54 protein-coding genes, 5 tRNA genes and 1 pseudogene (1 of these 60 running past the window's edge) are annotated in these 57,671 nt (G+C 38.8%); 24 read left to right on the top strand and 36 right to left on the bottom strand.

Annotated elements, in window-relative coordinates; translation table 11 throughout:
• On the top strand, positions 1 to 205 hold the 3' end of the coding sequence (locus A3854_RS01615) for a ribonuclease HII (RefSeq protein ID WP_084041044.1). It extends 347 nt beyond the left edge of the window; 205 of the gene's 552 nt are visible here — the last part of the coding sequence; the start codon falls outside the window, past its left edge; the stop codon is at positions 203 to 205.
• A 45-nt stretch (positions 206 to 250) separates the two neighbouring features.
• Here the strand turns inward: A3854_RS01615 and tpx are convergent, their stop codons facing one another.
• From tpx to A3854_RS01600, 3 genes are all read right to left on the bottom strand, one after another.
• A complete protein-coding gene (gene tpx / locus A3854_RS01610) occupies positions 251 to 775 on the bottom strand; it encodes a thiol peroxidase (protein WP_084041043.1) in 525 nt (174 codons plus the stop codon).
• 14 nt (positions 776 to 789) lie between these two features.
• The gene (locus A3854_RS01605; protein WP_084041042.1) at positions 790 to 1,932 is read right to left on the bottom strand and encodes a trans-sulfuration enzyme family protein; all 1,143 of its coding nucleotides are present in this window, start codon (positions 1,930 to 1,932) and stop codon (positions 790 to 792) included.
• A gap of 218 nt (positions 1,933 to 2,150) precedes the next feature.
• On the bottom strand, positions 2,151 to 2,606 hold the full coding sequence (locus A3854_RS01600) for a DIP1984 family protein (RefSeq protein WP_084041041.1): 456 nt from the start codon (positions 2,604 to 2,606) through the stop codon (positions 2,151 to 2,153).
• Positions 2,607 to 2,705: 99 nt separating this feature from the next.
• On the opposite strand from A3854_RS01600, the gene A3854_RS01595 reads away from it, so the two are divergent.
• Positions 2,706 to 3,872, top strand: coding sequence for a MalY/PatB family protein (locus tag A3854_RS01595; protein ID WP_084041040.1), 1,167 nt, complete (start codon positions 2,706 to 2,708; stop codon positions 3,870 to 3,872).
• Positions 3,873 to 4,430: 558 nt separating this feature from the next.
• Here A3854_RS01595 and sodB read toward each other — a convergent pair.
• Positions 4,431 to 5,048 carry a superoxide dismutase [Fe] gene (gene sodB / locus A3854_RS01590; RefSeq protein WP_084041039.1) on the bottom strand — a complete coding sequence of 206 codons (618 nt, stop codon included), beginning with the start codon at positions 5,046 to 5,048 and terminating at the stop codon, positions 4,431 to 4,433.
• Between the two features lie 443 nt (positions 5,049 to 5,491).
• On the opposite strand from sodB, the gene A3854_RS01585 reads away from it, so the two are divergent.
• The 3 genes from A3854_RS01585 to A3854_RS01575 are packed head-to-tail and all read left to right on the top strand — an operon-like array spanning position 5,492 to position 8,321.
• Positions 5,492 to 6,484, top strand: a complete 993-nt coding sequence (locus A3854_RS01585) for a DctP family TRAP transporter solute-binding subunit (protein ID WP_084041038.1) — start codon at positions 5,492 to 5,494, stop codon at positions 6,482 to 6,484.
• Positions 6,484 to 7,026 (top strand): TRAP transporter small permease, encoded by a 543-nt coding sequence (locus A3854_RS01580; RefSeq protein ID WP_084041037.1) that lies wholly within the window; start codon positions 6,484 to 6,486, stop codon positions 7,024 to 7,026. Before A3854_RS01585 ends, A3854_RS01580 begins: the two co-directional genes overlap by 1 nt.
• Before the next feature lie 11 nt (positions 7,027 to 7,037).
• Positions 7,038 to 8,321, top strand: coding sequence for a TRAP transporter large permease (locus tag A3854_RS01575; protein WP_084041036.1), 1,284 nt, complete (start codon positions 7,038 to 7,040; stop codon positions 8,319 to 8,321).
• A gap of 25 nt (positions 8,322 to 8,346) precedes the next feature.
• On the opposite strand, the gene A3854_RS01570 is transcribed toward A3854_RS01575, so the two are convergent.
• Genes A3854_RS01570 through A3854_RS01555 form a run of 5 tightly spaced genes read right to left on the bottom strand, consistent with a single transcriptional unit; the run spans position 8,347 to position 13,168 of the window.
• Positions 8,347 to 9,399, bottom strand: a complete 1,053-nt coding sequence (locus A3854_RS01570) for a GGDEF domain-containing protein (protein ID WP_084041035.1) — start codon at positions 9,397 to 9,399, stop codon at positions 8,347 to 8,349.
• On the bottom strand, positions 9,392 to 10,471 hold the full coding sequence (locus tag A3854_RS01565; RefSeq protein WP_257639853.1) for a GGDEF domain-containing protein: 1,080 nt from the start codon (positions 10,469 to 10,471) through the stop codon (positions 9,392 to 9,394). Before A3854_RS01565 ends, A3854_RS01570 begins: the two co-directional genes overlap by 8 nt.
• 46 nt (positions 10,472 to 10,517) lie before the next feature.
• Positions 10,518 to 10,676, bottom strand: a complete 159-nt coding sequence (locus A3854_RS09525; RefSeq protein WP_021091126.1) for a hypothetical protein — start codon at positions 10,674 to 10,676, stop codon at positions 10,518 to 10,520.
• Positions 10,677 to 10,686: 10 nt separating this feature from the next.
• Positions 10,687 to 12,531, bottom strand: a complete 1,845-nt coding sequence (locus tag A3854_RS01560) for a mechanosensitive ion channel family protein (protein ID WP_084041034.1) — start codon at positions 12,529 to 12,531, stop codon at positions 10,687 to 10,689.
• Entirely contained in the window at positions 12,524 to 13,168 is a 645-nt protein-coding gene (locus A3854_RS01555; protein WP_084041033.1) for a carbonic anhydrase, read from the bottom strand. The genes A3854_RS01560 and A3854_RS01555 overlap by 8 nt, the downstream gene beginning before the upstream one ends.
• Positions 13,169 to 13,339: 171 nt before the next feature.
• Between A3854_RS01555 and A3854_RS01550 the strand changes: the two genes are divergently transcribed.
• From A3854_RS01550 to frr, 5 genes are all read left to right on the top strand, one after another.
• The gene (locus A3854_RS01550; protein ID WP_084041032.1) at positions 13,340 to 14,038 is read left to right on the top strand and encodes a Bax inhibitor-1/YccA family protein; all 699 of its coding nucleotides are present in this window, start codon (positions 13,340 to 13,342) and stop codon (positions 14,036 to 14,038) included.
• Positions 14,031 to 14,414 (top strand): hypothetical protein, encoded by a 384-nt coding sequence (locus tag A3854_RS01545; protein ID WP_002941503.1) that lies wholly within the window; start codon positions 14,031 to 14,033, stop codon positions 14,412 to 14,414. The genes A3854_RS01550 and A3854_RS01545 overlap by 8 nt, the downstream gene beginning before the upstream one ends.
• Positions 14,415 to 14,480: 66 nt before the next feature.
• Positions 14,481 to 14,810, top strand: coding sequence for a preprotein translocase subunit SecG (gene secG / locus A3854_RS01540; RefSeq protein ID WP_021091090.1), 330 nt, complete (start codon positions 14,481 to 14,483; stop codon positions 14,808 to 14,810).
• A gap of 2 nt (positions 14,811 to 14,812) precedes the next feature.
• Positions 14,813 to 15,772 carry a polysaccharide deacetylase family protein gene (locus tag A3854_RS01535; RefSeq protein WP_084041031.1) on the top strand — a complete coding sequence of 320 codons (960 nt, stop codon included), beginning with the start codon at positions 14,813 to 14,815 and terminating at the stop codon, positions 15,770 to 15,772.
• Positions 15,762 to 16,319 carry a ribosome recycling factor gene (gene frr / locus A3854_RS01530; RefSeq protein WP_084041030.1) on the top strand — a complete coding sequence of 186 codons (558 nt, stop codon included), beginning with the start codon at positions 15,762 to 15,764 and terminating at the stop codon, positions 16,317 to 16,319. The genes A3854_RS01535 and frr overlap by 11 nt, the downstream gene beginning before the upstream one ends.
• A gap of 523 nt (positions 16,320 to 16,842) precedes the next feature.
• On the opposite strand, the gene A3854_RS01525 is transcribed toward frr, so the two are convergent.
• The 5 genes from A3854_RS01525 to A3854_RS01510 all read right to left on the bottom strand — a co-directional run bounded on the left by A3854_RS01525 (position 16,843) and on the right by A3854_RS01510 (position 17,428).
• Positions 16,843 to 16,932, bottom strand: a tRNA-Ser gene (locus A3854_RS01525).
• Positions 16,933 to 16,990: 58 nt separating this feature from the next.
• Positions 16,991 to 17,146, bottom strand: coding sequence for a hypothetical protein (locus A3854_RS09520; protein WP_180378629.1), 156 nt, complete (start codon positions 17,144 to 17,146; stop codon positions 16,991 to 16,993).
• A 32-nt stretch (positions 17,147 to 17,178) separates the two neighbouring features.
• Positions 17,179 to 17,252 (bottom strand) — tRNA-Cys (locus A3854_RS01520).
• A 6-nt stretch (positions 17,253 to 17,258) separates the two neighbouring features.
• A tRNA-Leu gene (locus tag A3854_RS01515) sits at positions 17,259 to 17,345 on the bottom strand.
• A gap of 8 nt (positions 17,346 to 17,353) precedes the next feature.
• Positions 17,354 to 17,428, bottom strand: a tRNA-Gly gene (locus A3854_RS01510).
• 105 nt (positions 17,429 to 17,533) lie between these two features.
• Between A3854_RS01510 and A3854_RS01505 the strand changes: the two genes are divergently transcribed.
• The 7 genes from A3854_RS01505 to A3854_RS01475 all read left to right on the top strand — a co-directional run bounded on the left by A3854_RS01505 (position 17,534) and on the right by A3854_RS01475 (position 22,682).
• Positions 17,534 to 17,609: transfer RNA gene (locus tag A3854_RS01505), tRNA-Ala, on the top strand.
• A gap of 103 nt (positions 17,610 to 17,712) precedes the next feature.
• Positions 17,713 to 18,447 carry a spore coat protein gene (locus A3854_RS01500; protein WP_084041029.1) on the top strand — a complete coding sequence of 245 codons (735 nt, stop codon included), beginning with the start codon at positions 17,713 to 17,715 and terminating at the stop codon, positions 18,445 to 18,447.
• A gap of 77 nt (positions 18,448 to 18,524) precedes the next feature.
• The gene (locus A3854_RS01495; RefSeq protein ID WP_084041028.1) at positions 18,525 to 19,649 is read left to right on the top strand and encodes a PepSY-associated TM helix domain-containing protein; all 1,125 of its coding nucleotides are present in this window, start codon (positions 18,525 to 18,527) and stop codon (positions 19,647 to 19,649) included.
• 71 nt (positions 19,650 to 19,720) lie between these two features.
• Entirely contained in the window at positions 19,721 to 20,743 is a 1,023-nt protein-coding gene (locus A3854_RS01490; protein ID WP_021092521.1) for a ribonucleotide-diphosphate reductase subunit beta, read from the top strand.
• Complete coding sequence (locus A3854_RS01485) at positions 20,733 to 21,221, top strand: hypothetical protein (protein WP_084041027.1); 489 nt, start codon at positions 20,733 to 20,735, stop codon at positions 21,219 to 21,221. The genes A3854_RS01490 and A3854_RS01485 overlap by 11 nt, the downstream gene beginning before the upstream one ends.
• The gene (locus A3854_RS01480) at positions 21,222 to 21,989 is read left to right on the top strand and encodes a carbon-nitrogen hydrolase family protein (RefSeq protein ID WP_084041026.1); all 768 of its coding nucleotides are present in this window, start codon (positions 21,222 to 21,224) and stop codon (positions 21,987 to 21,989) included. It begins immediately after the preceding gene.
• 60 nt (positions 21,990 to 22,049) lie between these two features.
• On the top strand, positions 22,050 to 22,682 hold the full coding sequence (locus A3854_RS01475) for a protein-L-isoaspartate(D-aspartate) O-methyltransferase (protein ID WP_084041025.1): 633 nt from the start codon (positions 22,050 to 22,052) through the stop codon (positions 22,680 to 22,682).
• 36 nt (positions 22,683 to 22,718) lie between these two features.
• Here A3854_RS01475 and A3854_RS01470 read toward each other — a convergent pair whose 3' ends face one another.
• The 5 genes from A3854_RS01470 to A3854_RS01450 form a co-directional block, all read right to left on the bottom strand.
• A complete protein-coding gene (locus A3854_RS01470) occupies positions 22,719 to 23,303 on the bottom strand; it encodes a hypothetical protein (protein ID WP_084041024.1) in 585 nt (194 codons plus the stop codon).
• A gap of 222 nt (positions 23,304 to 23,525) precedes the next feature.
• Positions 23,526 to 25,523 (bottom strand): TonB-dependent receptor domain-containing protein, encoded by a 1,998-nt coding sequence (locus A3854_RS01465; RefSeq protein WP_084041023.1) that lies wholly within the window; start codon positions 25,521 to 25,523, stop codon positions 23,526 to 23,528.
• Between the two features lie 226 nt (positions 25,524 to 25,749).
• On the bottom strand, positions 25,750 to 27,324 hold the full coding sequence (gene recJ, locus A3854_RS01460) for a single-stranded-DNA-specific exonuclease RecJ (RefSeq protein WP_084041022.1): 1,575 nt from the start codon (positions 27,322 to 27,324) through the stop codon (positions 25,750 to 25,752).
• A gap of 351 nt (positions 27,325 to 27,675) precedes the next feature.
• Positions 27,676 to 28,227, bottom strand: a complete 552-nt coding sequence (locus tag A3854_RS01455; RefSeq protein WP_084041021.1) for an NAD(P)H-dependent oxidoreductase — start codon at positions 28,225 to 28,227, stop codon at positions 27,676 to 27,678.
• Positions 28,228 to 28,332: 105 nt separating this feature from the next.
• Positions 28,333 to 29,967, bottom strand: a complete 1,635-nt coding sequence (locus A3854_RS01450) for a CTP synthase (RefSeq protein WP_084041020.1) — start codon at positions 29,965 to 29,967, stop codon at positions 28,333 to 28,335.
• 125 nt (positions 29,968 to 30,092) lie between these two features.
• Between A3854_RS01450 and A3854_RS01445 the strand changes: the two genes are divergently transcribed.
• From A3854_RS01445 to A3854_RS01430, 4 genes are all read left to right on the top strand, one after another.
• Positions 30,093 to 30,308, top strand: coding sequence for a DUF4492 domain-containing protein (locus A3854_RS01445; protein ID WP_084041019.1), 216 nt, complete (start codon positions 30,093 to 30,095; stop codon positions 30,306 to 30,308).
• Position 30,309: 1 nt separating this feature from the next.
• Positions 30,310 to 31,845: a cytochrome ubiquinol oxidase subunit I gene (locus A3854_RS01440; RefSeq protein ID WP_084041018.1), complete on the top strand. Its 1,536-nt coding sequence runs from the start codon at positions 30,310 to 30,312 to the stop codon at positions 31,843 to 31,845.
• The gene (locus tag A3854_RS01435; protein WP_084041017.1) at positions 31,838 to 32,962 is read left to right on the top strand and encodes a cytochrome d ubiquinol oxidase subunit II; all 1,125 of its coding nucleotides are present in this window, start codon (positions 31,838 to 31,840) and stop codon (positions 32,960 to 32,962) included. The genes A3854_RS01440 and A3854_RS01435 overlap by 8 nt, the downstream gene beginning before the upstream one ends.
• Positions 32,963 to 33,227: 265 nt before the next feature.
• A complete protein-coding gene (locus A3854_RS01430; protein ID WP_084041016.1) occupies positions 33,228 to 34,997 on the top strand; it encodes an aryl-sulfate sulfotransferase in 1,770 nt (589 codons plus the stop codon).
• Between the two features lie 35 nt (positions 34,998 to 35,032).
• On the opposite strand, the gene A3854_RS01425 is transcribed toward A3854_RS01430, so the two are convergent.
• Together A3854_RS01425 and A3854_RS09450 are read right to left on the bottom strand one after the other, a co-directional pair.
• The gene (locus tag A3854_RS01425) at positions 35,033 to 35,383 is read right to left on the bottom strand and encodes a hypothetical protein (protein WP_084041015.1); all 351 of its coding nucleotides are present in this window, start codon (positions 35,381 to 35,383) and stop codon (positions 35,033 to 35,035) included.
• A gap of 75 nt (positions 35,384 to 35,458) precedes the next feature.
• Complete coding sequence (locus tag A3854_RS09450; RefSeq protein ID WP_141081819.1) at positions 35,459 to 35,662, bottom strand: hypothetical protein; 204 nt, start codon at positions 35,660 to 35,662, stop codon at positions 35,459 to 35,461.
• Between the two features lie 243 nt (positions 35,663 to 35,905).
• Between A3854_RS09450 and ilvD the strand changes: the two genes are divergently transcribed.
• Complete coding sequence (ilvD, locus tag A3854_RS01420) at positions 35,906 to 37,579, top strand: dihydroxy-acid dehydratase (RefSeq protein WP_084041014.1); 1,674 nt, start codon at positions 35,906 to 35,908, stop codon at positions 37,577 to 37,579.
• Positions 37,580 to 37,658: 79 nt separating this feature from the next.
• Complete coding sequence (gene rmuC, locus A3854_RS01415) at positions 37,659 to 39,227, top strand: DNA recombination protein RmuC (protein ID WP_084041013.1); 1,569 nt, start codon at positions 37,659 to 37,661, stop codon at positions 39,225 to 39,227.
• Positions 39,228 to 39,256: 29 nt separating this feature from the next.
• Here rmuC and A3854_RS01410 read toward each other — a convergent pair whose 3' ends face one another.
• The 15 genes and pseudogenes from A3854_RS01410 to purB form a co-directional block, all read right to left on the bottom strand.
• Complete coding sequence (locus A3854_RS01410; RefSeq protein WP_084041012.1) at positions 39,257 to 39,547, bottom strand: DUF5339 domain-containing protein; 291 nt, start codon at positions 39,545 to 39,547, stop codon at positions 39,257 to 39,259.
• 99 nt (positions 39,548 to 39,646) lie between these two features.
• Entirely contained in the window at positions 39,647 to 40,291 is a 645-nt protein-coding gene (locus A3854_RS01405; RefSeq protein ID WP_021091887.1) for a ferritin family protein, read from the bottom strand.
• 93 nt (positions 40,292 to 40,384) lie between these two features.
• Complete coding sequence (locus tag A3854_RS01400; RefSeq protein ID WP_307781501.1) at positions 40,385 to 40,567, bottom strand: DUF2798 domain-containing protein; 183 nt, start codon at positions 40,565 to 40,567, stop codon at positions 40,385 to 40,387.
• Positions 40,568 to 40,605: 38 nt separating this feature from the next.
• Positions 40,606 to 41,166, bottom strand: a complete 561-nt coding sequence (locus A3854_RS01395) for an NAD(P)H-dependent oxidoreductase (RefSeq protein ID WP_084041010.1) — start codon at positions 41,164 to 41,166, stop codon at positions 40,606 to 40,608.
• Positions 41,167 to 41,195: 29 nt separating this feature from the next.
• A complete protein-coding gene (locus A3854_RS01390; RefSeq protein ID WP_084041009.1) occupies positions 41,196 to 42,767 on the bottom strand; it encodes a tannase/feruloyl esterase family alpha/beta hydrolase in 1,572 nt (523 codons plus the stop codon).
• An 8-nt stretch (positions 42,768 to 42,775) separates the two neighbouring features.
• Entirely contained in the window at positions 42,776 to 43,456 is a 681-nt protein-coding gene (locus A3854_RS01385) for a putative quinol monooxygenase (protein ID WP_084041008.1), read from the bottom strand.
• A 15-nt stretch (positions 43,457 to 43,471) separates the two neighbouring features.
• Positions 43,472 to 44,908, bottom strand: coding sequence for a subtype B tannase (locus A3854_RS01380; RefSeq protein ID WP_084041007.1), 1,437 nt, complete (start codon positions 44,906 to 44,908; stop codon positions 43,472 to 43,474).
• A 71-nt stretch (positions 44,909 to 44,979) separates the two neighbouring features.
• Positions 44,980 to 45,750, bottom strand: a complete 771-nt coding sequence (locus tag A3854_RS01375) for an SDR family NAD(P)-dependent oxidoreductase (protein ID WP_084041006.1) — start codon at positions 45,748 to 45,750, stop codon at positions 44,980 to 44,982.
• Positions 45,747 to 46,388, bottom strand: a complete 642-nt coding sequence (locus tag A3854_RS01370) for an NAD(P)H-binding protein (RefSeq protein WP_084041005.1) — start codon at positions 46,386 to 46,388, stop codon at positions 45,747 to 45,749. Before A3854_RS01370 ends, A3854_RS01375 begins: the two co-directional genes overlap by 4 nt.
• A gap of 29 nt (positions 46,389 to 46,417) precedes the next feature.
• Positions 46,418 to 47,563 (bottom strand): iron-containing alcohol dehydrogenase, encoded by a 1,146-nt coding sequence (locus tag A3854_RS01365; protein ID WP_084041004.1) that lies wholly within the window; start codon positions 47,561 to 47,563, stop codon positions 46,418 to 46,420.
• A 74-nt stretch (positions 47,564 to 47,637) separates the two neighbouring features.
• Positions 47,638 to 48,312 carry an anaerobic ribonucleoside-triphosphate reductase activating protein gene (locus tag A3854_RS01360; RefSeq protein WP_084041003.1) on the bottom strand — a complete coding sequence of 225 codons (675 nt, stop codon included), beginning with the start codon at positions 48,310 to 48,312 and terminating at the stop codon, positions 47,638 to 47,640.
• A gap of 84 nt (positions 48,313 to 48,396) precedes the next feature.
• Positions 48,397 to 50,679, bottom strand: a pseudogene (locus A3854_RS01355) (ribonucleoside triphosphate reductase).
• 456 nt (positions 50,680 to 51,135) lie between these two features.
• Positions 51,136 to 52,923, bottom strand: coding sequence for an ATP-dependent nuclease (locus A3854_RS01350; protein ID WP_084041001.1), 1,788 nt, complete (start codon positions 52,921 to 52,923; stop codon positions 51,136 to 51,138).
• 19 nt (positions 52,924 to 52,942) lie between these two features.
• Positions 52,943 to 55,318 carry a ribonucleoside-diphosphate reductase subunit alpha gene (locus tag A3854_RS01345; protein ID WP_084041000.1) on the bottom strand — a complete coding sequence of 792 codons (2,376 nt, stop codon included), beginning with the start codon at positions 55,316 to 55,318 and terminating at the stop codon, positions 52,943 to 52,945.
• Between the two features lie 228 nt (positions 55,319 to 55,546).
• The gene (gene purB, locus A3854_RS01340; protein ID WP_084040999.1) at positions 55,547 to 56,878 is read right to left on the bottom strand and encodes an adenylosuccinate lyase; all 1,332 of its coding nucleotides are present in this window, start codon (positions 56,876 to 56,878) and stop codon (positions 55,547 to 55,549) included.
• Between the two features lie 184 nt (positions 56,879 to 57,062).
• Here purB and A3854_RS01335 point away from each other — a divergent pair.
• Positions 57,063 to 57,671: pseudouridine synthase family protein (locus A3854_RS01335; RefSeq protein ID WP_084040998.1), on the top strand; the 609-nt coding region annotated here is incomplete at its 3' end.

The following is a 57,671-nucleotide window of genomic DNA, read 5'->3' as shown; positions in this document are numbered from 1 at the left end:
GGTAAGCGCTGCTAGCATATTAGCAAAGGTTAGCCGCGATAGTTTAATGAAAGGCTGGGATAAAATTTACTCAAAGTATGGCTTTGCTTGGCACAAAGGATACGGCACAAAGGCGCATTTAGATGCCATTGTCAAGTTTGGCTATTCAAGCCTTCATAGAAAAAGCTTTGTAGTAAAATCTTTTGAAAAATCTCTATTTGACTAAGATTAATTATCTAAGCATCAAATAGATGCTTAGATAAAGCCTTTTTTAATGGCAGCCACAACCGCAACCACCGCTACTTTTAATAGCATCAAATACAGCATCGTAGTTTGGCTCTTCTGTCACTTCAGGGACGATTTGTTTGTGAATTATTACGCCATCATTGATGACAAATACCGCTCTTGCAAGTAGTCCTTTTAGTGGACCATCGCTCATTAAAACGCCATAGTTTTTAGCAAATTCTCCGTATCTAAAGTCGCTTCCGACACGTAAATTTTCTATGCCTTCAGTCGTGCAAAATCTCCCCATCGCAAATGGCAAATCATTTGAGATGATGCTAAGTTTTACACCATGTTTGCCAGCTACTTTTTCGTTAAATTTACGAGCCTCTGCTGCGCAAACGCCAGTATCAAGTGATGGCAAGCAAACAAGTACTTCTACGCCATTATTTCCGCCTACACTAAACTCGCTAAGATCTTGTGCTACGACTTTTGCTTCAGGCGCATAAGAGCCTACAAAGACCTCGTTTCCACTTAAATTTACCTCACTACCTTTAAATTTTGTAGTTGCCATATCTATCTCCTTTATTATTTTTTTGCTTTTTTAAATGCTTGATCAAGATCCGCTATTAGATCATCAGCGTTTTCGATACCGATTGCTAAACGAAGCAAGTTTTGCTTTATGCCGATCTTATCTAGCACCTCTTTTGGATATGCCTCATGTGTCATAGTCGCAGGCCTGCAGATAAGGCTTTCTACGCCACCAAGGCTCACTGCTAGATCAAAAATTTCTAGCGATTTTACAAATTTATTTACATCATATTTTTCATCGAGCTCAAATGAGATAAGTGCACCGATGTCGCTTGCTTGAGCCGCTTGCATTTTTGCCTCTTGCTCGCTATATGAGCCAGCAAAATGCACCACGCTAACTGCGTCATTATTTTGTAAAAATTTGATTATTTTATGCGTATTTTGCGTTTGTCTATCAAACCTAACGCTAAGCGTTTTAAGCCCACGTATTAGGTAGTATGCATCCATAGGGCTGATGATGCCACCAAGCGTGTTTTTAGCAAATTTTATCTTTTCGGCCAAAGCATCATCGTTTAGTGTGACGATACCAGCGATCACATCAGCGTGTCCGCCGATATACTTTGTAGCGCTATAGACCACGATATCAGCTCCATAATCAAGCACTCTTTGATAATAAGGCGTTAAAAATGTGTTATCCACGATGACTAGAGCGCCCTTTTTGTGAGCGATCTTTGAAATTCTAGCGATATCTGTCACTCTTAAGAGAGGATTTGATGGAGTTTCAATAAATATCGCTGCTACATCGTCACTTATATCATCTTCACTTAAAAAATTTAGATCATCTATAAATTCGCTCTTTATGCCGTGGCTTTCAAAGACGGTTGTGACATATCTATAAGTGCCACCATAGACGTTACTATTTAGTAGGACCTTTTGCCCAGTTTTTATAAGGCTAAGTGCGGCTGCTGTTGCTGCCATGCCCGAACCAAAGCTAAATGCGTATTTACTGCCTTCAACTTTTGCAAAGATTTCATCAAATGCTTTTTTGGTTGGGTTGCTACCACGCGAATATGCAAATTCTTGAAAATTTTCAAGATCATCTTGCACGAAGGTGCTAGCCAAAAATACAGGCGGAACGACCGCTTTGTTTGGGTTGTTTTTAGCTTCGATGCCTTTTACGATGAGAGTGTCTAGTTTCATAAATTTCCTTTTTAAAAATTTACGAAATTTTACATGATAAAGATTAATTTTCCCCAAACCCACCCAAAATATAGCCAAACCAGTAAGTGGTAGTAAAAGTGCTTTTTAAATTTGCATTTGTAAGATTGCTAAGACTAAATTTAAGCTTTTGCCTGGTCTTCGCAAGCCGCCAATGTATGGTTTTTTACTCGCTTTTGGCTAAATTTTTACCATAAATTTTACTCTACTAGATCAACCGACCAGTTTGCCTCTTGTAGCTTCATATCTAGCTCTCTGATCTCTTTGGATAGCTCGTCTATTTGCTTTTGGAGCGTGGCCACATCAACACTACTTAAAATTTTTATCTCGCTATTTGAGTAAAGATCGACCTTTTGGCTTGCACTTTTGGCAAAATCCCTAAGCACGCTTGCTTTTTGGCTTAGCGTATCTTTTTTAGCGATCATTTCAGTTAGACTCGCGCCTTCAAATTTTGCACTTGAGTTTGTTAAATTTATAGCCAAGATCAGTCTAAATAGCTCATCGCTTAGCCTATCAAGCTCTTTTAAAAGAAGCTTTGGATCTTCGCTAGGTCTTTCATTTTCTTGCATTTTTGCATTATCGAGCAACCTACCTTTTAGCTGCTCTAAACGTTTTTGTGTATCGGCTCTTAAAATGAGAGCCTGAGCTAATTTCATCATTTTTCCTTTTGAAATATTAAATTGAGAGAAAATTTCAAATTATATTAGTATCTTTTGGGTTATAATTGATTTAAAATTTTATTTTAAGGAAAAGCTATGAAGTACGATTTTGATACGCTTATTAGCAGAGATGGCACCAACTCATCGAAGTGGCGAATGAAAAACGATATTTTGCCAATGTGGGTTGCTGATATGGATTTTAAGGCTGCACCTGAAATTTTAAATGCCCTACAAAAGCGTCTTGATAATGGCGTCTTTGGCTACTCATTTATTCCAAAAGAGTGGAACGAAGCGATTAAAGGCTGGTGGAAGAGGCGTCATGATGTTAGCTTTGAAAACGATTGGATGTGCTTTTGTACTGGCGTTATACCAGCGATTTCTACTGCGATTAGAAGATTTAGCAATCCAGGAGATCAAATTTTAGTTCAAGCTCCCGTCTATCACGTATTTTTTAACTGCATCAAAAATAATGGCCGTGAAATTTTATCAAACGACCTTGTCTATAAAAATGGCTCTTACGAGATCGATTTTGACGACCTCGAGGCAAAGCTAGCTCAGCCGCTAACAACTATGATGCTTCTTTGTAATCCTCACAATCCAATAGGAAAAATTTGGGACAAAGAGACGCTTAAAAAGATAGGCGAGCTTTGCTATAAGCATGATGTTTTGGTTATCAGCGATGAGATCCACTGCGACATAACTGATCCTGGGCTAAGCTACGTGCCATTTATCAGCGTTAGCGAAGAGTGCAAAAATAACTCAATCACATGCGTCTCACCTACAAAAGCCTTTAATATAGCTGGACTTCAAAGCTCAGCCATCGTCACGCCAAATGAACAGATACGTGCCAGAATAAATGCAGCTGTAAATTATGATGAGATAGGTGAGGCAAACGCATTTGCAATAACTGCGACAATAGCGGCATTTAACGATAGTCAAACATGGCTTGATGAGCTTAGGGATTATCTCTTTGAAAACAAAAAAATCGTTATAAATTTCATAAAAGAGCAAAATTTGCCAGTAAAACTTCTGCCTTCAAATGCGACCTATCTTTTGTGGCTTGATTGCAGCGCGTTTTGCGAGGATTCGAGCAAATTTATGAATTTCTTGCGTGATAAAGCTGGACTTTGGCTAAATGATGGCAATGCTTACAGGGGAGATAGATTTTTCCTTCGTATGAATATCGCAACCCAGCGCGAGAGAGTGCTTGAAGGACTAAAACGCTTACAAAATGGTATAAATTTATACACTTCAAAAAGATAAATTGAGTAAATTTGGCAAGGTGGCTTTGAAATTTAAAGCTACTCCTGCCTGATATTAATACAGCTCGGGGCATTTTTGAAGCAGTAAATATTGCCCCCACTTTTTTGAATATTGTGGCGGTTTGAATCTTAAAACCAAAATATTTCACTCTCACTTTTGTAAATTAAATAGAATGCTGCTTGGTTGCAATAGAGCAAGCTATAAATCTAACTTTTGCCATTTTTCTATTTCATCAGCACGCGTTAGAGTGCCAAAAGAGTACCATGGGCACTTGGGAGTTATTTTAAAGTTGCAAAACGCATTCTTTTTTAAACATTAACGTGGCTTTGGCTCATAAATTTAGCAGTGGCTTTAAAATTCTCAACAAAGTAGAATTTGAGATTGAGATAGCTCACACTGGCTTTAAATTTAAGAAAAATTGTTTGCTAAAATAAAATTTTGAGCTATTTTTGAAGTTGCACTTTCTTTTAAAACAAGATAGTTTTTACTGATAAATTTGATGATTTTAAAAATTTAGATAAAAGTAGAAATTTAAAGGCGGGAAAGTCCCGCCAGATATTATTTATGAAGTTCTTTTGTGTAAAACTCAACTGAGCCAAGGCCTTCCTTTAGTGCCCACTCGTAAGCTTTGCTTACAAATTCCCAGTTTATGTTCTCATAAAATGTCTCTAGGTATTTTGGGCGAGCGTTGAAGTTGTCGATGTAGTAAGCGTGCTCCCAAACATCAACGACTAGAAGTGGCACTTCTCCATCACTCACTGGAGTTTTTGCATTGCTAGTTTGTACGATCTCTAGCTTTTTGCTGCTTGGATCAAATACAAGCCACGCCCAGCCTGAGCCAAAAAGCGTTGTGGCTGCTTTTAAAAATTCCTCTTTGAAATTAGCGAAATTTGCTTCGATCGCAGCTTTTAGCTCGCTTGACATCTCGCTTTTTTTAGCGATGCAGTCCCAGTAAAAGTCGTGGTTATAAACTTGAGCAACGTTGTTGTAAAGGCCACCTTCGCTATTTTTTAGAATTTCATAAAATGATGCGTCAGCAAATTTTGTATCTTTTATAAGATTGTTTAAATTTGCTACGTAAGTTGCATGATGCTTGCCGTAGTGGTATTCACAGGTTTTTGCGCTAACTACTGCATTGCTATTTGCATCAAATGGAAGTTTTCTAAGTTCAAACATAATAATTCCTTAATAATAAAATTTGTTGTTTCGTATTATAGCCATAAAAAATTAATAAACAAAAATCTTTTAAATTTAGCCGCAAAATATAGGCTAAATTTAAGCAAGACTAAACTTACATTTTTTTGGCGGGCTTTTAAACTTATAGAAAAGAAAATTTAGAGCAAAATATTCCGTGCATTTGTTTAAATGGATTCAAAAATTTATTAAAAGTAAAAATAAAATAAATTTTATGTGTAAAAAAGTAACAAGTATACTTTAAAAGTTTAGTTATTGAAAAACTATAAAAATTTTTCAAAAATATAATTTAGCTTTTAAGAGCACATTTGTTACTAAAATACACATATAAAAATAAATAGCTGTGAATTTACGAAACAAAATTTCTAAATTTTTATTTTTGAAATTTATAATGCGTTTAACAAAACCATTACAAAGGATAAAAGATGAAATTATTACAAGCTTTACTTTTCACTTGTGCCATCAGTGGCTTAGCATTTGGTGCTGATAAGGTCTATACGATCAAATTTGCTCACGTTGTTGCAGCTTCTACACCAAAAGGCAAGGCAGCTGACTTTTTTGCTAAACGTGCTGAAGAGCTAAGTGGCGGTAAATTAAAAGTTCAAGTCTTTCCATCAGCGCAGCTACTTGACGACGATAGAGTTTTTGGTGCGTTAAAGCTTGGCAATGTTCAAATGGCAGCTCCAAGTTTTTCTAAATTTACACCTATCGTGCCACAGTTTCAGCTCTTTGACCTGCCTTTCATCTTTAAAGACGCAGAGCACCTTCATAAGGTCCAAGACGGCGAGGTCGGCGAGGAGCTAAAAGCCCTTGTTACAAAAAAAGGCTTTGTGGCGCTTGATTATTGGGATGCTGGATTTAAGCACTTTAGCTCAAGCAAAAAGCCAGTTCTTGTGCCAGAAGATGCAAAAGGACAAAAATTTAGAATCCAAAGCTCAAAGGTACTTGAAGAACAGATCAAAGTAGTTGGTGGTAATCCACAAGTTCTACCATTTTCAGAAGTTTACTCTGCACTTCAACAAGGCGTAGTTGATGCGACAGAAAACCCACTTTCAAATTTCTATAACTCAAAATTTCATGAAGTTCAAAGCTCGCTTACACTTTCAAGTCACGGATATTTGGGCTATTTAGTCGTTATGAGTGATAAATTTTGGAGTAAGCTACCAGATGATCTAAAAGCAAATGTAAAACAAGCCCTAAGCGAAGCAACAGCTTTTGAGAGAGAAGAGACAGCAAAAGAGGACGCTCACGTCATAGCTGAGCTTGAAAAATACATCGCTGCTAGTAAAAAACTAGAAATTTATAAGATCGATGATACACAAAAGGCTGAGTGGCAGAAGGTTATGCAGTCAATCTATCCTAAATTTTACGATGTTATCGGTAAAGACCTCATAGAAAAGACTCTTGGGACAAAATAATGAAGAGCTTTTTTAATGTCCTTGATATAGCGATAGCCTCACTAAATAAAACTATCGCAGTAGTTGGGCTCGCAAGTGGAACATTGCTAGCCTTTGCAAATGTTATGGCTAGATATTTTTTCGATAAAAGCTGGTCTTGGGCGAGCGAGCTATCAAACTATCTTTTTATCTGGTCGGCGTTTTTTGCCGCGGCATACGGCTTTAATAAGGGCATTCACGTCAGTGTGACTATTTTGGTGGAAAAATTTCCACCAGCCCTTGCAAAAGCATGTTTAATCTTTTCTCATGTGCTAACCACTGTATTTTTGTTATTTATCGCAGTTTATTCGATTGATTATCTACAAATTCTTCACGAGATCGAGCAGATGATAATAGACCTTGGCATACCACAATGGGTACCTATGGTAGTGCTTCCAATAGCCTTCGTTACAGCTAGCTACCGCTCAACCGAAAAAGCCATAAAAGTAGCTCTAACGCCTGCTGAAAATGTCGTAAGCAACGAAGCACATGAGCTAGCTCATGGTAGCGTAGTCAAAGATTAAGGAGAAAAAAGATGACAATAGCATTTTTATTTATCCTACTTTTTGCACTGATGCTAATAGGCGTGCCAGTTGCTGTTTCGCTAGGCACAAGCACCGTTTTAACGATGATATTTTTTACAGATATCGACATCGCTACGATCCCGCAGCTAATTTTTGATGGTATCAATAAATTTTCGCTAATGGCGATACCAATGTTTATCTTGGCCGGAAATTTATTAAGCAAAGGTGGTTCAGCAAGGCGTATTATCGACTTTGCAAAGTCTATGGTCGGACACTTGCCAGGCGGCTTGCCTATGAGTGCAATATTTGCCTGCATCATCTTTGCAGCGGTCTCTGGAAGCTCGCCTGCAACGGTTGTGGCTATTGGCTCAATTATGTTTGCAGCGATAAAAGAGGCTGGCTATCCAAAAGAGTATGCAGTGGGCGGCATAACTACGGCTGGTTCGCTTGGAATTTTGATCCCACCTTCAGTTGTTATGATAGTTTATGGTGTAACAGCAGAGGTAAGTATTGGCAAGCTCTTTATGGCAGGCGTTGTACCCGGTCTTATGCTTGGAGCTTTTATGCTAGTTCAAACTTATGTCGGTGCAAAAAAGCTTGGATTTAAAGCGACTAAAGCTGAGCCATTTAAAGTAAGAGTGCAGAAATTTGCCAAAGCATTTTGGGCGCTTTTGATCGTTGTCGTGGTCATCGGCGGAATTTATGGTGGAATTTTTACTCCAACTGAAGCTGCTGCGGCAAGTGCGGTCTATGCGCTATTTATCTCACTTTTTATCTATAGAGATATAAGGATAAAAGATCTTTGGGATATCTGCCTAGACTCAGCCCTTACAACAGCTATGATATTTTTCATCATCGCAAACGCCGTTGTTTTTGCATATTTGCTAACTAGCGAGCAAATCCCTCAAGCTATCGCTTCGATGATACTTGACGCGAATATCGGTATGATAGGATTTTTGATATTTGTAAATATCTTGCTCTTTATCATGGGTCAGTTTATGGAGCCTTCAAGCGTTATCATGATCATGGTGCCACTATTGCTTCCGATTTCAACGCAACTTGGCATAGATCCGATACATTTTGGCATTATCTTAGTTGTAAATATGGAGATAGGTATGGTGACTCCGCCTGTTGGACTAAATTTATTTGTTGCAAGCGGTCTTACAAATATGAATCTAAAAGAGGTCATCATGGCATGCTTGCCGTGGACACTTACTTTATTCTTTGGCCTTATCTTGGTTACTTATATACCACAAATTTCTCTTTGGTTGCCAAACATAATGTATGGACATTAAAATTTAGAGGCTCTTGCCTCTAAATTTATGCTTTTGGATCGTAATCCGCACTCATAACGATATTTTTACCACTTCGCTTACCAGCATAAAGTAGATTATCAGCTTGTTTTATCATCTTTTCCAAGCTAAATTCTCCCGTGCCATCATGAGCAACTACTCCAAAAGTCATAGTTGCGTTGATCTTTATGTTTTCAAACTCAACTATATTTTTACTCAAAGTCTCTCTAACACGCTCTACGATACTTACAGCTGCGTCTTTTTTTACGCCCAAGACGACTGCTAAAAATTCTTCTCCGCCAAATCTAGCTACTCTATCTTTATCTCTAAATGTGTTTTTAAATATACCTGATAAGCTTTTTAAAACAGCATCTCCTGCACCGTGTCCATAGGTATCGTTTATCTTTTTAAAGTTATCGATATCGCACATAACGATAGCAAAGTCCCTATTTTTATAAAGATCGTTTTGACTTAAAATTTTCTGCATCGAAGTACGATTTAAAAGTCCTGTTAATGGATCGTGATTTAAGATATTTTCAGCCATCTCTTTTTCCTCTAAGATACTTAAAAATATAAATAAATTTGAGCTCTCCAAAAGGTACGAAACAACAACCGAAAATACACAAACCATACTTAAGTTAAAAACAAAAAGTAGATCTTTAAAGCTATCAAAATCTTTTACAGGCTGGCCATCTAAATATATATAGCAGACTATGGATAAAATTATTTGCGTTGCAACTATTATGTAGTTAAAAAATTTATAGGTAAATGAAGTAAAAAATAGTATTAGCGACGATGCTAAAAACAATAATCCAAATCCGTATCCCCATCCAAGTGTCAGCATACAAACTAATGCATGAAATAAAATTTCTAGCTGGACTATTACCATTGTTATCTTGTTATTTTCAGGGCTATCGTAAATAAGCCTTAAAAGAAAAAGATAGGTTGCTACTGAAAATACATTCGTAACCGCTAGAATTTCTTCTTTCATAAATAAAAAGATAAAAAAATAACAGACGTGAGTTAATAATATTGAAAATATGATAATTTTTTGAGCCGTATAGAGTGAAATTCTACGCATCCGAGCCCTTTTTTAAAATTTCTAATTCGATGCGGTCTTTGCCATTTTGCTTGCCTTCGTAAAGCAGCTTATCTACTAAAGTTATGGCTTGCTCAAAATCCACCTCAATACCATTTGCACATATTAGCATGCCAAAGGTCATAGTAACTGGAGTTTTATCTGGAAGTTTTGCATTGTTTATCTGTTTTTTAAGCCTTTTGCTTACTTCGTGGATAAATTCTATCTTTGTATCGGGCAAGATTATCAAAAATTCTTCTCCGCCCCAGCGGCAAACATAGTCTTTGCCTCTAAATGATTTCTTTAAAGCACTGGCTACATCTTTTAAGACCTCATCACCGCAGTCATGCCCGTATGTATCGTTTATTTTTTTAAAATTATCAATATCGCCTAACATTATGACTAAATTTGTGTTACCACTTCTTTCCTTGTTGGCAATTAGTTCAAATCTTAAAGTTTTTTCTATTGTTCTTCTATTTAAAAGACCAGTTAAAAAATCATGCTTTGAGTCCTTTTCAAGCTCTTCCGTCTCTTTTCTTATTTGCTGATATCCACTAGAAGTGATAACATCTGCAAACATTGAAAGTCTTAAAACAATAAAAAAAGCAAAAACAATACTACACACAACTATCGCCCCTCGTATAGCAGATGGGATCAGCGGCGCCTCATCTTTATGAATAAAATAAAGAAGTATAAGCAAGATTAATTCTAAAAATGCCATTATATAAGTAAGGCTCTTTGAATCAAACGCTAGGAAGTAGTTTATAAAAATTACACCAACAAGTATTATCCAAATTCCAGTATTCCAACCCATAGTAGTAACAATAATAGTAACAAGTAATATGATATTTAGGTGAAATGCAAGGGATATTAATACTCTATATTTTATGTCAAATTTTATTCTAAGCAATATGCCAGCTGCTATAAATAATAAGCACATAAAAAGTAGTGGTGTAGCTATGATCATAAAAAGCAACAAAGATAGTGCATTTGCAGCTATCATAACGTCTAATATCGTTTTATAGATATCATCGATCGCTTTATAACTACTTTGATCTACAAAATCGTGTGTCAAACAAAACTCCCTGTAAATTTATTCCATTAAATTTCATTAAGTCATTCTAATAAGAGTCGTAACTATCCTCATCCTCGTCACTATCTTCGTAGTTGTAGTCATTTTCATCGTAATTATAGTCATAACTATCGCTACTATCGTCCTCATCGTCATTAAATTCAGAGTAGTCTTCTTCTACTTCTTCATAGTCAAAATCATCACTCATTGTTTTCTCCTTAAATTTTATCTTTGACACTTTCAATATACAAGCTTTGGCTTGGGAATGCGAAATTTAGACCATTTTGCTTTAAAATATCCATAATCTTTAGCATTACATCTTGCTTGACATCTAAAAATTCTCCCCAAACGATAGTCTTTGCAAAACAATAAACTAAGATATTTATTGAGCTATCTGCAAAGTCATCAACCACGACAAATAAATTTGATTTATATCCAGCATAATCATCAACCGAAACTATACTTTGTCTATATTTTAGCCCTTTTTTCTTTGCTGTTATATCCTCACTTTTGGCAATATCTGGATGATTTATCAACATAGTTTTTATGTCATCTACACATTTTTTAATCTCATCAGTTGTCGCTCCATACTCAATGCCAATTAGCATTCTGATACGTCTACCGACTTTTCTTCTGCTCCAGTTTCTAACAGGATCACTTGCCAGTTTTGAGTTTGGCACAAAGATTAAAGCATTATCAAAACTTCTAATAGTCGTCTTTCTAAAGCCAACCTCAACAACAGTGCCCTCTATATCACCACAAACTATCCAGTCTCCTTGCGAAAATGAGTTATCAAAGAGCATCATAACAGAAGCAAAGAAGTTTGCGATGATATCTTTTGCCGCAAAAGCAACGGCAAGACCACCGATACCAAGTGAGGCAATTAGCGCTGAGATATCAAAGCCAAGCTTTTGAAGGATCAGCAAAAGTGTGATGATTAGCACGATCACGTAGATGACTTTCAGTGCTAGGTTTATCACCTCTTTACGCTTGCTTTTTTGCGCGATCTTGTCGATTATAGCGATGCCGTAGCCATTTAGTATGGTTAGGACAAGCCATGAAAATGCGACTATATATATGATAGAAAAGATATTTGCTACCGTTAGAGGCACTGGCACTGGGTAAAATCCAACGCCGATACAGATATTTAGCGCATAGATGATAAGAAGTGCTGAGATCGGCTTTTTCACGATATCAACGATCTGATTTTTAGCCTCTTTTACCCCTTCGCCTGAAGCGATGAGTGACATTAGCCAGTAGGTTAGTTTGGCTAGAATTCTAGTTAGCGAGACGAAAAATAAAAATATCGCAACGATAACAACGATCTTGCCGATGTTAAATTTACTTGAATTTATGTCAGTTGCTTTGTTTATGTATTCGACTGCATCGACTAAATTTAGCTCAGACAAGAGCATGCTTGAGCTTAGAAGATCGGCGTTATTTTTAAGATAGGTTAAAATTTCTTCTTCACTCTCTTTTTTTAGCTCAAGGTCAAAAAAGGCGCTGTCATAAGAGCCTGAAGTGTCATTTAGTGAGTCTTTTAGATCTTTTATGCTTACATAAGAATTTGTTTGTAAATTTAAAAGGCCATTATCTATCACATCTCTTATAGAATTTGCCTTAGCGCCCTTTTTAAAGACCTCTTCTAGGCTAATAAGCGCTGAGTAGTAAGCGTAATCAACCTTCATCTTCTCAAGCTCGATAGCACTTTGGATGTAGGCGTCTTTGTTTGACTGCTTTTCTAGTTTAGCTACCTTTTTCTCTAGCACCTCTTTTTGCAGATTAAATTTATTGATATCGCTTTGGGTTAATTCGATCTGCATGATATAGTTTGGTATCTTTTCTAAAAGATCACTCTTTTTTTTGTGGAGGCTAGCTAAATTTGAGTTGTCAGCCTTTGAGTTATTTGCATCTTTTTGCTGTGCTTTTAAAATTTTTATCTGGCTGTTTAGGGTTTGGATTTGATTTGTTATGCTTATTATGTCTTCTTCTTGAGTTTTGTTGCTCTCAGCCGCAAAAGCAAAGGTAAAGCAAAGCAGGATAATGGCTAGAAATTTACGCATTTTCGCCTCTTTTGTCCGCTAGAAGCTTAAACGTGCCCTCTTTTAAATCGTAGCTAAAAATTTCGCCAGTTTCTATGATGTAGTGCCAGCCATAAATTTGAAGCTTGCCACTTTCATACTCCTCTTTGACATTTGGATAGGTCATTATGTTTTCGATCGAGTTTATCACGTTTAGCCTCTCGGTTAGCCATGCCATTTTGGCTGGGTCGTCGCTTGTAAATTTAAGCACTTCTCGCTTGATCGGCTCGATCAGTTTTATCCAGTTTTTAACGTTTGGGGTGTTTTTTAGCTTCTTTTCATCTGCGTAAAGTGCTGCGCATCCACCACAATCAGAGTGTCCGCAGATGATGATGTTTTTAATGTTTAAAACTTCAAGCGCATACTCAATCGCCGAAGTGGTCGCCAAAAACTCTTCGCTCACTCTATATGGTGGCACGATATTTGCGATATTTCGCACCATGAAAAGCTCGCCTGGCAGGCAGTTTGTTATCAAATTTGGCACGACCCTTGAGTCCACGCATGATATGAAAAGTGTGTGAGGATCTTGTTTGCTTTGCAGACTTTTAAAGAGCTCTTCATGCTCTAAAAAGCCATCTTCCATAAATTTTACTGCACCTTCAAGTATTGAATCATCCATAAAATTTATCTCCATTTTTTATATTTTTATCGCGATTATAGCAACTTTTATTTAATCAAAAAAATGCCCTCTAAAACGGACTTTAAACTAATATTTTTTATTAAACTTCTTTTTATTTATTGTTTAATTATTTTAGGCTAAACTCACCACAAAAATTCATAAGGAGAAAAAATGAGTTTGTATGATAGAAACTACGCTAAGCAAAATCAAGAAGAGCTTGCGTATTCTCAAAGCTCACTAAGCACTTTTATAAAACAAACTTATCAACTTTTTGCAGCATCACTACTTTCAGCTACTGCTGGCGCTTATGTAGGCATTAGCATTGCTGGCGTTTTTGCGGCAAATAGATTTTTGTTTTGGGGACTTGTGATACTAGAGTTTGTGTTGCTTTTTGGTCTAATGGTAGCTAAACGCAAAGAGGGATTAAATTTAATACTTCTTTTTGCATTTACATTTGTAAGTGGTCTTACGCTAACTCCGCTACTTTCAGCGATCCTTGCTATGCCAAGTGGCGCTAGTATCGTAGCTCAAGCATTTGGCTTGACGACAGTTGCATTTGGTGCATTAAGCGTCTTTGCGATGAATACAAAACGCGACTTTACAACGATGGGCAAGATGCTATTTATAACTTTGATAGTTATCGTTGTAGCGGCGATCATCAACATTTTCGTTAAAAGCACGATGTTTCAACTTGTAATCGCAAGTATTTCATCGATTTTATTTAGTGCTTATATACTTTTTGATACACAAAATATCATCCGTGGCAACTACGAGACACCGGTTGAGGGCGCAGTTGCTTTGTATCTTGATTTTGTAAATTTATTTACATCATTACTACAAATTTTAGGCATTTTTAATAGAAATGACTAATGACGAGCGCATCTACCGAGTGATAGATGCGAATTTAAATAGGCTAAAAGAAGGGCTTCGCGTCGTTGAAGATATAAAAAGATATGTCTTTGATGACGCTAAGCTCGCCTATAAGATAAAATCCCTCCGCCACAAGGCAAAGATCCCACAAAAAGAATTTTTAAAATTTAGAAATTCTCAAAACGACGTTTTAAAAACTAGCACAAAAAGCGAGCAAGAAAGATCAAATTTAGACGAGATAATCACTGCAAATTTCAAGCGCGCCCAGGAAAGCGCTCGCGTGCTTGAAGAGTGCTTTAAGCTTATAAATTTAGAGCGAGCCGAGCTTTTTAAAAGCATAAGATACGAGCTTTATGAGCTTGAAAAAGAACTTTAACTAAAAATTTAAATCTTTTCTTGTATAATCGCAACCAGTTATTTTTAAAAATTTAAAGGAAATTTCGTGAGTTTAATATTTTTGATCTTACAGTTTGCTCTAGCTGTCATCATAACTATCGCTGTTTTACTTCAAAAAAGCTCATCTATCGGACTTGGGGCATATAGCGGAAGTAACGAGAGTCTTTTTGGAGCAAAAGGACCAGCTGGATTTTTAGCTAAATTTACTTTTATCGTAGGTATTTTATTTATCTTAAATACACTTGCACTTGGATACTTCTACAATAAAGATCTAAAACGCTCTATCGTTGATAGCGTCGATAGTAAATCTCTAGTCATACCAAAGTCAAACGACGTACCATCAGCTCCTAGTGCACCACAGACTCCAGCAAAATAACAATGATAAAAACACTTTTAGCGTCATTCTTGACGCTAACATTTGCTTTAGCAGACGCTCATATTTTAGTCTATCATCGCTTTGACGATCCAAGACATACAAGCACTGATATTTCTATTAAAAATTTAAGAGAGCAGTTTGAATATTTCAAAAATAATGGCTATGAAGTCGTTAAACTCTCAAAGCTAGTCGATGCTGTAAATGCTGGCAAAAAAATACCTGATAACTGGATCGTCATCACTGTAGATGATGGTTATAAAAGTTTCTATGACAAGGCCCTTAGTGTATTTAAAGAGTATAACTATCCATTTGCACTAATGCTTTATGTGGAAGCCAGTGTAAATAAATATGGCGATTATTTGGATTTTGATCAGATTAAAGAACTTGAGGCTTATGGCGAGATTGGGTACCACTCATACGCGCACCCAAGGATGACGAAGCTTAGCGATGAGGCATTAAGAGAGGATTTTCAAAAGGGTGTAGAGACCTTTGAAAAACATATGGGCTATAAGCCAAAATTCTTTGCAGTACCTTATGGTGAGATCGATAGTAGAGTCGTAAAACTTGCAAAAGAATTTGGTTTTTTAGCACTTTTAAATCAAAACTCAGGTGCGGTTTCAGACAAGAGTGATGTTTACGATCTTTATAGAACGCCCGTAATGAACGGTACCAAAATAGCACTAACGTTTAATAGCAAATTTCTAAATGCCCAGTGGATATTTCCAGAAGGCTATCCGCAAAACAATGCGATCGACAAGCTCATCATCAAGACCGACACAAATGCCAGTGAGGGCAGTTTTTTCATGACTGGCTTTGACGGCTTTAGAAAAGTACCTATGACAAATGGCGTTTTTGAGTGTAAATTTAACCCACCACTTGATAAGCGCAAAGTGTTAATGTCGCTAAAAGTAGATCATCACAGAAGCACAAAACTTCTAATAAAGGACACCAATGCTAAATAAAATTTATGATACCCAAAAAGAGGGTTGCGAAAAGGCGATCGCTTCTTTAAAACGCGATTTTACAACGCTAAGAACTGGCAAAGTAAATATCAACATCCTAGATAACGTTATGGTTGATTACTACGGCTCGCCAACTCCGCTTAATCAAGTAGCCACCGTGCTTACAAGCGATGCTTCAACTATCGCTATCACACCTTGGGAAAAGAGCATGATAAAAGCGATCTCTTCAGCTATCCAAGCAGCAAATATCGGCGTCAATCCAAATAGTGATGGCGAGAGTGTCAAACTGTTTTTCCCACCTATGACCGTCGAGCAACGTCAAGAAAATGCAAAACATGCAAAATCAATGGGAGAAAAAGCCAAAGTTAGTATAAGAAACGTAAGAAAAGATGCAAATGATGAAGTCAAAAAGCTTGAAAAAGATAAAGCTATAACTGAGGACGAGAGCAAAAAGGGACAAGATGAGGTTCAAAAGATAACTGACACCTACACTGCAAAAATCGATACTCTTGTAAAAGAAAAAGAGGCTGAGCTTTTAAAAATCTAAAATTTTTAGAAATTTTCCTTATCTAGCTACTTTTATGTAGCTAGATATTCTCTCAAAATAATATTTCAGAAAAATATTTATCAGCAAGTAGTTTAATTTTTTGCCTGTTGTACTTTTATCTATTAAATATAAATAGATCCTAGACTACATAAAACATAGCCACCACTTTGTCTTTAAACTATTTTCATGAATTTTTAATTTAAATTCTTATTTTGGATTCGTCTTAAATTCTTTATTCAATATTATTAATTTTACATATATTTATACACAGGATTACTACCTATTATGTATTTTGGATGTGCTACTACAAATATTATTTTGAGAATTTAAGATAGTCAAAAATAAAATATAAAAACTCTTAAACTTTTCCTTATCTTACAATATCTTACTTTGAATAAGAAATTTACTACTATTTTTAGTTTTAGTAAATTTTGGACTGAATATTTATAGAAATTTTTTTTATAGCCATTATGAACGATAAATCTAGGTAATGCTTTATAAAATAAACAAGGAATTAGATAGGTGGCCGGGAGATAGGGATTCGAACCCCAGGAGGCTTTCACACCTCAACGGTTTTCAAGACCGCCGCTTTCGACCGCTCAGCCATCTCCCGAATTAAAGATTTGTGATTATAACCAACTTTGCTTAAAATTTACTATAATCTATAAAATTTACTCTGTTTTTTCTTTAATATATGTAGCTCCATCATTTATCTTTTCTTTGGTCCATTCTTTAGCATTATGAGTATCTTCTTTTACACCATGCCAAGTATTTGAACAACCAGCTACAAAAAATGCTATAAACACTGCTAAAAATAAATTTCTCACTATTATTCCTTCGAGTAGTTATTTTTGAAGTTTGGAGGCGACACCCGGATTCGAACCGGGGATCAAAGCTTTGCAGGCTCATGCCTTACCACTTGGCCATGTCGCCATATCGTGGTGCCCGAGACCGGACTTGAACCGGTACGGTAAAAACTACCGAGGGATTTTAAGTCCCTTGCGTCTACCATTCCGCCACTCGGGCTAAGTTAATGGAGCGGGAAACGAGATTCGAACTCGCGACCCCAACCTTGGCAAGGTTGTGCTCTACCCCTGAGCTATTCCCGCGTTAAAGTTTGCAATATTATCCAAAAATTGCTTAAAATTTTATTTTACTAAAACGAATTTCAAAATATTGTAAGCCATAAAAAGATAAAATGCCAAAATCTATTTGGGGTTATAGCTCAGCTGGGAGAGCGCTTGAATGGCATTCAAGAGGTCGGCGGTTCGATCCCGCTTAACTCCACCAGTGCCTTACTGCCTCTTTTACTTAATATATTCTCATCATTTTTTACTAAAATTTATGCTATATATTATGTAAAAATTCAGATTTCTTTCGCTAAATTACAAATATGCAAAATTTAAAACAATATGTCAATGAAATTTTAAAAAGTCATAGTGACGGTAATAATCGTGTCTTTAGCTTTAAATTTGATGAACAAAAATTTTGGTTAAAACGTATTGAAAAAAACATTGAAGGTGGCTTTTTAACTAAAATTTTCAAGCCAAATCCTTATAAATCATTTGCCAACGAAATAAAGAAACTTGAAATTTTAAACGAAGCCAAAGCTCCTGCCCCAAAACTCATTCTAAAAAGCGATGAGTTTTTCGTGATAGAAGATGTCGGTGAACCGATTTCTCAGCTTTTTAAGTATAGCAACGATGAAAAATTTAAACATGAAATTCTACTAAAAGCAGCCCGTGCACTAGCTGGACTTCACACACTAAATTTTGCGCACGGACGCCCGGCCCTTAGGGATATCGCCATAAAAAATGACGAGATAAAATTTTTAGACTTTGAGTCAAAATTTTTTAGCCATGACCTAGAGCTTCAAAAGTGTCGCGATCTGCTTGTTTTTATAGATGAGTTATTTCGTTTTAAAATTTCAGACGAGTTTGCAAGCGAAGTCATTAGCGAATATTTGGCAGCCGGAGGGAGTGAAATTTACGCGCGCTCACTACAGCTAATTATAAAATTTAAACCACTTTATTACTTACTAAAACCATTTAAATCTCTAAATAAAAAGGATCTAAACGCAGTCATCAGAACCTTTGAGTATCTCTTACCGATCGCTCAAAATAAATAGCAAATTTTCTCACCAAATTTTATCTCCTATTAACAAAAAATAAATTAATATTCGTTACTAAAATCTAAAGGAGATATATGCTTTTCAAGCGCAACAAAATCATTTTCAACATCCACCTAATAATTGGACTAATTGCGGCTATTCCGCTAATATTCATGACTCTTTCAGCACCATTTGCGTCTTATAGAGAAGAGATCAAAAGTGCGATAAATAAAAATTTTATAAACTTAGTTCCTAGCGAAAAAGTAAATTTAAGTTTAAATGAACTCCTAGCTAAAGCAAAAAGTGAGATTCAATTTGATACGCTTGAAAGCTTACAAATAGGTGGAGCAAATGAAGCTTATCGTATAAGCATTACAAAGGATAAAAAGCAATTAAATTTCTTCATAGATCCAAGAAGTGGCGAGGTGATCAGCGAAGACTGGGGCGAGAAAACTCGCATGATAATACTAAGCCTACATAGAAATTTAGGCCTTGCTCTGCTTGATAGCAAAGTCCCAGCCAACATCGGCAAGCAAATAGTTGCGGTTAACTCGATCATCATGGCACTTCTTGCCATCAGCGGACTCATCCTCTACGCACCAGCTATCAAGCGAAATTTTTTAAATTCGCTAAAAATCAAAACAAACGCAAAGGGCTACGCCTGCTTTTACAACCTCCATACAAGCCTTGGCACCTACGTGGCGATTCTGCTTGTCGTGATGTCGCTAACTGGGCTTTACTGGTCTTATGGCTGGGTCAGAAACAGTGTAAATAGCGTATTTTTCGAGCTAAAACCAAGCCAAGCGCAAAGAGCAATGCCTCAAAGAAATTTAATCCCGATAAGCGATGATAAATTTAAAGAGATTGAGACTGCGGAGCAAATTTTTAAAGACAATGTCACGCTAGAGCTAAGATCACTCACGATAAACGTGCCTGAAAACAACCAAAGCACCTACACTATAAACTACGAAACTAGTGAGAGCCAAGTGGGCAAACTAAAGCTTGACGCTAGCGCTGGCAAGATCAAAGAAAACAAGCTTGTTAGCAAGGCTGAGAGCATCCCAGAGGCAAAAAAAGCTGGCCGAAAGGTGCTTAGCCTGCACACTGGAGAGATGTTTGGCGAGATCGGTCAGATCATCTTTGCCATCTCTTGCGTGATCGCAGTTTTACTAATAATAACTGGCTTTTTGATGACCATAAAAAGGACTAAGGCACTCTAAATAAAAGTAAATTTTTACCTTGCTTTGGGTAAGATTTTAAGAAATTTTTACCACAAACAAGAGAGAAATTTATGAACAGAAAACGCATCTACAACCCAAGTTCAAATGAAAATTTGACCGATAGAAGAGTCTTTAACGGCAACCCACACGGCATTTTAAATTTCACCAAGGCAAAATACGAGTGGGCGTTAAAGCTTTGGGACCTCATGGAGGCAAACACCTGGTTTCCAAAAGAGGTCGACACCACCGACGACGTGCGCGACTACGCCTACAACCTCACAGAGGCTGAAAAACGCATGTACGACCTAGTCTGGAGCCAGCTCATCTCGATGGATAGCTTCCAGACAAACAACCTAGCCGACAACATCAACCCTTACATTACAGCTCCAGAGATCAACGCCGTGCTAAGCCGCCAAGCCTACGAAGAGGCAAACCACAGCAAGTCTTACGCTGTCATGGTCGAGGCGATCTGCGACAACACCGACCTCATCTACGAGATGGAGAAGCACGACGATGTATTGCGCGAGAAAAACGACTATATCTCAAGCGTCTATGAGGAGCTTGCAGGCGAAGTGACTGACGAGAAGCTGCTTCTTGCGATGGTTGCGAACCAAATTTTAGAGGGCATCTACTTTTACAGCGGATTTACAGCGATCTACGCTCTAGCTCGCGCTGGCAAGATGCTAGGCTCAGCGCAGATGATACGCTTCATCCAACGCGACGAGATCACGCACCTGCTTTTGTTTCAAAACATGATAAATTCAGTCCGCAAAGAGAGACCTGATCTTTTCACACCTGAGACTGAGGCGAAAATTTATGATATGTTTGAAAAAGCTGGAAATTTAGAGATCAAATGGGGCAAATACATCACTCAGAACCAAATAATGGGCTTTACCGACGACATCATCGAGCAGTATATCCACTATCTCATTGATCAACGTCTAGTTGCGATCGGTCTAAAACGCAAATACAACGTCACTCACCCGATCAAATGGGTCGATGACTTTGCGAAATTTAACGACCAAAAGTCAAATTTTTTTGAAGCAAAGGTGACAAACTACAGCAAGGGAAGTATCAGCTTTGATGACTTTTAAAAATGGCATCTTAGCCCTTGCTTGCGTGCTTTTTGTGGGGTGTGCGAGCAGCAATCAAAGGATAATTGATCAAGCAAATAAAAATAATCTCGAAAATTTCTACGCCTACAAGCTTGTTAAGGTAAAAGAGACAAGCCAAGCGGAAATCTATCAAGAGATGCCAAACGGTGAAATTGCACCAAGTTTCGCACCGCTAGGATCTGTGCTAGGAAATGACGTGATGTTTGGTATAAACAAACAGTGTGGCTTTGAAGCAAAAGATCTAAAAGAGGTAAGAATAGTTTCACATGATGAGGCTAGGGGTCTTGGCTTTGAGGTCTGGGTTTTTAATGATCCGCTCTCCCAGCGCGATGATAAAATCACAGCTATAAGCGTTATTTTAAAAGCTACACCAAACATCGGTGGTACGGATATAAACTGCAAAATTCCAAAAGACTGCCACGACGAAAAACCTATAACATTTTTATTTGGAAAATAAATGGACGAAAATTTAAACCTAATAAGCCTAACTTTAAAGGCAAAAAATGCAACCGATCGCCTAGAGGAGCTTGCAAATTTAGTTGAAGCTGCGCCTGAAAACTCACTCATTCTTGCAAGCGAGCTTTGCATCAGCGGATATGACTTTGACGGCTTTTTTGCAGGGGCGAACAAAGCTATGCTTGGTGGCATGATAGGTAGCTTTGATGCAATGCTGCTTGAACGCTTGCAAGAGGTACTTAGCCCAGATAAATTTCTTGGTTTTACGCACCTTAGCAGCCTAAACAAAAGCGCAGGCCTAGCTCAAATTTCAAATCTAAATCCGCACCAGCCAAAAATTTATAACGAATTTTTGCTTCTTAACTCAAATAATGTCTTTCGTTCACAATTTAAAGCCGAACTTTTTCGGCCAAATTTGGAGCATGAAATTTTTGCCGCTGGCGATGTAAGCGAGATAAATGCCTTTGATTTTAGAGGGCTAAAGCTTGGCGTACTAATCTGTTTTGAACTACGCGATAGCACACTTTGGGCAAAGCTAAAAGGATGTGATATCATCATGGTACCAGCCATGTGGGGCAAGGCTAGAGAGGATGCTTATCTTAGTCTTTGCAAGGCTCTAGCTATCGCAAACAACTGCTACGTCATGATCTCAAGCTCTCTTGCATTAGAAGTTGCTGGAGTATTTTTACCAAATGGCACACTTGTTAAAGAGACGATATTTGATGCAAATTTAATAAAAGAGATAAAGACGAATTTAGGGATTTTATAAATTTTAAGATAAGTTTTAAATCGTATAATAAAGATTTAATTTTTATTTAGGATATAAATTTTGACCCAACTAGAAGCGATAAAATGCCAAAATTTAGCTAGCGATATAGCCGATGAGATCACGTTAAGCCCACTTTTGTTCGATGCGATAGCTACCACTGAGCGTGAAATTTTTGTACCAATTACTGCACATGCTTATAAACTTGACGCGCAGCCCATACTGGGCAATCAATGGATCAGCTCACCGCTAACTGTGGCAAAGATGACAATGGCACTAGAGTGTGAAAATATGGATAACATCCTAGAGATAGGCTGCGGTAGTGGCTATCAAGCAGCTATTTTAAGCAAACTTGCACATAGAATTTTTAGTGTCGAGCGAATAGAGAAACTAGCCATGGATGCAAAAAAACGTTTCGAGGCGCTAAAAATAAAAAATGTACATGTAAGGTATGATGACGGCAACAATGGCTGGCGAAGCTATGCACCATTTGATCGTATCTTGCTCTCGGCAGCCGCTGATGAGATCTCACCAAATTTATTTAAGCAGCTTAAAAATGGTGGAATTTTAGTAGCTCCAATGAAAAGAGATGGCAAGCAATTTATCGCTAAATTTAAAAAAGATAAAGATGGAAATTTAGAAAAAGAGTACTTAGATGAGTGCCTTTTTGTACCACTTCTTGAAGGTAGAGAGTAACCTAAAATAAGGCAAAGCCTAAGCCTTGCCTAAATGTTAGAATTTATAAGTATAGCCTGTATAAATTCCTATAGTCGTATCTCTTAGCTGAGCTCCGCTATTTTTCTTATAAAAAGTCTTATCAGCTTTTAAGCCAAACTCGATCGCGTTATGTTCATCAAATGAGTAGATACCTCCCGCTTTTGCGCCAACTAGCAAGCCTTTGAAATTTTTTTTACTTGTTTCGTTATTAAATCTCTCTCTAACGCTCAAGTAGTTAAGACCTGTGTATCCGCCAAGAACGGCTTTAAAATTTTCAGTGATGCTTGGCATATAATCAACACCGCCTAGAAATTTATGCTTACTCCATTTTGCATCTGACTCACCAGCATTTTTCCTAGCTTTAAAGTCATAATAATAACCACCATAAGCTCTATAGCTGTCAAAATCATAACCGCCATAAAAGCCAAGACCATAGTGACCTTTTTTGAAGTTGTTTTTCTCACTACTTGCTATGTTTTTTGTTTTGATTTTTGAGTTAAACGAATAATCACCTTCACCACCAACAAATGCACCTTGAGCTAGTGCAGCTGAGCTTACCAAAGCTAGAATCAAGCTTGATTTTACAAGTAAATTTTTCATACCTCTCCTTTAAAAAATTTCTGAGATTTTACATCTAAGCTTTTAATCTATATAAAATTTAAATTTAATAAGAAATTTTATACCAAGTGCCAATTTATTACTAATAATAAATGTAGTAAGTGTGAGTATTATTAAGAATATAAGAGTAGAAATACTTAAATTTAGCACAGCTTTAGGGCAAATCCTAAGCCCACAGCCATGCCAAATTTATTAAGTTAAGCCCTAAAAATGCACCTTAAATTTTGCCCAAAAGCTTCTGCCCGGCTCATAAAGCCTCGTGCCGTTTGGGATAGTTTCGTAGCCTGCGATACCGCCGCCGTAGCCGCCTTTTGAGTTATGATAGGAGTATTTGGCGTCGTTTAAATTTTCGGCCGCTAGCAAAAATTGATAATTTTTATATTTATAGCCCGCGCTTAGCCCCAGCGTCCAAAAGCTATCGCTCTTGCCCAGATCCATACCGCCCACGTCGCCGTAGCCTTTTTGCGCGCGTTTTTGCGATGCGTTAGCGTAGAAGTCGGCTTTGACGAACCAGTCTGGCTTTTCTAGGCCGGCGCTTAGTTTAAACGTTAGAGGAGAAACCTTAGGCAGCGCATCGCCGTCTTTTAGGCCGCCCGCGTTTTTAGTCACCTTGCCGTAGACGTAGGATACGCCGGCACCCAGTCTAAATATGTCGGCCAGTAGCGTATCGCCCTCGATCTCGCCGCCGTATAGTAAAGCATCGGTATTAAATACGTTTGATGACATGCCCATAGGACTATATTTTATCATTATGTAATCATCCATCTTCGAGACGAAGAAATTTGCGTTTAATTCGTAGTTTCTATCTTTTAGCACGGTACCGAAGTCAAGCTGAGTGTTTCTTTCTTTATTTAGCTTAAGATTGTCGTCTTTGCTCGTTTCCCAATGATCCGGTAACCTTTGCGCGTGGCCTAGTCCTGCGTAGAGCGTTAAATTTTGCAGATATTTTTCGTATCTAAAAAAGCCTGAGAATAAATTTTCTTTCCTACTCTTATGCGTTTTTAACAGTTTTCTCTCGCCCGCGTCCAGCCTAAGTCCGCCAAAAAGCCCGTAGTCGTTTTCAAGGACGTATTCGTTTTGAGTGTATATCGTTTTATACGTTACCTTGCGCTCTTTTACGTGCGGCTTTGATAGGGCGGCGTCCATTTCGGCTTTAGTTACACCCATCATACCGCTTCCGGCACCTCGCCATTTAAACGTATCTTCAGAGTATCCCGCGCCGATGAAGCTAGTTAGATTATCGAAATTTAGCTCGCCTTCTAGCTTAAAGCCGTACATATCGCGTATCGGGTGACTGATGCTATATCCCTTGCCGCGCCCCGTGCCCGGCACCACCGGACGCATGGTGAAGTTGTCCATTATATGATCGATTTGATGATAGTACGAACTTAGCCTGATCTTGTGCTCACCGACATCTTGTTCAAATTTTAGTCCGAAAGATTTACGGTCAAACTGTATGCCGTCCCTCATCCTGTCCGCATACGCCGCTTCGCCATCGCCTAGATCCGCGCTTAACTGTAAGGCCGTAGTATCTGTGGGCGTTAGCGTACCTACGAGCGAGACGCTGTTGCGTTTATAGTGCGTATGCATTTTCTGTCCGTCACCGCTTTTATAATCACCGCTCTGGTAGTGCCCACCAGAAATTTCTAGGCTACCTAGCTCGTTACCCGCCGCTACGTCTGCAGCAGTTTCAAATCTTCTAAAACTACCACCAAGTACGCTTACGTTTCCTCCGAAGCTCGGTTTTGACAGCCTTGCTATCTCTCTATCGAAAAATATACCGCCGCTAATGAGTGCGCCGTATCTGACGTCTTGCGGGCCTTTTACGATGCGAACCGAGCTATAATTTTGCGCCGAGATGTAAGTGATGGGCGTATCCATGCGCATACCGCAACCGCCGTTTAGCGTGCTACCGTCGATTAGCACCGGCAGTCTGGCCGCCGTCTGCGAGCGGTAATAAACCTCGCTGCCGCCTCCGCCCTTGCGCTCCATCGTAAAGCCGCTCAAATTTAAAAGCGATTTAGCGATGTCGCCGTTTTCTAGTATCGCGCCTTTGCCTACTATTTGAGCCTTTGTCGGTTCGTCAAGAATGGACTTTTGTATCTTTGCAGAAACGGTAACCGGAGCCAAGTCTATCGTTTCTTCAGCACCAAGCATTAAATTTGGTACTAAAGCAAATGCTAAAACGTAAGAAATTTTCATGTTTAGTCCTATGAAATTAATATTTAAAATTAAAATTAAAGCAAAAATAAACTTAAATAAAGTATAAATATTTATATAACATTAATTTTACAATACAGAAATTTGAGTCAAATAGTATTATTTTAGTTGGACTGCATTAAATATATAAAAAAACGATTTTGGTGAATTAAAACCGAAGTAATCTCGGTTTTAATAAAATTTAGCATTATAAAACCGAGATAAAAATTTATAAAATCTCTTTTATGAGTAGTTGTGGAGTAACAAGTCCGCGGAATGAATTTTTTGATATACAAAAGATAATATCTATCATCTCGCCAACTCTAGCATGTCTTGTAAAGTTAAAGAATAGAGCCTCAAGTGTTTTATTATCCTTTTGCAAGATGAGCTTTAGGTGATTTTGATCTCTACCTATAAGTCTTTCATTTTTAACAAGAGCATTTTTTATCTTAAAGACTGGGCGTGGATTTTTCTGTCCATATGGCTCATAAAATTCTAAAATTTCAAGCAGCTCAAAGTCGATCTCGCTTGGCATTATGTCACCAAGTAGCTCGTCCGAGCTTTTGCACTCTTGCATATTTAGGCATGAGCAACTTTTATTTATCGCTTCTTTAAATTTCACCAAATTTTCAGGTGCAAGCGTAAGTCCAGCCGCTCCTTTGTGACCGCCGTAGCTTGTTAGTAAATTTTCGTGGCTTGCTATAAGAGATAAGATATCAAGCTTGCCAATGCTTCTAGCACTACCTTTTGCACGACCTTTATCGATACTAAAGACGATAGCTGGCTTTGCAAAGTGCTTTGCTAAGCGGCTAGCTACGATACCTATCACGCCCTCGTGCCACTGCTCACCCCAAGTGATGATGACTTCATCATCTTCTTTTACATCCTTTAGCGAGCACTCGAAGAGTTGGCGCTCCTCCTCTTTTCTGGAGTTGTTAAATTCGATAATGGTATCAAGGTAGTTGTAAGCCTCTTCTATGCTCTTTGCGCGCAAAAAGTTAAATGAATTCATCGCATCGTCCATGCGTCCGGCTGAATTTATAAGAGGTGCTATAAGAAAGCTGATATCATCGCACTCAAATTTTTCCTTACCATAAAACTCTTTTATAGCGTGAAATGCGGAACGCTTAGACGCATTTAGCTTACAAATGCCAAGGCGAACAAGCATTCTATTCATATCTCTTAGCTCCATCATATCAGCGATTATCGCGATAGCTAAAAGCTCTAGAAATTTGCTCATATCGTAATTTAGCCCAAAAACATCCTTTAACGCTCCAACCAAATACCAAGCGACCTCAGCACCACAAATTTCGATATTTGGGAAGTTGCAGTCTTCTTGCTTTGGATTGATGATCGCATAAGCTTCCGGGAGAACAGCTGGAGGCATGTGATGATCAGTAATAATAAGATCGATGCCTTTTTCTTTACAGATAATGGCCGCATCGTTTGCAGAGATGCCGTTATCAACGGTGATAATCAAGCTTACATCGGCTGAGAGTTCGTCTATTATCTCAGGATTTAGCCCATATCCATCTTTAAATCTATTTGGAATTTTTACTAGGTAGTCTTTCACGCCAAGATCATCAAAAAACTCGGCCAAAATTACGCTCGAAACAACACCATCAACATCATAATCGCCCACAATGGCTATACGCTCGTTTTTTTCTATCGCTTCTTTTATGCGATTAGCGCCTTTGTATATATCTTTTAAGGCACTTGGTGTCGGAATTTCACTAATTTTTTTATGTATGTCGTTACAAAATCTATGCGCTAGTAAATTCCTTATATCCTCTTTATTTAGCATGGTTTTGGTAAGAATTTTTAAAGAACTTACCAACTTTAGTTAATGCCACTTGTTCACTTAAATTTACACCCAAAGTGCTAAAAATTTGGCAACAAAAATGCTTTTTTTTCATCGTAATCTTTCGTCTTTATTTTGAATGCTTGGATTATATCTTTTTGAAATTTAATTTCTTATAATTTTAAATGAAAGTAAGATTTTAGGGCTCATGGCGAGCTTAAAAGCTTTGTTAAATTGATAGTCTTTACAAATTTAACCCGTCAAAAATAGTAAGTATTAGCAAAAATTTATACAATTAAATTTATAAATTTTAAATGGTTTATGTCATAAAGCTTAAACCATTTTTATAAAAATTTATTCCAAATTTCTCAAAAACTCCGCGTATTCTCTAGCGCCGCGCTCTAAATCGTCCTGGCTTGATACGTAATCCACACCCGGAGTCTCCTCGGCGCCGTAAAATGCGAAAAAGTCGCGGTAATCGGCGTGAAAATAGTATTTAAACGCAAGCTCAAACGGCGTAAGAACCTCGCGCAAGCTAAAATGATAGCGTCCTTGCGGGCAGTAGTCGCTCTTTTTGATGCCTGCGGTCACGGCTAGCGCTACCTTGCGCCCCGCTATGCCGTCCGAACCCCGTCCGTAGGCAAAGCCATGCGTCATCACCGCGTCGATCCACGATTTTAAAATCGGAGGGCAGGAGAAGTTGTGAAGTGGAAACTGCAAAACGAGGGCATCGTGGGCTCTGATGAGCTCTTGCTCGCGCGCAGCGTCGATACTTTCGCCCCCATAAACCTGCGTCAAATCATGAATGCTAAAGTGCTGCGGCTCTTTGAGAGCCTCTTGTAGCAAGCGTTTGTTTATGACCGAGTTTTGGATATCAGGGTGTGCTAAGATGATTAGAGTTTTCATTTTTCTCCTTAAAAATTTATAGAAAGAAGTGGGATTTATTTGGCAAATAATTGAATAAAACAGCAAAATTTTTAAAAGAATTTTTAGAGCCAGATGGCTCTAAATTTAAGATTTGACGTTTTCTAAACTTGCCTTTATAAAGCCTAATATCACAGGATTTGGTTTAGTTAGACGGCTAGTAAATTCAGGATGGCACTGCACGCCCACAAACCACGGATGGCCTTTTAGCTCGATAGCCTCTATCAGCCCATCGCTCTCACCGCTTACCAAAAGGCCATTTTTCTCAAAAATTTCTTTATATTTTGGATTTGCCTCGTAGCGGTGGCGGTGGCGCTCTTTTACACTCTTTGCATTGCCATAAATTTCAGCTAAAAGTGTCTTTGGTTTGATGTCGCAGTTATATGCTCCAAGCCTCATCGTGCCGCCAAGTGGGCTTGTGTGTGTTCTTATCTGTTTTTTGCCGTGAGCGTCGATAAAGCTATCGATTAGATAGATGATAGGGTTTTTACACTCTTTGTCAAATTCCATAGAATTTGCATCCTCTAAGCCCAAAACATCCCTTGCAAACTCAATGAGTGCTAGCTGCATACCAAGGCAAATTCCAAGATAAGGGATCTTATTTTCACGAGCAAATTTTATAGCTTGCATCTTGCCTAAAACGCCTCTTTCGCCAAAGCCGCCAGCTACTAAGATGCCATCTACGTCCTTTAAAAGCTCATTTACATTGTTCTCTTCTATCTTTTCGCTATCTATCCAGCGTAAATTTACCCTAGCATCCAAATTTGCTCCAGCGTGGATAATGCCCTCAGTTAGGCTCTTGTAGCTCTCTTTTAGATCGATATATTTACCTACAAATGCTATTGTAGTTTCATTTGTTGGAGCGATTATCCTTTTTACTAGGCTATCCCACTTTGCCATATCTGGTTTTAGCTCGCTAAAGCCTAAATTTTCAGCGATTGGAGTTAGTATGTCTTGCTTTAAAAATGAAAGTGGAATTTGATAGATGCTTGCGCTGTCCAAGCTCTCTATAACGCAGTTTTTTTCAACGCCACAGCTTGCTGCGATCTTATCTTTTAGCTCGCGGTTTAGTGGCATTTCAGATCTGCAGATGATGATGTCTGGTGTTATACCTATACGTCTTAGCTCACCTACACTGTGTTGGGTTGGCTTTGTCTTTAGCTCGCCAGCTACTTTGATAAATGGCACAAGCGTTAGGTGGATATTTAGCGCTCTTTTTTTACCAACTTCTACTCTTAGCGCTCTTATCGCCTCTAAAAATGGCAAGCCCTCGATATCGCCAACGGTTCCGCCGATCTCAACTATGAGCACGTCTTTACCTTCGCCTGCTTTTTTGATGCGATCAACTATCTCGCCAACGATGTGAGGGATCACTTGTATAGTCTTTCCAAGGTAATCGCCTCTTCGCTCTTTTTCGATCACTGAGCTATAAACTCTGCCCGTTGTGAAGTTATTATCTTGACTTAGGCTCTCATCTAAAAATCTCTCGTAGTGACCAAGGTCAAGATCTGTCTCTGCCCCATCGTCTGTGACAAAAACTTCGCCGTGTTCTAACGGGCTCATCGTGCCAGGATCTACGTTGATATATGGATCAGCTTTTAAAACACTTACTTTTAGTCCGGAATTTTTTAAAAGAGTCGCGATAGACGCAGCTGCAATGCCTTTTCCAAGTGAGCTTAAAACGCCACCCGTGATAAAAATGTACTTCGTCTCTTTTGCCATTAAATTTCCTTAAATTTATTTATTTTTTAATTGCGGATTATACCCCTTAAATATTTAGTAAGGCATTAATCGTATAAATTTTAAAAATTATTCTTTAAGTCTTTTTGTTATAGACTTCAAAAATCATGATAAAAAACTGCTTAAAAAACATCGCCTCTTTATATGTAGACGGCTTTAAAAATATGAAAATAGGCAAGAAATTATGGCTTCTCATAATAATAAAGCTTATCATTATGTTTGGAATTTTAAAGGTCTTCATCTTTGACGAGACTCTTAATACCAAATTTCAAACCGACGAAGAAAAAAGCGAATTTGTAATTCGAAATTTAATAAAGGAATAAAATGTCTGAGATGGATTTTGTCGACTGGTCTAGGGCACAGTTTGCACTAACCGCCATTTACCATTTTTTGTTTGTCCCGCTTACTCTGGGACTAAGTTTTATCATCGCTATCATGGAGACGATATATGTCAAAACTGGCGATAAAGCATGGCTTGAGATAACGAAATTTTGGCTAAAGCTCTTTGGTATAAATTTCGCTATCGGTGTCGCTACTGGTATCATCATGGAGTTTGAGTTTGGTACAAACTGGGCGAACTACAGCTGGTTTGTCGGCGATATTTTCGGCGCTCCTCTTGCGATTGAAGGCTTGCTCGCATTTTTTATGGAGAGTACATTTTTTGCCATTATGTTTTTTGGTTGGGATAAAGTTAGCAAGAAATTTCACCTGCTTTCAACTTGGCTTGTTGCGATCGGTTCAAATTTAAGCGCACTTTGGATCTTAATTGCAAATGGATGGATGCAGTACCCAATAGGCATGAAATTTAACCCAGATACCGCTAGAATGGAGATGGAAAATTTCTTCGAAGTCGCGCTAAATCCTCTTGGCATTAGCAAATTTTTACACACAGTAACTAGCGGCTACACTATCTCAGCTATTTTTGTGATAGGAATTTCTGCTTGGTTTTTAATTAAAAAACGCCACATATTACTAGCTAAAAAAAGTATTGTGGTTGCTAGCGCATTTGGACTTATCACATCGGCATTTTTACTACTTAGCGGCGATGAAAGCGCATATTTTGTAGCTCAAAAGCAACCTATGAAGCTTGCAGCCATGGAGGGACTTTATAAAGGCGAGAAAAACGCTGGTCTAGTTGCTGCTGGTATTTTAAACCTAGCTAAAAAGCTTGACAACGAGAGCGAGCCATTTTTGCTTGAGATAAAGGTGCCTTACGCACTTGGCATCATGGCAAACAGAGAGCTTGACTCATTTACGCCAGGTATAAATGACCTACTTTATGGCAATAGCGAGCACAATCTAATAAGCGTAGAAGAGAAGATGGCAAAGGGCAAAGTAGCTATCGAAGCTCTCAAAAACTACAAAGAAGCCAAAAAAGCAAATGACGAGAGCCTAATGAAAACTTCTCTTTCAAATTTAGAAAGTAACCTAAATTTCTTAGGATATGGCTATCTTAAAGACGCAAAAGAGGCTGTGCCACCAGTTGCGCTTACATTTTATAGCTTCCATATCATGGTCGCTCTTGGCACTTACTTCATAGCTCTTTTTGCTATTACGCTCTATCTAAATCTTTCAAGAAAATATAAATTTGAAAACATAAGAGCGTTTTTGTGGATCTGCCTCTTTACTATACCGCTTGGCTACATCGCAGCTGAAGCTGGCTGGATAGTAGCAGAGGTCGGTCGTCAGCCATGGGTGATACAAGATCTCATGACCGTTGGCGTTGGAGCTACGAATTTAGCAGACTCAAATATCAAAATTTCATTTATATTATTTGCTGTTTTATTTACGGTCTTGCTGATTGCTGAGATCAAAATCATGCTTAAGCAAATAAAGATAGGATTTAACGACCATGCATAGTTTAAGCTTAGAAAATTTACAAATTTATTGGTGGTTTATAGTTAGCCTTCTTGGCGGACTTTTGGTATTTATGATGTTTGTTCAAGGCGGCCAGTCGCTCATCTTTAGCCTTGGCAAGGACGAGCTTAAAAAAGATATGCTCATAAATTCTATCGGTAGAAAATGGGAGCTTACATTTACGACGCTTGTTATGTTTGGTGGTGCATGCTTTGCGGCGTTCCCGCTATTTTACGCTACTAGCTTTGGTGGTGCTTACTGGGTTTGGCTGGCTATTTTATTTTGCTTTATCATCCAAGCTGTAAGCTACGAGTACCGCAAAAAGCCTGATAACTTCTTAGGCGCTAGAACTTATGAAATTTTCCTTTTCATAAATGGCTCACTTGGTGTTATCCTTATTGGCATGGCGGTTAGTACATTTTTTAGCGGAAGCGACTTTGTGCTAAATGAGCACAACTTTGTCGAGTGGAAGACTCCGTTTCGCGGTCTTGAAGCATTGGCAAACCCTTACTTGTACTTACTTGGCATAGCAATGTTTTTCCTATCTCGCGTAGGCGGCTGCTTATATCTTATGAACAACATCGCTGATGGTGAATTTATACAAAACGCTAGAAAACAGCTACTTATCAACACTGTGCTATTCTTGCCATTTTTCCTAGGCTTTCTTGCGTGGATACTTACAAAAGATGGCTTTGCATACGACGCAAATGGCGTAGTTAACCTTATGCCTTACAAATACGCTATAAATTTGATCGAGATGCCTATCGTTGGTATATTGCTTCTTGTTGGCGTTGTTTTGGTACTTGTTGGAATTTTCCAAGGGGTATTTACAAAAAGCATTCGTGGAATTTTTGCTTACGGCGTTGGCGTAACGCTAGCTGTGACTGCACTATTTTTGATAACAGGCCTAAATGGCACTGCATTTTATCCGTCATTTAGCGACCTTTCTAGCTCGCTAACTATCAAAAATGCAAGCTCTAGCCACTATACACTTGGAGTTATGGCATATGTTAGCTTGCTAGTGCCAGTAGTACTTGCTTATATCATCGTCGTTTGGCGAGCGATAGATAGCAAGAAGATCACGCAAGACGAGATCGAAAACGATCATCACGCATACTAAGGATAAAAGATGTTAGAAGCAGGAATTTTTTTGATACTTTGGCCAGTAACGCTATTTATTAGCTATAAATTTGTTCTATTTTCTCTTAAGAAATTTGACGAAAATAACTAAAATTTAGGGGCGTTTGCTCCTAAATTCTTCTTTTTATTTTTACCCTTTAAAACGACTCTTTTATAAATTTATTTAAGCCACTTTTCATATAAGCGTTAGTTCTGTGTGAAATTTGGGTAGTAAGATATCATTAAATTTTATTAAAGGAGCGAAAATGAGCAAGAATTTCTTAGGTTCTGTTGCCCTTGCGGCTGTTTTGGTTAGTGGTCTTAGTATAGGTATCACGCCACTAGAGGCTGGAGTCCTGGCTCATCACGTAAAGGTTCAAGGTGAGCTTGGATCAGTCTTTATAAATCCCTACGACGTATCGCCTCTAACTGCTATCATCGATAGAGCTGGCAAAGACATCAAAGATATCCACGTCAAAGTAAAAGGCAAGCCAGATGGTGGTATCGATATCGACTACAACGTCTCAGAGCATGCTTTGCTTACGCATGATGGTGTGCCTATTTGGGGGCTTTACCCTGACTATCTAAATGAAGTAGTCATAAGCTACACATTTAATGGAGCTAAAAAGGTAGAAACATATAAAATTTACGCCCAGCCTATCGTCACATATAGCCGTGATTTTAGATTTTCTCACATGCAAAAGACTCGCGTCAAAAAGGTCGATCCTGCCTTTAAAAACAGGCTCTATCTCATAAATAACACGATCACAAGCATCTATAAACCACTTGATTGGAAAAATGGCGGAGCTGCTAGCTGGAACGACTTTACCGAAAACTACATCGTAGATACCAAAGGTGAGGTTAGATGGTATCTTGACTATCAGAAATTTTACGACCGCAGCGAGAGAAGAGTGATGGATGGAGGCATGATGATGGGCTTTCATCAGCTAAAAAACGGCGATATCAGCTTTGGTATGGCACAAAGATATCTAAGATATGACCTTATGGGAAAAGAAATTTATAATCGCCCGCTTCCAAGAGGCTACATCGATCTAAGCCATGAAGTTATGCCATTAAAGGACGATCACGCACTTCTTAGGGTTGGAAAATACAACTACCACCACAAAGATGGCAAAATTTCTCACACTATAAGAGATCACATCATCGAGGTCGATAGCACCGGTAAAGTGGTCGAAGAGTGGGATCTAAATGAAATTTTTGGCAATAACGTCTACCGCAGCAACCTCATAAAAGCGCTTGATGCTAGAGCTGTTTGCCTAAATATCGATATGGATGCAAAAGAGATAAAGATAAGCGACGATCAGCCATTTGGCGACATCACCTCTACTGGCACAGGTAGAAACTGGGCTCACGTAAATTCTATCTCATACGATGAGAGCGATGATAGCATCATCCTCTCACTTCGCCACCAAGGCATCGTAAAGATAGGACGTGACAAGAAAGTAAAATGGATATTAGCTTCGCCTGAGGGCTGGAGTGAAGAATTTAAAGCCAAAGTGCTAACTCCAGTCGATAGCAAAGGTAATAAGATAAAATGCGAAAACTCAAAATGCGAGGGTGAATTTGACTGGTCATGGACTCAGCACACCGCATGGCTCACACCAAGATATGACAACAAAGGCAGCATAAAACACCTAAGTGTCTTTGACAATGGCGATGCAAGGGGCATGGAGCAGCCAGCATTTAAAGAGGATAAATATTCACGTGCGGTTGAGTACAAGATAGATGAGAAAAAGGGCACGGTTGAACAAACTTGGCAGTTTGGCAAGGAGCGTGGCTTTGACTTTTATAGCGCAGTTACTAGCAACGTCGAGTGGCAAAAAGATAAAAATACCTACTTCATCTCAAGCTCAAATGTAAATTTACTCCGTCCTGACAAGACTATCAAAATGGTCTTAGTTGAGATCGATCCAAAGACAAATGAGATCAAATTTGAGATGGATGTGGACTCTGCTTCAAGAGATGATGTTGCTTATAGGGCGATGGTTATTGATCCGGAGGTATTTAGTTATTAGCAGTATCTGGTGTGAGATTTTTCTCGCACCAGCTTTTAGTTGTTGTTTTGAAATTTATAGATTGCTTCTTTGATTCTAGTAAGGTTAAAATTTATCGCTCGCTCTAGTTCTGGCAAGTCTATATCTTTATCAGCTTCAAACGCTTTTACCATCTCGCTTAACTCTTTTGTCTCATCGCTTGCAAGAACTGTGCTTTTAAAATCATCATCGTCTATCTGATCAAATTTTAAAAAGATTGATGCAAATTTATCTTTCAAAATTTCTTTATTTAGCTTTCTATTTTCCAAAGCTTTCTTTGTCCCGCCATTTTTATTACAGGTTCTAAATATCGAATCTATTGTTTCATTCACTTCATCAAGTAAAATTTCTGTTTTTTCACTTTGCATATAAAACTCTCTTAACTATAAATTAAATTTAAAATAAAAGCTAAATCGCTCTTGTTTTGGAGATTAGAAGTTGTTTTACTTCTTCGCGTAAAAAGGAAAAATTAAAGTTGTATTTGTGAAGTTATTTTCATAAAAGTTTGCGCCAGAATTTAAAATTTTAGTTTGCATTGGCATCACTTTTATGCCCTCTGTTTTTGCGATCATTTTCTCATCCTTGTTAAAAAATTTTATCGCATTGTATAAATTTTCATAGGTCTTGTAAATTGTACCAAGGTACAATAAAGCCCTATAAATCAATATTTATAACACATTGATAATATTTTTACGTTATTATTTTGTACACTGCTTTGATTAAAATTACCGAAATTTCGTAGCTATTTAGCTCATCCTTTTTGGATAAATTTTAAAAATTTAATGTGTTATTTATGTAATAAAAAAATTTTTAAATTTGCAAAATTTTTTTAAAATCTTTGATACTTTATATGTGATAAAATCCTCTCAAATTTTAAAAAAGGATCAAATTTGAGAAGCGACATAATCAAAAAAGGCTACACAAGAGCCCCACACCGCTCACTTTTACGTGCGACTGGACTAAAAGACGATGACTTTGCTAAACCCTTTATCGGCGTTGCAAACAGCTTTATAGAGATCATACCTGGGCACTTTTTCTTAAACAAATACGCACAAATTTTAAAAGATGAAATTCGCAAAAATGGCTGTATTCCATTTGAGTTTAACTGCATCGGCGTGGATGATGGCATCGCGATGGGGCATGGAGGCATGCTATATAGCTTGCCTAGCCGCGAGATCATCGCAAACTCGATAGAAACTGTGATGAACGCTCATGCACTTGACGCACTTGTTTGTATGCCAAACTGCGATAAGATCGTCCCTGGCATGGTTATGGGCGCTTTAAGAGTAAATGTACCGACCGTGTTTGTAAGCGGTGGCCCAATGAAAAAGGGCTACACAAAAGATGGCAAGCCAATTGATCTTGCAACTGCGTTTGAGGCGGTTGGTAAATTTGAGACCAAAGAGATAGATGAGGCCGAGCTAAAAGATATCGAGTGCAACGCATGTCCAAGTGGTGGCAGCTGCAGCGGTATGTTTACAGCAAATTCTATGAATACACTTTGCGAAGCAATGGGCATAGCTCTCCCTGGCAATGGCACCATCCTTGCACTAACCCCTGAACGCGAAGAGCTCATCAGGCAGGCTGCTCGCAGGATCTGTGAGATCGCCCTTGATGAGAAATTTAAGATAAGAAACATACTAAATGAAAAGGCGATCCGCAACGCACTTGTCGTTGATATGGCGATGGGTGGTAGCAGCAACACCGTTCTTCACATGCTAGCCATCTCAAGAGAGGCTGGCGTAAATTTAGACATCAAAGAGCTAAACAAGATCAGTCAAAACATCGCTCACATCGCTAAGATCAGCCCAAGCTTGCCAAACGTGCACATGGAGGATGTCGGCAGAGCTGGCGGTATGAATGCGGTGATAAAAGAAATTTCACGCAGAGATAATGGCATGCTAAATTTAGACAATCTCACAGTTAGTGGCGAAACTCTGGGAGAGCGCGTAAAGATAAGTGACATCAAAGATGAGAGTATCATTCACAAAGTAGAAAACGCCTATTCACAAGTTGGCGGACTTGCCATTTTGTTTGGAAATTTAGCCGAGCAAGGCTGTGTCATCAAGACAGCTGGCATCGTTGGTGAGCGTAAATTTAGCGGCAAAGCAGTCTGCTTTAACTCACAAGATGAAGCAATAGCTGGCATCTCAAGTGGCAAAGTAGATAAAGGCGATGTCGTCGTCATCCGATACGAAGGTCCGCGCGGAGGCCCTGGCATGCAAGAGATGCTAAGCCCTACTTCACTCATCATGGGACGAGGCCTTGGCGCAGACGTGGCGCTCATCACAGATGGTCGCTTTAGCGGAGCGACAAGAGGTCTAAGCATCGGCCACGTGAGCCCAGAAGCAGCCGAGGGTGGCATGATAGGCTTGCTACAAGATGGCGACATAATCGATATAGACGTCGATAAATACGAGATAAACGTTCGCCTAAGCGAGTCTGAGATCGCAAAGAGAAGAGCGGAATTTAAGCCAGTTGATAAACCGCTAACCTCTCGCTGGCTAAGGCAATACCGCAAACTAGTCACAAACGCAAGCAACGGAGCGGTGCTAGAAGCATAAAAATTTATTACAAAAGCAAGGAGTAGTCTCTTTGCTTTTGTAAAAATATAAAAATTTCTTCATTTTTTAAGGATACTAAATGCAACAAGATTTTTATTTTTATGCCGCCATATTTTTAGGAGTACTATTTTTGATTGCGATATTTGTCATCTATTCATTTAATAGAGACAAACTCGAACTAAAAAGAAATTTGGCGCAAAAAGAGCAAGAAAATTTTGAAATTTCATCAAATCTAACAAATTTAGTATCTAAAAATAGTGAAAATCTGCAGCTAATTAGCGAGCAAAAAGCAAGACTTATGTCAAATCATGAGCGAATAGACGAGCTCATCAGTGAGATCGATGCTCTAAAAACCAAAATAGCACAAAAAGACAAAGCCGAAGACGTGATGGAGCGCGTGATAAACGAGCTTAAAGAGAGTATCGGTACAGCAAATGAAAGGGCCAAGAATAACGAGGCAAATTTCACTGCAACACTAGCCGAGCTAAATCAAAATAAAAATGCTTTAGTTGAAGCGAGTGAGAGAGAAAATAGACTAAAACGTGATATGGCTGTGCTTAGAAATGAAATAGAAGCAAAAGAGAATAGCCTAAAAGAGCAAGAGGCAAATTTATTAAAAGTAAAAAATGAATTAAATCTGGAATTTTCTAATCTTGCAAATAAAATATTTGAAGAAAAAAGTGCAAATTTCACACAAAATAGCCAAAATTCTTTAGATCTTTTACTAAAGCCACTAAAGGAGCAAATTTCAACCTTTCAAGAGCGCGTAAATGCAGTCCACGACGAATCAGTTAAAGGCATGAGCGCGCTAGGAACGCAGATTAAGCACATAGGTGAGATTGGTATCTCAATGTCAAAAGAGGCAAACTCGCTAGCCACTGCACTAAAAGGTAGCAATAAAACACTTGGAAACTGGGGCGAAATACAGCTTGAACGCACATTTGAGGCTTCTGGACTTATAAAAGATGAGCATTACTTGACACAACAAAATTTCAAGAACGAAGAAGGCAAACGTCTTATTCCTGATTTTATAGTAAAGATACCAGATGGCAAGCATCTAATAGTTGATTCTAAAGTCTCACTTATAGCTTACGAAAAGGCTATCACAGCCAGCAATGAAGAGGAGCTAAATTTAGCATTGAAAGAGCATATTGCTTCTATGAAAAATCACATAGATAGCTTAAATAGTAAAAATTACGGTGAGATCGTACCTGATAGCCCTGATTTTGTATTGATGTTTATACCAATTGAGCCAGCATATATCGAGGCTATGAAATTTGATAGTTCTCTTTTTGACTACGCATTTCAAAAGCGCGTAATACTAGTATCTCACACTACGCTTATGCCTATTCTTCGCACAGTGGCAAATTTATGGCGCATAGAGCGTGGCAATGAAGAGGCCAAAAATATTGTAAAGAGTGCGATTAAAATTTATGATAAAGTCCGCAATGTGGCCGAGCATATGAATAGACTTAGCAATACACTAAATACTGCGAATAAACATTTTAATGCCCTTGCATCAAGTTTTAGTGGTAGAGATGGTCTTGTTAGTAGACTTGAAAATTTTAAACGCTTGTCTCCAGACGAGCAAAAAGATATAGAAGTAAAAGAAATAGGCGTAAATAACGAATTAGAAAAAGAGGATTAGGATATGGCTAGAAAGTCTAGCCATAAAATTTATTTTAAAAGACCTTGTTTTTTCATTTGTTCCATTACTTGAGCAAACATCTCTTTAGCTTGTTTGCAAGTAGCGTCTTGTTGCTCTTTTGGAAGTGCAGCAAGTTGATCCATTGATTGTTTCTTTTGATCTTCGTACATTTTTACTTGTTGATCTTGTCCAGCTTGTTTGTAAGCTTCAACCATCTTATCGATGTCTGAGAAGTATGATTTGCAAGTATCTGTAAGATCTGCAGCGTTTAGGCTTAGTGCAAAGCCAAGAGTAGCTAAAACTAAAAGTGATTTTTTCATCTCTTTCTCCTTGTGAAAATTTGAAAGGATTGTATCATTTTTATAATATTTTATGACTTAAATTAATAGTCAAGGTAAACACCTCGACTATTTTGGCTTTTAGCCTAGAAATTCGCGTTTAAAATACTCTTTTGGAGCTTTGCAAAGCGGGCAAGCACCTGGAGCTTTTTTGCCTCTGTGAACGTGTCCGCACACCTCGCAAACCCAGATATCCTCTTCGTCGCTCTCAAAAAAGCCCTCTTCATCAAGCATCTTTTTAAGCTCCAAATACTCTCTTTCATGCTCAACCTCAACCTTACCGATCGCGTTAAATAGCCTCTCAACATCTCTTAGCTCTTCTTCTTTTGCGATCTTTGCAAAGTCTGGATACATTGTCGTATGCTCATAGTTTTCACCAGCTGCCGCATCAAGTAAATTTTTATCCATCTTGTCAATTGGATCGTTCATTAGCTCGTGATATTTTTTAAACTCAGCTCTTGCGTGCCATTTTTCATTTTCAGCTGCCTCGTAAAAGTGTCTAGCTATTGCGTGATAGCCTGCTTCTTTGGCTAGATCGCCATAAAGCTCATACTTGTTTCTAGCTTGTGACTCGCCAGCAAATGCCTTCATCAAATTTACCGCTGTTAAATTTTCAGTCACACATTTCATCTCTTCGCCGCAACAGGTTAGTGTACCGCCGCCAACCTTTTGCACCTCGATCTCGTTACCGCATTTTTCGCATTTGTATGTTTCGTACTGTCTCATTTTGACTCCTATTTTGATAAATTTTGATCAGATTATAACCAAATAATTAAAATAAGTAAATAATAATTTTTATTGATAACGTATATTATTATTTTATTTTTTACATAAAATTTGTGTGAGTTTTGTTACAAATGGAGAGACTAGCAAAAGCACAGGATACGCTACCACAAAGGCTTTTACGTAAGCAGTTAGCCAAATTTTAATAAAGCCATCAACAAAGCCAAGGTTTAGATATGTCAGCACAAATGACATGAAAAAAGCCATAAATGCTGACATTATAAACGCAAAAACATATTTATAAAATTTTGCTGGTATCATGAAATTTTGCCTATCAGCTCGCCTAGTCTTTTTGCGTGATCGAGCGCCTTTTGCCTCATCAAAGCAAGCTTTGCCTCATCGTGCCTGCTCTGATACGATAACCCTCCGCTATAAACATAGCCTGCAAACTCCATTCCGCAAGTATTTGCTAACGCCTTAAGTGGCGGCAAAAATTCCTCTATCTCGTATCGCTGAAGTGCTTCTTTTTTATAAAGCTCCTCAGGTGCGCCAGAAGTAAAAGAAAGTACTAGCTTTTTGTCACGTAGCTTATCTCCGCTACTGCCATGAGAGAAGCCATGAACTAGCACGTCCTCAAACCACTTTTGTAAAAGAGATGGCACACCGTACCAGAAAAATGGATAAACAAGCACGATCACATCAGCTTTTACTAGCTTTTCTTGCTCAGCTTTTACATCGATCACGTAGTTTTTATAAAGCTCACTTAGTATGTCAAATTTAGCCTCTGGCAAGTGCTTTTTTAGCTCGCCTAAAATGATCTTATTCGCAAAAGAATTTTCAAGGTCGGTGTGACCTGATACGACTAAAATTTCACTCATTTTTACTCCTTAAATTTACTTTCTTAAATTTACTTGCAAACAAAGCTACTTGCCTTGCCTGCATCGCCACCCACGTATATAGCCACCTTTGGATAAGCACACACTAGAAATTCCTTGCCAGCGTAGGTCTTGCTCTTAGCTAGCATACTCTTTGGCGCTTCGCCCTTTTCGTGCCACGCTTCAAGCGCACTAAGCGGATCGACGTCATCTATGCCGTTGCCACCACCGCAGTGGTTCATCCCAGGTAGCGCAAAAAATGCCGTGAAATTTTGGCTATTTTCATTATTAGCCTCTAGCTTTTTAAACCAGTCCCTTTGATCTTTAGCTGAAAAAACTGGGTCTGAGACGCCAGTTACTATTATGAGTTTGCCACCATTTGTGCTAAATGTGTTAAGGTCTGTTGAGATGGCGTCATTTATCGCTGCGGTCTCAAAAGTCTTTGGCGTGTCTTTGTCAAAGTCAAAATTTATCGTGTCAAAATTTGGCTGCGCTGGCGTTAAAAAGTAGTAATTCACCGAGCCGCTTGAAAGCGTGATGTTTCTGGCGTTTGGCTTGGCACTTTGCGAGTCGCCCAGCTTCCACTGCCTCCAGCCCTCAGCGCTCACTCCTGAGTCGTAAAACCAGTCGCTATAAATTTGCTCGCCCTTGCTGTTTTTGGCTCCGTTAAAGATTTTCTCTATCGCCTCTATCTTTTGCTTATCTAAATTTAGACTTTTTGGATCAAATTTGCATGCTTCCCACGCATTGATGATCCCATCTTTTAGTCCGTCTAAGCCGTCACATTTTTCTAGTACGGCGTGGCTTAGCTTGTCAAGGTCGTCCTGCGTTAGGGCATTTGCAAAAATTTTCTCGCCTTTTTCATTTTTTGGAGCTATCTTCATAAGGGCTTGGTTGTCCCACTGCTGAGCGATCGCCGCGCGAGATAGCCTAAAGCCAGGGTTTGCAGCGATGACGCCGTCAAATTCAAGTGGATAGCGCTGGGCTGCGATTAGTGCTGCCCTACCGCCATTTGAGCAGCCCATAAAGTAGCTATGTTTTGGCTTTTTGGCGTATGCGGCGGCTAAAATTTGCTTAGCTGCGTCCGTAACCTTGCCGATCGCATGATAGGCGTAGTCTAGCCTTGCTTGCTGATCTAGCCCAAACTCAGCCGTTGGCTCTGGGTGGCCTGAGTTTGTAGTAACTACCGCGTAGCCTCTAAGAAGCGCTGGTGTGGCTGTGCTTGTGCGTATCGGCACCGCGCCAAGAGCAGGTGCTACAAAGCCGTCCATGCCGCCCCCACCTTGAAATAAAAACTTCTCATTCCACTGCTCTGGCAGCCTTAGCTCGTAATCAATCGCATACTCTTTGCCGTCACTTCCAGTGCGCTTATAGAGTTTGCCATGCACCACGCAGTGAGGCTTTGCTTTGATAGTGTTTTTACTGCCACCAGTTAGCGCAGACATCTTATCGGCTGATACTTCGCCACTCTCATTCCACACCGCATCTATCATCTCGTTGTTTAAAATTTTCACATCTTTTAAACTCTCACATCCTGCCTTATCAAGGGCAAAAGCCGTGCTGCCAATGAGTGCAAGTGCGCAAAAAAGTGAAATTTTATTCATAACATCTCCTAAAATTTTACCTTGCTAAATGAGGTCTCGTTTTTTAGACCAAAGCCGTCAAATTCATCTATTAGCCCAGCTCGCTCTTTGGCATAAGCCTTGTAGTTTTCGCTGTGGCGGTAGCTCTCAAAGCTAGCTTCGTCTTTGTAAATTTCAACCAGCACCCACTTTCTAGGTGCCTCTTTTTGACTAAAGGCAAACTGCGCGTAAGCGCCCTCATCTACGCTTTTTTGCATATATTTTTTGATGATCTTTTCAAATTTCGCATCGCTCTTTGCCTTAAGGCTTAAATTTGTGATGTGAAGGTAGGCGTCTTCTAGGCGCTCTGGCGTTAAATTTTTAGAAAACGCAGCCCTCTTTTTCACGCTTATAGCCTTTTTACTAGCTAAAATTTCATCACTCGCACTTACAAATTTCTTAAAATGCGCCGAGCTTATATGCTTTTTATAAGCCGCCTCGTCCTTGTAAAACTCAAGCACGTAAAATAGCTCTGGCTTGCTCTTTGCGCTCGCAAAAAAGATCGCCTGCGTGCCTGGCTCGCTCTTTGAGCTAAGAATATTTTCCCTGCCAAGACGCTTTAGCAAGCTCTTGTTATTTGGCGTAGAAAGCAGCTCGTATAAGCTCACTTTCGCCTCCGCTCCAAAGGCAAATGCCGCCAAAACCGCTAGTAAAAATAGCTTTTCAAACATCAAATCTCCTTAAATTTATCTCTGCTCAACTCTTTTCACCCAAGCAAAAAGCTCGTCTAAGTCGTAGTCACCGCCATGACCTTGCCCCCAGACCGCTTCGAAATCAACCTCTTTGCCAGCATTTTTAAGCGAAAGTGCGAGCACAGCAGGCACCACAAGGGCTAAGTCGGTGTCGTTTGTGCCCTGTCTTATGCGGTAAAATTTCGCCGAATTTTTATTTTTAGCGTAGTTCATTACATTCATCATCTTTATGACGCCAGCCTCCGCCATCTCGCCTTTGCTTCGCTCTTTTGCAAATTTAGTAAAGTGCTTTGCAGGCGTTTTGCTATCGCCAAAGAGGTCATTTTCAGGATTTTCTAGCCCAAATCCGTCAAAGGCAACCACCGCTTTAGCGCGTTTTAGCGAGGCTATGAAGTCTTCTAGCTTAAATGTATATCCAAGCGAGCAGCCCTGTGTGTCAAGAGTGATAAATTTAGGCGTGAGCGTGCTTTTGTCGCTGCTTTTTGTAGCGGTAAAAGCATTTGAGATGAGAGCGTTTATATACTCTTTGAAGCTGCCCTCGCCATTTTCATCAAGGCTTAGTGCGTGGCCTTTGGCGTCTTTTAAATTTAGCGAGTTTAGATAGGCTGGGAATTTACTCTTTAGCTCGCGCGAGAGCTCTTTTTGCGTGGCGTTTAGCTCGCCTGTGATCATCTTTGGCTTTTTGCTCCTGTCGTTAAAGCTAGCCGCGTCAAGACTTGTAAAATCAATCCTTTCAAATTTATCCAAATCCCCAAACATCCACTCATACGCCTCGTCTTCATGCTCCAAATTTGTAACAGGACAGTAGGCTGAGACGGCGTAAATTTGATCATCCGCCTTTGCAGCGCCTAGCTCTTTAAGATATGGCTCATACTCTTTTGCCTTTGCGCTAACGCCTAAAAGTGCTGACATCGCGCCACCTGCGCTCGTGCCGTTTGAGATGATCTTATTTGCGTCGCCTGGCATAAATTTGTCGTTAAATTTAAGATATCTAACGGCCGCTTTTAGATCAACTATCGCAGCTGGGGCTTTGCCGATGAAGCGCTCGCCCTCTTTTAGAGTCCTGCCCCTAGCGCCAACGCTTGCCACGACGTAGCCTCTAAGAAGCGCTTCGAGGGTGGCATTTGGTTTTTCGTTTTGGATTTCTGGCTTTTGTGGCATTGCGCTCATGTAGCCGCCAATAGCATTTGGCATAAAAATGGCCGTCTTTTGGTCGCTAAATTTACCCTCTGGCACATAAAAATTTAGCACCTGATAGTCACTAACTGGCTTTGCCACATAGACTATGCCCTCATAAGCTCTAAATTTAAGTATCCTATCGCCAACTTGCACGCTTTTTAGCTCAAACTTGCTCTCGTCAAATTTAAGTTCATTTCCAAAGCAAGCACCTACTAAACAAACCCCTAAAATAGCAACTCTAACGCCTTTCATGATCTGCCTTTTTATTTTGTCCTACTTTTTTGCTTTACTAGCCTTGGCGTAGGCTACCAGGGCTTTAGCGCCTAGTTATCTTTTGGCTCGTATTTGATCGCGTAGTCAAATTTTGGCTTGCTTAGGCTAAACTCAAAGCTATCTCTATCGACCGAGCCAACGCAGCAATGGCTATCATAAAGGCGAAGCAAAAACTCCGCCATCTGCTCGCTCGTGTGATACTTTTTAAACGCTTTGTCGTAGTCGTAGCTCTCTTGGCTAGTTGCCACCATGCCAAATTCTGTTTTTGTGGCAGCTAGAGCTAGCACTTTTGCTTGCATCTTTGCCTGCTTGTCTTGTGCTAGCTCGTGGTAAAGTCCTTCGCTAAAGGCACTTACGAAAAATTTACTAGCGCAGTACGTGACCGCGTTTGGCACGATCTTGTAGCCGCCTATTGAGGAGATGTTGATGAGCTGCGTATCTTTGTCTTTGTATTTTTTCGTAAAGAGTGTTGAGAGTGTCACAAGAGAGATGATGTTTAAATTTATCATCTGCGTGATTTTTTCTAAATTTTGCTCGCCGACCTTGTTGTAGTCGCCAAAGCCAGCATTGTTTATAAGTGCTTTTAGCTCATATTTTTCTAAATTACGCCAAAGGGATATGGCATTTTCTTGCTTTGAGAGATCACAAATCTCTATAACGACATCAACACCCGAAAATTTAGCTATCTCGCTTTTTAGATTTTCTAAAAGCTCGCCGCGTCTAGCAATAAGGATCAAATTCTCCCCGCGCCTTGCAAATGCCTTTGTCACGGCCGCTCCTATGCCTGAGCTTGCTCCGGTGATGGCGATATATCTTTTCACTTCACATACTCCATAGGGCTATAAATTTTCACACCCTCGCTGTGGTCATCTTGCGCTACTTGCACGATCACCTTAGCGATGTCAGCCGCCTTCATCGGACGATACTCGTCAAAAAAGCCTTTTGGGATAAATTTAAACGCCTTTATCGCCAGGTACTCGCCAAGCCTAAATTCCTTTCTCTCAGCCTCGATAAGTGGCAGCCTAACGACGTGAAATGAGTTATATCCAAGCTCTTTTATCTTTGCTTCTGCTTGGCCTTTTGCCTTTAGGTAAAACGAGCCTGACTTTCTGCTAGCACCTGCGGCTGAGAGTAAAACAAAGCGTTTTGCCCCACACTCCAAGCCAAATTTTGCAAAATTTAGCGGATAGGTCACATCGACTTTGTAAAACTGCTCCTTGTGCTTTGCCACCTTCATCGTCGTGCCAAGCGCGCAAAATACATCATCAGCGATAAATGGCACCTCATCTTTTAGCTCGTCAAAATTTACTATCTTTACTTCAAGCTTTTCATGGGTAAATTCTAGCTCATGCCTAGCAAGGGCGATAACCTTACTATAATGCTCGCTCACGCATAAATTTTTTAAAATCTCACTTCCCAAAGCACCGCTAGCTCCAGCTATAAGGGCGATCTTTTTCATATCTTTCCTTTGTAAAATTTAGATAAATTCTATCTCGCTAAGGCAAAAATTTCACTTATGGCCTCTTTTGTATAAATTTGCTCCAAGCCCCTGCCCTTGGCGTAGTCATAAACTAGCGCCATGATCTCGTCTAAATTTGTCTCATCAACGCCGATTTCTATAAGGCTTGTTGGCGTGCCGATCTTGCTAAACCACTCTTTTAGCTTTTTAATAGCCTCGTCCGCGTCATCCACGCCAAAAATTTCTTTGCCAAAACGCTTAAATGCCTTTAAATTTCTACTCTTATACCACTTCATCCAAGCTGGCATCACCACACTTAGCCCAGCCCCATGCGCGCAATCAACTACCGCTCCTATGGCGTGCTCGATCATGTGATTTGGATATGAGTAGCCAGCTGTGCCAACGTAAGTTAAGCCATTTAGCGCCATCGTAGCAGCCCAGGCAAACTCGCCTCTAGCGTCGTAATTACCTGGCTCTTTTAGCAAAATTTCAGTCGTTTTCATGACCGTTTTGATGTTTGCTTCGATGTATAAATTTATGATCTCAGGCTGAATGCTCGCCGTAAAGTAGCCCTCGATGCTGTGAGCGATGATGTCTGAGGCCGAATAGACCAAGTACTCCTTGCTAACGCTTGCTTGAAGAAGCGGGTTTACCACTGAGACTTTTGGGTAAAGACAAGCGCCGTGCATGGCAAATTTCTCTTTTGTGGCTTCATTTGTAACGACTGAGCCGCCGTTCATCTCTGAGCCAGTTGCTGCAAGCGTTATGATGTCAAAGATCATAAGCGCTTCACTTGGATCTTTGCCGGTAAAAAAGTCCCAAACATCGCCGTTATATTTAACTCCAGCGGCCACAGCCTTTGCCGTGTCAAGCACCGAGCCACCACCTATGGCTAGCACACTATCAACACCTTGCTTTTTAGCTAAATTTATAGCCTCATTTACCTTGCTTAGCACTGGATTTGACTTCACGCCACCGATCTTGCAAAACTCGATACCATTAACACTTAGACTCTTTGCTGCGACATCAAAAAGACTATTTTTTATGATCCTATCGCTGCCATAGATGATAAGCGTCTTTTTAACGCCAAATTCCTTCATATATCTGCCAATGTTTTGCTCTTTGTCTTTGCCAAATTCTATTTTAGTAGGGTTTAAAAAGCTGAAATTTTGCATAGTTTCTCCTTATTAGTTTTAATGATTATAGTTTTGCAAAGCAAAAATTTTTGTTAAAAATAATGAGTAGAAATTTAAAAGTTTCTTAGTTTAATAGGAAGTTTCGAGATGATTTTTTTCGGATCGAAGCTACTTTTAGCATCAACTAAATTTCCAAAATTTTTACCTGTGCTAAGGAATTTTTGCAAATAATAATTGCCTCTATATCCAAGGCCATAAAGAATTTCAGACATCAAAGAAATATCTGCTTCATCTAAAAAATCTGCATGCACGGTTGTTCTTACTTCAAAATCGAAATTTATCTCAAGCAGATATTTTAGTGTGCTAATAAATTTTTCATATAAATTTGAGCCGGTTACGCCCACAAATTTCTCTTTTGGCGCTTTAAAATCAAGTGCGATATAGTCAATCAGCCCTTCGCCTATCGCCTCTTTTAAAATCTCAATATGAGAGCCATTTGTATCGACCTTTAGGCAAAAATTTCTTGACTTAACCTCTCTTGCAAGTTTTAAAAACAAAGGATTTGCCGTGCATTCGCCACCGCTAAAGACGATGCCATTTAGCTTACCTATGCGGCGGTCTAAAAAGTTACAAACCTCAGCCATTTCTATATTGCCATTTGAATTTACAACTTCTATATTGTAGCAATACACACATCGCATATTACAGCCTGCAAACCAAACTACTGCAGCCACTTTGTCTGGATAATCAAGCGTAGTAAATGGCGTTATACTAAAGACTTTATGCAAATTTATGGACCTTTTGAGATTTAAAAGGCACAGAAGATTGTGCCTTTTTTATTTGAGTTTTTGTGTTTTTATTGGCTGCGGTGATTATCTTTTGCAGCAACTTGCGTATTCATCAAATTTAATACGCTCTTTGTGCTCACCTTTTTTACCAAGGTTAAAGCTCTCAACTGGGCGATGATAACCCATAACACGAGTATAGACTACGCATTTTGTGCGTTTATCTTGTACTTTTTCTAAAATTTCTTTTTCTGTCATTTCCTCTCCTTATTTGGAATTGTTTTTCTCTTTTTCTATTAATTCTGCATCACAAAGCGGACAAAATTCATGTTCTCCAGCAATGTAGCCATGCTTTGAACAAACGCTAAACACAGGCGTTATCGTGATATATGGAAGCTTATAATTTGAGATTATGCTCTTTACAAGCTCCTTGCAAGCTTTAGGTGAGCTGATCCTTTCTTTCATATAAAGGTGAAATACTGTGCCACCAGTGTATGAAGTCTGAAGATCATCTTGCAAATCAAGTGCCTCGTAAGCATCATCTGTAAAATTTGCTGGAAGCTGGGTTGAGTTTGTGTAGTAAATATTCTCCCCACCACCTGCTTGGATGATGTCTGGATAGCGCTTTTTATCCTCTTTGGCAAAGCGGTATGTTGTGCCTTCAGCTGGAGTCGCCTCAAGGTTGTATAAATTTCCAGTCTCTTCTTGAAATGTCCTTATCTTGTCGCGCAAAAACTCAACCATCTCAATAGCAAAATCACGTCCAAATTTTGTTGAGATATTCTCTTTATCATTTGTGAAATTTCTAAGAAGCTCGTTCATGCCATTTATACCGATTGTGCTAAAGTGGTTGTTAAAGTGCTTTAGATATCTAGCCGTATAAGGATAAAGCCCTCTGTCATACATCTCTTGGATAAATTTACGCTTTTTTTCAAGCGTTGATTTAGCAAGTTCTAAAAGATAGCTTAGCCTGTTATAAAGTGCGACTTTATCGCCTTTGAAGTTGTATCCTAGGCGAGCTAAATTTATAGTAACAACGCCGATAGAGCCTGTCATCTCTGCACTACCAAAAAGACCACCACCTCGTTTTAAAAGTTCCCTTAGATCAAGCTGCAAGCGGCAGCACATAGAGCGGACATGTCCTGGTTTGTAGGCTTTTTCGTTTTCTATCTTATTGCCATTTTCGTCATAAGTGTATTGTGAGCCGATAAAATTTTGAAAGTAGCTTGAGCCCATTTTGGCGGTGTTTTCAAAGAGTACATCCGCCACTTCGCTATCCCAATCAAAATCCTCTGTAATATTTACCGTTGGTATCGGAAATGTAAAAGGCTGCGAGCACTTGTCGCCAGCTGTTAAGACCTCGTAGAAAGCCTTGTCTATGCGTGCCATCTCAGGCTCAAAGTCCTTATAAGTCATATCGATCAAATTTTTCCTGCCACGCTCGTTTGCTTTTTTCAAAATTTTCTCATCTTTTACGTTAGTAAAGAGATGTATATCATCGCTCGTTGGGATCTGATCTCTTAGGTCGCTTGGGCAGGTGATGTCTATTGTTACGTTTGTAAATGGACTTTGTCCCCAGCGTGCAGGCACGTTTAGGTTAAAAATAAAGCTAGTGATCGCCTTTTTGATCTCAGCGTCACTTAGATCATCTTTAAAAACGTAAGGCGCAAGGTAGGTATCAAAGCTAGAAAACGCCTGAGCACCAGCCCACTCGCTTTGCAAAATTCCTAAGAAATTTGCCATTTGATAAAGCGCCTCTCTAAAATGCTTTGGTGCTTTACTCTCAACTCTGCCACGAACGCCGTTAAAGCCCTCATTTAACAAGGCTCGCAAGCTCCAGCCAGCACAATACCCTGTAAGGCAGTCAAGGTCGTGGATGTGGTAGTCGCCATTTCTGTGAGCAAGACCCTCTTCTTTACTATAAACAGCGTCTAGCCAGTAGTTTGCTATGACTTTGCCAGCGGTGTTGTTTATAAGGCCTGCGTTTGAGTAGCTTGTGTTTGAGTTTGCAGAAATTCTCCAGTCGGTGCCGTTTATATACTCATTTATAGTTTGAGTTGAATTTATGTAAGTCGTATCGTCATTTAGGCCTAAAATTTGCTCGCGTTGAAGCTTATGCGTGTGGCGGTAGAGCATAAAGCTCTTTAAAACGTCGAAATACCCGCTATTAAATAGCTCTTTTTCGATCGCATCTTGGATGTCTTCGACTGTTATCGCGCTTGATTTTTGAAAGATATCTTGGACAACATTTGTAAAAACTTTCTCATCATAAGCTAAATTTTCGCTAGCAAATGCTTTTTTTATCGCATCTACTATCTTATATGCTACAAATTCTTGTCTTGTGCCATCTCTCTTCAAAATCTCACGCATTACTCGCTCTTTCTTCTAAATTTTTCAATATAAAGTTTAAAAGTATAGGACAAGAAAGCTTAAACAATAGATAACTATTTTATTTTGTTTAATAATATTTATCAAAAAATATAAAATTTTGGAAAGTTTTCTTAAGTATATTTCTACCTAGTTTATGTACTTTAAACTAAAATTTGATTATTTTTACTTAAATAATTTTTTAGTTTTAGTTTTTAAAGTATTATATTTAAAAATTTTACAAATCAATCAAGCTTATTTGAGTATCATTTCAGAAATTTAAAAAGATAAAAATGACTTAGATGAATATACAAATAGCAAATATCTACTAGTCTTAAAGTGGATCGCTATCAAGAAAAACTATATAATACGATATTTTTAAGCAATAAAATAAAGCATGGATTATGATTGCATGCAAGCTATAAAAAAACGGCACTATAAATCTATTACATTAATTTTCTAACTACCTAATTTATCTTTGATCTTTTGAATAAAATCAAAATATTCTTTTTTGATATTTTCTTTTTTAGCATTAATTGCTAGTGCATTTTTTATCTCTTGCCTTTTTTCTTTATCTTGACTTACGGCTTTATCTATATTGTCAATGCTAGATTTCTTTTTATCGTAGTCATAGTTTTCGTTATACTGTTTGATTTTAGCTGACAAATAATCTACTTCATAAAAATCTTCAAGTGTTTTTATTTTATTGGATTTATCGCAAACTTCATCATACTCAAGCCAATTTTCTTTTAAATCAGGAAAATCTTTTTCAAAATCTTTTCTTTTGTTCTTTGAAGTTTCATCACTATCGGATATTATGAGAAATTTTTTTCTAGTTAGCATCATCATTGTAGTTATTATATTAACTTCTTTTATGCCTCCCATATAAACTAGACCGCAATCTTTAAAATCTTTGTCACTATAAGCAATTTTAAACACTTTATAATCCGTATATCCTTCAAAAATAATATTTTTTGACTGTATACTTTCAAATATATGGCTTCCAATTGCTCTTTTTAAAAGTTCGTCTTCTTGAAACGGTGATTCGTCTTGTGGGACTATTTCTGAAATATCGTCCTTTCTTTCTATAACCAGATGTCTTTCTATGCACTCGTTGTCTATCATAAAAGGGGAATGCGTAGAATATATTACAATATCTTTTTCTGAAATTTTTAATAATTCTTCTTTTAAAAATTTTGCACTAGTTGGATATAAAAAAGCATCTGGTTCATCAAATAAGATTAATCTATTATATTTTCGTGTTCTAGATTCGATCGACAACATAAGTAATATTGCTATAAATCTTTTAAAGCCATCACTTCTATCTTCATTAGAATAAAACTCTTTTTCTTTTATTCGTATATCAAACTCTTCACCATCTTTCGTTATAACAAACTCTATATTTTTTAAGTCGGGCCATATTTCTCTAAATTCTTTTGTTGCTTTATTAGATATATTGTCTAAAAAGCTATGTAGTCCTTTATCTTTTTTGGCTGCATTTTCAATATCTTGTTGAATATCTTTTATATTGCTTAAATAAAAAATATTTTTTAAAGGCATACATATGTCTGGGTTATTTTTAAAGTTTTCTATATTTACGTTAGGTGGTAATAAATGACTATCGCTATACTCCCAAAATATAGCTCGCCTATAAATATTTTCCATGGGCTTTATATTTTTTATTATTTCAAACACAATTCTCTCTATGTAATCATATGTCAAAGGCTCAAGCAAAGGACTATTACTTTCACCTTCTAATTTTGCAATTTGTTTATTATCTGTACTATAGTAGAATAAGTTAGATATTTTATATTTATCATTTAATTCTTCATATTCTCGGTAGATTAAGCTCGGTGTATCATTATCTTTTATACTCAATGTTAATATCATTTCACCAAAAGCTTCTTGAATAAAGCTTTCAATACTTAAATTATTTTCAAAAATATCTAGACTTTCTATATGATATTCTTCGATTAATTTTTCTTTAATATCACTAATGTCTTTTTGTGTAAGCTTAAAGATAGCATCAATATAATATTCATCATTATCCGAAGCTGTTTTTCTTTGATCTTTTATGCCAACCTTATATCCATTAAATACTGCGGATATGGCCTTTAATATATTACTTTTTCCTGCCTCATTTTTGCCTACTAATATTAAACATTTTTTTCCATTTTTTTCTTTGATATCTATCTTCATATCTTCTATAGAACGAAAATTCTTTATTTCAAATCTATCTAGTTTCATATATTAATCCTTTTGTTCTCTACTGACATCCTTCGCATTCGATCGAGCGGTCAGCTACGTCGTTTAGTTTTTCACTGTCTGGTGACTCTGAGCGTAAATAGTAGGTTGATTTTAGTCCAAGCTCCCATGCAAGTGTGTAAATTTCACTTAGATATCCGCCGCTTGCTTTGTCTAAGCTCATGAAGATATTTAGACTTTGACCTTGATCGATCCACTTTTGGCGGATCGCGCCTACTTTTATAAGAATTCTCTGATCAAGCTCATAAGCTGGCGTGTAAAACTGCCAAGTATCAGGGCTTAAATTTGGCACGACATTTGGGATCATACCGCTTAGGTTGTGCTCAAACCACTTGCGCTTATAGACTGGCTCGATAGTTTGAGTAGTGCCAACAAGGATCGAGATCGAGCTAGTTGGAGCGATCGCCATTAGGTAGCCATTTCTCATTCCGTCACGCTTAACCTTTTCTCTTAGCTTGTCCCAGTCGCAGACATTTTCGTCAAATAGCCCGCCTTTGTCGTTTAAAAGCGCTTTTGCGTTCTCGTTTGCGGTGTCTATCGGCATGATGCCTTTGCTCCATTTTGAGCCTTCAAATTTTGGATAGACGCCCTTTTCTACGGCTAAATTTGAGCTAGCATAGATCGCGTTGTAGCTTATGTTTTCCATTATGCTATCAATGAGAGCCAAATGCTCATAGCTGCCCCATTTTACATTTTTCTCAGCTAGCATTTGCGCCTCGCCCATGACGCCAAGTCCGATCGAGCGAGAAGATAGGTTTGTGTGTTTTACCTTTTTGTGCGGGTAGAAATTTAGATCTATAACATTATCAAGCATCCTGATAGCTATCGGCACGACACGCTCGATGTCCTCTTTGCTGTTTATCTTACTCAAATTTATACTTGCAAGGTTGCAAACTGCCGTTTTGCCCTCGATGCTCTCTTTTTCTACGATAAAAATTTGCTTGCCTTTTATGCTATCAAGCGCGCTAAGCTTTTTGGCTTTTTTAGTTATGCCACTATCTACAGTGACGTCTTCTTCTTCGTCAAATAGCTCCTCGCCGCCATCTTCATAAGTGATCTTGATCTTATAGTAGTTTGGCGCTGTGTTTTGGAAAATTTCGGTGCATAAATTTGAGCTTCTGATGATGCCCTCGTGGTCGTTTGGATTTGCTTTGTTGGCATTATCTTTAAAGCACAAAAATGGCATGCCCGTTTCAAAATAGCTGGTTAAAATTTTCTTCCAAAGCTCTTTTGCAAGGATGGTATTTTTCTGGATATTTTCGTCGTTTTCATACTCTAAGTATCTCTTCTCAAACTCCTCACCATAAAGGTCGCAAAGGTCGCTTACTTGAGCTGGGTCAAAGAGGCTCCAGCGGCCATTTTCTTTGACACGCTTCATAAATAGGTCGTTTATCCAAAGCGCAGGGAAAAGCTCGTGTGCGCGGCGTCTCTCTTCGCCTGAGTTTTTACGAAGATCGAGAAAATCGCTCACGTCCATGTGCCAAGGCTCGATATAAACAGCGATCGCGCCCTTTCTAGTGCCTAGCTGATCGACCGCTACTGCTATGTCGTTTGTCACTTTTAAAAATGGTATGATACCGCCAGCTGCGTTTTTGTGTCCGTCGATACTGCCGCCCATCGCACGTACCTTGCTCCAGTCCCAGCCGATACCGCCGCCAAATTTTGAAAGTAGCGCCATCTCTTTGTAGCTATCAAAAATGCCCTCGATATTATCGGGCGTGCTGCCTACGTAACAGCTACTTAGCTGGTGGCGTGTAGTCCTTGCGTTTGAAAGCGTTGGGGTGGCGAGCATCACTTCAAATTTAGAGATAAGGTCGTAAAATTTCTTAGCCCAGCCTTGGCTGTCTAGCTCGTTTTGTGCAAGAAACATCGCAATTGCCATAAACATGTGCTGTGGTAGCTCTATTGGCATGCCATTCTTATCTTTGATGAGATAGCGGTCATAAAGCGTTTTGATACCAAGGTATGCAAACTGAAGGTCACGCTCAGGCCTAATGTAAGCGTTTAGATCCTCAAGATCGTACTTCTCTTTTAGTCCAGGGATGATACGGCCTACTTTTTCACCTTTTACTAGATAATCTTTTAAGTGATTGTAGCCGTTAAAGCCAGATACTTTGTGATAAAGATCGTATAAAAATAGCCTTGCAGCGACAAATGTCCAATTTGGGCGGTCGATGTCGATCTTATCAACTGCTGTTTTTATAAGAGTCTGCTGAATTTCCTCAGTCGTGATCATGTCCCTAAACTGGATTTTCGCATCTACCTCAAGCTCGCTAAGGCTTACATTGCTCAGTCCAAGAACTGCTTCGTTTGTGTATTTTTTGATCTTACTGATATCAAGCTCTTCGGTTCTGCCATTACGTTTTATAACTTTCAAAAATATCTCTCCATGTTAAATTTTAATTTGGGATTTTATCCAAAAGGAGATAAAAACTCTCTTTGTTAAAAAAGTGCTCTTAAATATAAAATTTGACTCAAAAAATAATATTTTATTTTTAAAAAATTAAAAAATTAAAAAATTTGATCTTATTTTAAAATGATTGTAAAAAATTTTTGAAGCGATGTCTTGAAGCAAGAAGCATAAATTTGCTTCTTGCATTTAAATTTACTTGCCAAAGACCCTGGTGAAAATTCTATCTACGTTTTTAGTGTAGTAGTTGTGGTCAAAGCACTCTTTGATCTCATCTTTGCTAAGGCTCTTGGTTAGATCCTCGTCGTTTAGTAAATTTTGTAAAAATAGGCTGTGACCTTGCTCGTCGATCGCTTTTTTACCCTCTTGCAAGTCTGCCCAGACCTTCATAGCATTGCGCTGAACGATCTTGTAGGCGTCCTCTCTAGAAATTCCACGTTGTGGTAGCTGCAAAAGTACGCGCTGTGAAAAGACTAGTCCGCCTGTTAAATTTAAATTTTTCATCATATTTTCTGGATAGACGACTAAATTTGCTATCAAATTTTTGATGCGAACCAGCATAAAATCAGCCGTGATAAACATATCTGGTAGGATAAATCTCTCAACTGAGCTGTGGCTGATGTCGCGCTCGTGCCAAAGGGCGACGTTTTCAAGAGAAGGCGTGACGTATGAGCGTAGCACTCTGCAAAGGCCGGTGATGTTTTCGCTAAGGACTGGATTGCGTTTGTGTGGCATAGCGCTTGAGCCTTTTTGTCCTGGACTAAAATACTCCTCTGCCTCATAAACCTCGGTCCTTTGGTAGTGTCTAATAGCAACTGCGATCTTCTCGCAAGTAGAGGCTAAAACTGCGATGGCGCTCACCACATGCGCGTAGCGGTCACGCTGGATCACTTGGTTTGACGCTGGGGCAGCCTTAAGACCTAGCTCCTCGCATGTTAGCTCTTCAAATTCCATCGGAGCGTGGGCCAAATTTCCCATAGCGCCTGAGAGTTTACCGTAGCTGATCGTATCTTTTGCGTCTTTGATGAGCTTTAGCGCCCTTGCGATCTCATCGTACCAGATGGCAAGCACAAGGCCAAAAGTTATCGGTTCGCCGTGGATGCCGTGGCTTCTGCCAACCATGAGTGTGTGTTTGTGCTCATTTGCTCTGTTTTTGACCGCCTGCATGAACTCCTCTACGTCGCTGATGATGAGCTCTAGACTCTCTTTCATCTGAAGTGCAACGGCTGTGTCGATGCAGTCGCTTGAGGTCATGCCGTAGTGTACGAACCTGCTCTCCTCGCCAAGGCTCTCGCTGACACTTGTTAGAAATGCGATGACGTCGTGTTTTGTTGTCTTTTCTATCTCATCGATACGAGCTACTTCAAATTTAGCGTTTTTGCAAATTTTCTCACAGTCGCCGTCGCTTATGAAGCCAAGCTTATTCCAAGCTTTAACTGCAGCTTTTTCTACCTTGAGCCAAGCATCATATTTTGCTTGTATGCTCCACTTTTCAGCCATCTCTTTACGCGAGTATCTTTCGACCATTGTTGAACCTTTTTGTATTAGTTTTCTTCATCATAAAAGTAAATTTTAGCCTTGAAAGCTAAAAATCACATCGTATAATTTTATAAAATTTAAGTTTGGATTATATAAAATCCGTGCTGAAATGTCGGTTATACGCTTATAAATTTGTGCTTAAGCTAACTCACTCGTTTTTAAAAGGATTACCTTGCCCTACGTAAATAAATTTATTGCCACTGCAAACAAACAAAAAGCGTATAAAATTTTAATGAAAACTGGCTTTAGTATGAGAGAAGCGCAACGCCTCATAGATAAAGGTAGGCTGATATGTAGCGGTAGTGTCGTGATTGAGAAAAATGCCGTTTTGTGTGGCGATGTCTTTTTAATCGACTATGAGGCTGAGCCAAAGGGACTTAAGCCGATCTTTGAGTGCGAAAGCTTTGCGGTATTTGACAAGCCAAGCGGGGTGCTGAGCCACCCAAATGGCAGACACTGTGAGTACTCGCTAAATGATGAAATTTATACACTTTTTGGACGAGATGCAAGCGTGGCACATAGGCTGGACTTTGAGACGAGCGGTGTGATAGTCGTGGGCAAAGATAGAAATTCTACGATTAAACTAAAGAAAATTTTTGAAAATAGAGAGGTTTTTAAAAGCTACGTCGCAATGGTACAAGGTAAGATCGAACGAGAATTTATGATCGATGCCAAAATGGATCTAGCAAACAACTACGACGATGTGAAAATGCGGATGCAAATTTGCAAAAACGGCAAGAGCGCTGTGACTAAAATTTTGCCGATCAGATATTTTGACGAT

Source organism: Campylobacter concisus, from assembly GCF_002092845.1.
Classification (GTDB): domain Bacteria; phylum Campylobacterota; class Campylobacteria; order Campylobacterales; family Campylobacteraceae; genus Campylobacter_A; species Campylobacter_A concisus_AQ.
This window is presented reverse-complemented; position numbering and strand designations above follow the sequence as displayed.

Coding starts and splice junctions, on each gene's coding strand:
- A3854_RS01545 (WP_002941503.1), top strand. CDS start 14,031: ATGACTAATGACGAGCGCATCTACCGAGTGATAGATGCGAATTTAAAT.
- A3854_RS01450 (WP_084041020.1), bottom strand. CDS start 29,967: ATGGCAAAAGAGACGAAGTACATTTTTATCACGGGTGGCGTTTTAAGC.
- sodB (WP_084041039.1), bottom strand. CDS start 5,048: ATGTTTGAACTTAGAAAACTTCCATTTGATGCAAATAGCAATGCAGTA.
- A3854_RS01440 (WP_084041018.1), top strand. CDS start 30,310: ATGTCTGAGATGGATTTTGTCGACTGGTCTAGGGCACAGTTTGCACTA.
- A3854_RS01485 (WP_084041027.1), top strand. CDS start 20,733: ATGACTTTTAAAAATGGCATCTTAGCCCTTGCTTGCGTGCTTTTTGTG.
- A3854_RS01455 (WP_084041021.1), bottom strand. CDS start 28,227: ATGAAAACTCTAATCATCTTAGCACACCCTGATATCCAAAACTCGGTC.
- rmuC (WP_084041013.1), top strand. CDS start 37,659: ATGCAACAAGATTTTTATTTTTATGCCGCCATATTTTTAGGAGTACTA.
- A3854_RS01585 (WP_084041038.1), top strand. CDS start 5,492: ATGAAATTATTACAAGCTTTACTTTTCACTTGTGCCATCAGTGGCTTA.
- A3854_RS01395 (WP_084041010.1), bottom strand. CDS start 41,166: ATGAGTGAAATTTTAGTCGTATCAGGTCACACCGACCTTGAAAATTCT.
- A3854_RS01560 (WP_084041034.1), bottom strand. CDS start 12,531: ATGCGTAAATTTCTAGCCATTATCCTGCTTTGCTTTACCTTTGCTTTT.
- A3854_RS01365 (WP_084041004.1), bottom strand. CDS start 47,563: ATGCAAAATTTCAGCTTTTTAAACCCTACTAAAATAGAATTTGGCAAA.
- A3854_RS01435 (WP_084041017.1), top strand. CDS start 31,838: ATGCATAGTTTAAGCTTAGAAAATTTACAAATTTATTGGTGGTTTATA.
- A3854_RS01605 (WP_084041042.1), bottom strand. CDS start 1,932: ATGAAACTAGACACTCTCATCGTAAAAGGCATCGAAGCTAAAAACAAC.
- A3854_RS01470 (WP_084041024.1), bottom strand. CDS start 23,303: ATGAAAAATTTACTTGTAAAATCAAGCTTGATTCTAGCTTTGGTAAGC.
- A3854_RS01445 (WP_084041019.1), top strand. CDS start 30,093: ATGATAAAAAACTGCTTAAAAAACATCGCCTCTTTATATGTAGACGGC.
- A3854_RS01385 (WP_084041008.1), bottom strand. CDS start 43,456: ATGTTTGAAAAGCTATTTTTACTAGCGGTTTTGGCGGCATTTGCCTTT.
- A3854_RS01425 (WP_084041015.1), bottom strand. CDS start 35,383: ATGCAAAGTGAAAAAACAGAAATTTTACTTGATGAAGTGAATGAAACA.
- tpx (WP_084041043.1), bottom strand. CDS start 775: ATGGCAACTACAAAATTTAAAGGTAGTGAGGTAAATTTAAGTGGAAAC.
- A3854_RS01570 (WP_084041035.1), bottom strand. CDS start 9,399: ATGCGTAGAATTTCACTCTATACGGCTCAAAAAATTATCATATTTTCA.
- A3854_RS01555 (WP_084041033.1), bottom strand. CDS start 13,168: ATGGATGATTCAATACTTGAAGGTGCAGTAAAATTTATGGAAGATGGC.
- A3854_RS01600 (WP_084041041.1), bottom strand. CDS start 2,606: ATGAAATTAGCTCAGGCTCTCATTTTAAGAGCCGATACACAAAAACGT.
- A3854_RS01405 (WP_021091887.1), bottom strand. CDS start 40,291: ATGAGACAGTACGAAACATACAAATGCGAAAAATGCGGTAACGAGATC.
- frr (WP_084041030.1), top strand. CDS start 15,762: ATGCTAAATAAAATTTATGATACCCAAAAAGAGGGTTGCGAAAAGGCG.
- A3854_RS01595 (WP_084041040.1), top strand. CDS start 2,706: ATGAAGTACGATTTTGATACGCTTATTAGCAGAGATGGCACCAACTCA.
- A3854_RS01380 (WP_084041007.1), bottom strand. CDS start 44,908: ATGAAAGGCGTTAGAGTTGCTATTTTAGGGGTTTGTTTAGTAGGTGCT.
- A3854_RS01390 (WP_084041009.1), bottom strand. CDS start 42,767: ATGAATAAAATTTCACTTTTTTGCGCACTTGCACTCATTGGCAGCACG.
- A3854_RS01490 (WP_021092521.1), top strand. CDS start 19,721: ATGAACAGAAAACGCATCTACAACCCAAGTTCAAATGAAAATTTGACC.
- recJ (WP_084041022.1), bottom strand. CDS start 27,324: ATGCTAAATAAAGAGGATATAAGGAATTTACTAGCGCATAGATTTTGT.
- A3854_RS01495 (WP_084041028.1), top strand. CDS start 18,525: ATGCTTTTCAAGCGCAACAAAATCATTTTCAACATCCACCTAATAATT.
- A3854_RS01535 (WP_084041031.1), top strand. CDS start 14,813: ATGATAAAAACACTTTTAGCGTCATTCTTGACGCTAACATTTGCTTTA.
- A3854_RS01575 (WP_084041036.1), top strand. CDS start 7,038: ATGACAATAGCATTTTTATTTATCCTACTTTTTGCACTGATGCTAATA.
- A3854_RS01480 (WP_084041026.1), top strand. CDS start 21,222: ATGGACGAAAATTTAAACCTAATAAGCCTAACTTTAAAGGCAAAAAAT.
- A3854_RS01430 (WP_084041016.1), top strand. CDS start 33,228: ATGAGCAAGAATTTCTTAGGTTCTGTTGCCCTTGCGGCTGTTTTGGTT.
- A3854_RS01550 (WP_084041032.1), top strand. CDS start 13,340: ATGAGTTTGTATGATAGAAACTACGCTAAGCAAAATCAAGAAGAGCTT.
- A3854_RS01410 (WP_084041012.1), bottom strand. CDS start 39,547: ATGAAAAAATCACTTTTAGTTTTAGCTACTCTTGGCTTTGCACTAAGC.
- A3854_RS01500 (WP_084041029.1), top strand. CDS start 17,713: ATGCAAAATTTAAAACAATATGTCAATGAAATTTTAAAAAGTCATAGT.
- A3854_RS01350 (WP_084041001.1), bottom strand. CDS start 52,923: ATGAAACTAGATAGATTTGAAATAAAGAATTTTCGTTCTATAGAAGAT.
- A3854_RS09525 (WP_021091126.1), bottom strand. CDS start 10,676: ATGAGTGATGATTTTGACTATGAAGAAGTAGAAGAAGACTACTCTGAA.
- A3854_RS01400 (WP_307781501.1), bottom strand. CDS start 40,567: ATGTCAGCATTTATGGCTTTTTTCATGTCATTTGTGCTGACATATCTA.
- A3854_RS01465 (WP_084041023.1), bottom strand. CDS start 25,523: ATGAAAATTTCTTACGTTTTAGCATTTGCTTTAGTACCAAATTTAATG.
- purB (WP_084040999.1), bottom strand. CDS start 56,878: ATGGTCGAAAGATACTCGCGTAAAGAGATGGCTGAAAAGTGGAGCATA.
- A3854_RS01580 (WP_084041037.1), top strand. CDS start 6,484: ATGAAGAGCTTTTTTAATGTCCTTGATATAGCGATAGCCTCACTAAAT.
- A3854_RS01370 (WP_084041005.1), bottom strand. CDS start 46,388: ATGAAAAAGATCGCCCTTATAGCTGGAGCTAGCGGTGCTTTGGGAAGT.